This is a genomic window from Streptomyces sp. NPDC001903, from assembly GCF_042891345.1.
In the GTDB taxonomy this organism is placed as follows: domain Bacteria; phylum Actinomycetota; class Actinomycetes; order Streptomycetales; family Streptomycetaceae; genus Streptomyces.
The window spans coordinates 1-56,231 of sequence record NZ_JBIASZ010000011.1 but is presented as its reverse complement, the minus strand read 5'-3'; the positions used below and the strand labels follow the sequence as shown (position 1 = coordinate 56,231).

52 protein-coding genes (1 of these 52 running past the window's edge) are annotated in these 56,231 nt (G+C 73.4%); 14 read left to right on the top strand and 38 right to left on the bottom strand.

The window, feature by feature from the left end; all coding sequences use genetic code 11:
- Positions 1-625, top strand: partial view of a serine/threonine-protein kinase gene (locus ACFYZS_RS23830; protein WP_389016005.1) — the 3' portion only. Its footprint begins 617 nt before the window's first position; only the last 625 of its 1,242 coding nucleotides appear in the window; the start codon falls outside the window, past its left edge; its stop codon occupies positions 623-625.
- On the opposite strand, the gene ACFYZS_RS23825 is transcribed toward ACFYZS_RS23830, so the two are convergent.
- From ACFYZS_RS23825 to ACFYZS_RS23790, 8 genes are all read right to left on the bottom strand, one after another.
- Entirely contained in the window at positions 622-1,467 is an 846-nt protein-coding gene (locus ACFYZS_RS23825) for a TrmH family RNA methyltransferase (protein ID WP_389016003.1), read from the bottom strand. The genes ACFYZS_RS23830 and ACFYZS_RS23825 overlap by 4 nt on opposite strands.
- A 58-nt stretch (positions 1,468-1,525) precedes the next feature.
- Positions 1,526-2,752, bottom strand: coding sequence for a uroporphyrinogen-III C-methyltransferase (gene cobA, locus ACFYZS_RS23820; protein ID WP_389015999.1), 1,227 nt, complete (start codon positions 2,750-2,752; stop codon positions 1,526-1,528).
- A 214-nt stretch (positions 2,753-2,966) separates the two neighbouring features.
- Positions 2,967-6,251 carry a nicotinate-nucleotide--dimethylbenzimidazole phosphoribosyltransferase gene (gene cobT / locus ACFYZS_RS23815; RefSeq protein ID WP_389015996.1) on the bottom strand — a complete coding sequence of 1,095 codons (3,285 nt, stop codon included), beginning with the start codon at positions 6,249-6,251 and terminating at the stop codon, positions 2,967-2,969.
- Between the two features lie 271 nt (positions 6,252-6,522).
- Positions 6,523-7,743, bottom strand: coding sequence for a precorrin-6y C5,15-methyltransferase (decarboxylating) subunit CbiE (cbiE, locus tag ACFYZS_RS23810; protein WP_389015993.1), 1,221 nt, complete (start codon positions 7,741-7,743; stop codon positions 6,523-6,525).
- A gap of 104 nt (positions 7,744-7,847) precedes the next feature.
- On the bottom strand, positions 7,848-8,531 hold the full coding sequence (locus tag ACFYZS_RS23805) for a GNAT family N-acetyltransferase (RefSeq protein ID WP_389015991.1): 684 nt from the start codon (positions 8,529-8,531) through the stop codon (positions 7,848-7,850).
- Positions 8,532-8,683: 152 nt separating this feature from the next.
- A complete protein-coding gene (locus ACFYZS_RS23800; protein WP_389015989.1) occupies positions 8,684-9,547 on the bottom strand; it encodes a MetQ/NlpA family ABC transporter substrate-binding protein in 864 nt (287 codons plus the stop codon).
- 96 nt (positions 9,548-9,643) lie between these two features.
- Complete coding sequence (locus tag ACFYZS_RS23795) at positions 9,644-10,312, bottom strand: methionine ABC transporter permease (RefSeq protein WP_030157314.1); 669 nt, start codon at positions 10,310-10,312, stop codon at positions 9,644-9,646.
- Positions 10,309-11,373, bottom strand: a complete 1,065-nt coding sequence (locus ACFYZS_RS23790) for a methionine ABC transporter ATP-binding protein (protein ID WP_389015986.1) — start codon at positions 11,371-11,373, stop codon at positions 10,309-10,311. Before ACFYZS_RS23790 ends, ACFYZS_RS23795 begins: the two co-directional genes overlap by 4 nt.
- Positions 11,374-11,987: 614 nt before the next feature.
- Here ACFYZS_RS23790 and ACFYZS_RS23785 point away from each other — a divergent pair.
- A complete protein-coding gene (locus ACFYZS_RS23785) occupies positions 11,988-12,356 on the top strand; it encodes a hypothetical protein (RefSeq protein WP_389015984.1) in 369 nt (122 codons plus the stop codon).
- On the top strand, positions 12,349-12,762 hold the full coding sequence (locus ACFYZS_RS23780) for a hypothetical protein (RefSeq protein ID WP_389015982.1): 414 nt from the start codon (positions 12,349-12,351) through the stop codon (positions 12,760-12,762). Before ACFYZS_RS23785 ends, ACFYZS_RS23780 begins: the two co-directional genes overlap by 8 nt.
- Positions 12,763-12,778: 16 nt before the next feature.
- Here ACFYZS_RS23780 and ACFYZS_RS23775 read toward each other — a convergent pair whose 3' ends face one another.
- The 3 genes from ACFYZS_RS23775 to ACFYZS_RS23765 all read right to left on the bottom strand — a co-directional run bounded on the left by ACFYZS_RS23775 (position 12,779) and on the right by ACFYZS_RS23765 (position 15,158).
- Entirely contained in the window at positions 12,779-13,285 is a 507-nt protein-coding gene (locus tag ACFYZS_RS23775) for a GNAT family N-acetyltransferase (RefSeq protein WP_053688798.1), read from the bottom strand.
- Positions 13,286-13,322: 37 nt separating this feature from the next.
- Positions 13,323-13,838 carry a sigma-70 family RNA polymerase sigma factor gene (locus tag ACFYZS_RS23770; protein ID WP_078988021.1) on the bottom strand — a complete coding sequence of 172 codons (516 nt, stop codon included), beginning with the start codon at positions 13,836-13,838 and terminating at the stop codon, positions 13,323-13,325.
- Between the two features lie 123 nt (positions 13,839-13,961).
- The gene (locus ACFYZS_RS23765) at positions 13,962-15,158 is read right to left on the bottom strand and encodes a glycerophosphodiester phosphodiesterase (RefSeq protein ID WP_389015978.1); all 1,197 of its coding nucleotides are present in this window, start codon (positions 15,156-15,158) and stop codon (positions 13,962-13,964) included.
- A 303-nt stretch (positions 15,159-15,461) separates the two neighbouring features.
- On the opposite strand from ACFYZS_RS23765, the gene ACFYZS_RS23760 reads away from it, so the two are divergent.
- On the top strand, positions 15,462-16,091 hold the full coding sequence (locus ACFYZS_RS23760; RefSeq protein WP_376135529.1) for a lysophospholipid acyltransferase family protein: 630 nt from the start codon (positions 15,462-15,464) through the stop codon (positions 16,089-16,091).
- A gap of 3 nt (positions 16,092-16,094) precedes the next feature.
- On the opposite strand, the gene ACFYZS_RS23755 is transcribed toward ACFYZS_RS23760, so the two are convergent.
- From ACFYZS_RS23755 to ACFYZS_RS23745, 3 genes are all read right to left on the bottom strand, one after another.
- Complete coding sequence (locus tag ACFYZS_RS23755) at positions 16,095-17,570, bottom strand: membrane-associated oxidoreductase (protein WP_389015974.1); 1,476 nt, start codon at positions 17,568-17,570, stop codon at positions 16,095-16,097.
- A 68-nt stretch (positions 17,571-17,638) separates the two neighbouring features.
- Positions 17,639-19,198 (bottom strand): MFS transporter, encoded by a 1,560-nt coding sequence (locus tag ACFYZS_RS23750; protein WP_389015972.1) that lies wholly within the window; start codon positions 19,196-19,198, stop codon positions 17,639-17,641.
- Positions 19,195-19,746 carry a TetR/AcrR family transcriptional regulator gene (locus ACFYZS_RS23745; protein WP_389015970.1) on the bottom strand — a complete coding sequence of 184 codons (552 nt, stop codon included), beginning with the start codon at positions 19,744-19,746 and terminating at the stop codon, positions 19,195-19,197. Before ACFYZS_RS23745 ends, ACFYZS_RS23750 begins: the two co-directional genes overlap by 4 nt.
- Before the next feature lie 88 nt (positions 19,747-19,834).
- On the opposite strand from ACFYZS_RS23745, the gene ACFYZS_RS23740 reads away from it, so the two are divergent.
- Positions 19,835-20,344 (top strand): HAD domain-containing protein, encoded by a 510-nt coding sequence (locus ACFYZS_RS23740; RefSeq protein WP_389015968.1) that lies wholly within the window; start codon positions 19,835-19,837, stop codon positions 20,342-20,344.
- 144 nt (positions 20,345-20,488) lie between these two features.
- Here the strand turns inward: ACFYZS_RS23740 and argH are convergent, their stop codons facing one another.
- Both argH and ACFYZS_RS23730 read right to left on the bottom strand, forming a co-directional pair.
- Positions 20,489-21,919 carry an argininosuccinate lyase gene (gene argH / locus ACFYZS_RS23735; RefSeq protein ID WP_389015965.1) on the bottom strand — a complete coding sequence of 477 codons (1,431 nt, stop codon included), beginning with the start codon at positions 21,917-21,919 and terminating at the stop codon, positions 20,489-20,491.
- Between the two features lie 102 nt (positions 21,920-22,021).
- Positions 22,022-23,215: an argininosuccinate synthase gene (locus ACFYZS_RS23730; protein WP_389015962.1), complete on the bottom strand. Its 1,194-nt coding sequence runs from the start codon at positions 23,213-23,215 to the stop codon at positions 22,022-22,024.
- A gap of 172 nt (positions 23,216-23,387) precedes the next feature.
- Here ACFYZS_RS23730 and ACFYZS_RS23725 point away from each other — a divergent pair, with 172 nt between their 5' ends.
- The 3 genes from ACFYZS_RS23725 to ACFYZS_RS23715 are packed head-to-tail and all read left to right on the top strand — an operon-like array spanning position 23,388 to position 26,188.
- Entirely contained in the window at positions 23,388-24,899 is a 1,512-nt protein-coding gene (locus ACFYZS_RS23725; protein ID WP_389015959.1) for a hypothetical protein, read from the top strand.
- 5 nt (positions 24,900-24,904) lie between these two features.
- Positions 24,905-25,486: a pyridoxamine 5'-phosphate oxidase family protein gene (locus ACFYZS_RS23720; RefSeq protein ID WP_389015956.1), complete on the top strand. Its 582-nt coding sequence runs from the start codon at positions 24,905-24,907 to the stop codon at positions 25,484-25,486.
- A 6-nt stretch (positions 25,487-25,492) separates the two neighbouring features.
- Positions 25,493-26,188: a L,D-transpeptidase gene (locus tag ACFYZS_RS23715; RefSeq protein ID WP_389016457.1), complete on the top strand. Its 696-nt coding sequence runs from the start codon at positions 25,493-25,495 to the stop codon at positions 26,186-26,188.
- On the opposite strand, the gene ACFYZS_RS23710 is transcribed toward ACFYZS_RS23715, so the two are convergent.
- The 6 genes from ACFYZS_RS23710 to argC form a co-directional block, all read right to left on the bottom strand.
- Entirely contained in the window at positions 26,175-26,990 is an 816-nt protein-coding gene (locus tag ACFYZS_RS23710) for a hypothetical protein (RefSeq protein WP_389015953.1), read from the bottom strand. The genes ACFYZS_RS23715 and ACFYZS_RS23710 overlap by 14 nt on opposite strands.
- Positions 26,991-27,084: 94 nt before the next feature.
- A complete protein-coding gene (locus ACFYZS_RS23705) occupies positions 27,085-27,648 on the bottom strand; it encodes an arginine repressor (protein WP_229341312.1) in 564 nt (187 codons plus the stop codon).
- Between the two features lie 7 nt (positions 27,649-27,655).
- Positions 27,656-28,855, bottom strand: coding sequence for an acetylornithine transaminase (locus ACFYZS_RS23700; RefSeq protein ID WP_389015949.1), 1,200 nt, complete (start codon positions 28,853-28,855; stop codon positions 27,656-27,658).
- Entirely contained in the window at positions 28,852-29,790 is a 939-nt protein-coding gene (gene argB / locus ACFYZS_RS23695) for an acetylglutamate kinase (RefSeq protein WP_389015946.1), read from the bottom strand. The genes ACFYZS_RS23700 and argB overlap by 4 nt, the downstream gene beginning before the upstream one ends.
- Positions 29,787-30,944, bottom strand: coding sequence for a bifunctional glutamate N-acetyltransferase/amino-acid acetyltransferase ArgJ (argJ, locus tag ACFYZS_RS23690; RefSeq protein WP_389015944.1), 1,158 nt, complete (start codon positions 30,942-30,944; stop codon positions 29,787-29,789). The genes argB and argJ overlap by 4 nt, the downstream gene beginning before the upstream one ends.
- On the bottom strand, positions 30,941-31,969 hold the full coding sequence (gene argC, locus ACFYZS_RS23685) for an N-acetyl-gamma-glutamyl-phosphate reductase (RefSeq protein WP_389015941.1): 1,029 nt from the start codon (positions 31,967-31,969) through the stop codon (positions 30,941-30,943). The genes argJ and argC overlap by 4 nt, the downstream gene beginning before the upstream one ends.
- Positions 31,970-32,215: 246 nt before the next feature.
- On the opposite strand from argC, the gene ACFYZS_RS23680 reads away from it, so the two are divergent.
- A complete protein-coding gene (locus ACFYZS_RS23680) occupies positions 32,216-34,114 on the top strand; it encodes an alkyl/aryl-sulfatase (protein WP_389015939.1) in 1,899 nt (632 codons plus the stop codon).
- On the opposite strand, the gene ACFYZS_RS23675 is transcribed toward ACFYZS_RS23680, so the two are convergent.
- Entirely contained in the window at positions 34,104-34,883 is a 780-nt protein-coding gene (locus ACFYZS_RS23675; RefSeq protein WP_389015936.1) for an N-acetyltransferase, read from the bottom strand. The two genes, ACFYZS_RS23680 and ACFYZS_RS23675, sit on opposite strands and share 11 nt — an antisense overlap.
- 41 nt (positions 34,884-34,924) lie before the next feature.
- Positions 34,925-36,364 (bottom strand): PLP-dependent aminotransferase family protein, encoded by a 1,440-nt coding sequence (locus tag ACFYZS_RS23670; protein ID WP_389015933.1) that lies wholly within the window; start codon positions 36,362-36,364, stop codon positions 34,925-34,927.
- Here ACFYZS_RS23670 and ACFYZS_RS23665 point away from each other — a divergent pair.
- On the top strand, positions 36,363-37,319 hold the full coding sequence (locus tag ACFYZS_RS23665) for a DMT family transporter (RefSeq protein ID WP_389015931.1): 957 nt from the start codon (positions 36,363-36,365) through the stop codon (positions 37,317-37,319). The two genes, ACFYZS_RS23670 and ACFYZS_RS23665, sit on opposite strands and share 2 nt — an antisense overlap.
- A 61-nt stretch (positions 37,320-37,380) precedes the next feature.
- Complete coding sequence (locus ACFYZS_RS23660) at positions 37,381-37,578, top strand: DUF1918 domain-containing protein (protein WP_214938290.1); 198 nt, start codon at positions 37,381-37,383, stop codon at positions 37,576-37,578.
- Positions 37,579-37,615: 37 nt separating this feature from the next.
- Here ACFYZS_RS23660 and ACFYZS_RS23655 read toward each other — a convergent pair whose 3' ends face one another.
- Positions 37,616-38,854, bottom strand: a complete 1,239-nt coding sequence (locus ACFYZS_RS23655; RefSeq protein ID WP_389015929.1) for a glycoside hydrolase family 10 protein — start codon at positions 38,852-38,854, stop codon at positions 37,616-37,618.
- Positions 38,855-39,007: 153 nt separating this feature from the next.
- Here ACFYZS_RS23655 and ACFYZS_RS23650 point away from each other — a divergent pair, with 153 nt between their 5' ends.
- Positions 39,008-39,901 carry a 3-hydroxybutyryl-CoA dehydrogenase gene (locus tag ACFYZS_RS23650; RefSeq protein WP_389015926.1) on the top strand — a complete coding sequence of 298 codons (894 nt, stop codon included), beginning with the start codon at positions 39,008-39,010 and terminating at the stop codon, positions 39,899-39,901.
- A gap of 67 nt (positions 39,902-39,968) precedes the next feature.
- Here the strand turns inward: ACFYZS_RS23650 and ACFYZS_RS23645 are convergent, their stop codons facing one another.
- The 10 genes from ACFYZS_RS23645 to infC all read right to left on the bottom strand — a co-directional run bounded on the left by ACFYZS_RS23645 (position 39,969) and on the right by infC (position 51,124).
- The gene (locus tag ACFYZS_RS23645; RefSeq protein ID WP_030157262.1) at positions 39,969-40,499 is read right to left on the bottom strand and encodes an NUDIX hydrolase; all 531 of its coding nucleotides are present in this window, start codon (positions 40,497-40,499) and stop codon (positions 39,969-39,971) included.
- Positions 40,500-40,552: 53 nt separating this feature from the next.
- A complete protein-coding gene (locus tag ACFYZS_RS23640; RefSeq protein WP_389015924.1) occupies positions 40,553-41,893 on the bottom strand; it encodes a transcriptional regulator in 1,341 nt (446 codons plus the stop codon).
- Positions 41,894-42,260: 367 nt separating this feature from the next.
- Complete coding sequence (locus ACFYZS_RS23635; protein ID WP_389015921.1) at positions 42,261-43,289, bottom strand: PP2C family protein-serine/threonine phosphatase; 1,029 nt, start codon at positions 43,287-43,289, stop codon at positions 42,261-42,263.
- A 194-nt stretch (positions 43,290-43,483) separates the two neighbouring features.
- Entirely contained in the window at positions 43,484-46,012 is a 2,529-nt protein-coding gene (gene pheT / locus ACFYZS_RS23630) for a phenylalanine--tRNA ligase subunit beta (protein WP_389015918.1), read from the bottom strand.
- On the bottom strand, positions 46,012-47,139 hold the full coding sequence (pheS, locus tag ACFYZS_RS23625) for a phenylalanine--tRNA ligase subunit alpha (protein ID WP_389015915.1): 1,128 nt from the start codon (positions 47,137-47,139) through the stop codon (positions 46,012-46,014). Before pheS ends, pheT begins: the two co-directional genes overlap by 1 nt.
- 153 nt (positions 47,140-47,292) lie before the next feature.
- The gene (locus ACFYZS_RS23620) at positions 47,293-48,531 is read right to left on the bottom strand and encodes an ATP-binding protein (RefSeq protein WP_389015912.1); all 1,239 of its coding nucleotides are present in this window, start codon (positions 48,529-48,531) and stop codon (positions 47,293-47,295) included.
- A 55-nt stretch (positions 48,532-48,586) separates the two neighbouring features.
- The gene (locus tag ACFYZS_RS23615; protein WP_389015909.1) at positions 48,587-49,453 is read right to left on the bottom strand and encodes a TrmH family RNA methyltransferase; all 867 of its coding nucleotides are present in this window, start codon (positions 49,451-49,453) and stop codon (positions 48,587-48,589) included.
- Between the two features lie 149 nt (positions 49,454-49,602).
- The gene (gene rplT / locus ACFYZS_RS23610) at positions 49,603-49,995 is read right to left on the bottom strand and encodes a 50S ribosomal protein L20 (RefSeq protein WP_030860181.1); all 393 of its coding nucleotides are present in this window, start codon (positions 49,993-49,995) and stop codon (positions 49,603-49,605) included.
- 103 nt (positions 49,996-50,098) lie between these two features.
- Entirely contained in the window at positions 50,099-50,293 is a 195-nt protein-coding gene (gene rpmI / locus ACFYZS_RS23605; protein ID WP_327282603.1) for a 50S ribosomal protein L35, read from the bottom strand.
- Between the two features lie 105 nt (positions 50,294-50,398).
- Positions 50,399-51,124: a translation initiation factor IF-3 gene (gene infC, locus ACFYZS_RS23600; RefSeq protein ID WP_389015905.1), complete on the bottom strand. Its 726-nt coding sequence runs from the start codon at positions 51,122-51,124 to the stop codon at positions 50,399-50,401.
- A 378-nt stretch (positions 51,125-51,502) separates the two neighbouring features.
- On the opposite strand from infC, the gene ACFYZS_RS23595 reads away from it, so the two are divergent.
- Positions 51,503-51,889 carry a DUF1844 domain-containing protein gene (locus ACFYZS_RS23595; RefSeq protein WP_053688768.1) on the top strand — a complete coding sequence of 129 codons (387 nt, stop codon included), beginning with the start codon at positions 51,503-51,505 and terminating at the stop codon, positions 51,887-51,889.
- Positions 51,890-51,965: 76 nt separating this feature from the next.
- Here ACFYZS_RS23595 and ACFYZS_RS23590 read toward each other — a convergent pair whose 3' ends face one another.
- The 3 genes from ACFYZS_RS23590 to ACFYZS_RS23580 are packed head-to-tail and all read right to left on the bottom strand — an operon-like array spanning position 51,966 to position 54,666.
- A complete protein-coding gene (locus ACFYZS_RS23590) occupies positions 51,966-52,706 on the bottom strand; it encodes an SseB family protein (RefSeq protein ID WP_389015901.1) in 741 nt (246 codons plus the stop codon).
- 2 nt (positions 52,707-52,708) lie between these two features.
- A complete protein-coding gene (gene mycP, locus ACFYZS_RS23585) occupies positions 52,709-53,899 on the bottom strand; it encodes a type VII secretion-associated serine protease mycosin (protein WP_389015898.1) in 1,191 nt (396 codons plus the stop codon).
- A complete protein-coding gene (locus ACFYZS_RS23580; RefSeq protein WP_389015895.1) occupies positions 53,896-54,666 on the bottom strand; it encodes a hypothetical protein in 771 nt (256 codons plus the stop codon). Before ACFYZS_RS23580 ends, mycP begins: the two co-directional genes overlap by 4 nt.
- Positions 54,667-54,878: 212 nt before the next feature.
- Between ACFYZS_RS23580 and ACFYZS_RS23575 the strand changes: the two genes are divergently transcribed.
- A complete protein-coding gene (locus ACFYZS_RS23575; RefSeq protein WP_389015892.1) occupies positions 54,879-56,084 on the top strand; it encodes an amino acid deaminase/aldolase in 1,206 nt (401 codons plus the stop codon).
- Positions 56,085-56,231: the final 147 nt, after the last annotated feature.

Here is a 56,231-nt window from a genome sequence, read left to right as displayed (position 1 = left end):
TGCGGCGACCGCCGACTCGCCCTTCGGGCACGGCAGTTCCGAGGTCATGCTGTACCGCGTGGTGCACGAGGAGCCGCATCTGATCGGGGTCCCGGACGCCCTCGCCCCCCTCGTACAGGCCTGCCTGGCCAAGGACCCGGAGGAGCGGCCCAGCACGCTGCAGCTGTCGATGCGGCTGAAGGAGATCGCCGCCCGCGAGGCGCAGGGGCTGTCCGACGGGCGCCCGCCGGCGCAGCGCGCACGGGCCGCCGAGCGGCCGACCGGGCGGCTGGCCGATGCGTACGCGGACCAGCGCACGGAGCGGCGTACGGGCGGCACTCCCGCGCCCCAGGGGCCGGACCAGGGCCACGGGCAGGGTCAGGGACAGGGACCGAACAGCGGCGGGCACCCGCGGCCCTCGTCCTCCCGGCCCTCGTCACCGCGCCCTTCGTCCTCGCGGAACCCGGGCGGCCCGTCCTCCCGGCCGACGGCGGGGCGTACGGGCGGCCGCCAGGCTCCGCGCACGACGGGAGCGGGGCGGCGCCCCTCGCGGCCGGACCCCCGGCTGATGCGGCAGCGCCTGATCGTGTTCGTCGTGGTCACGCTGATCGTGGCGCTGGGGATCGCCGCCGCCCAGAAGTTCTAGGCGTCCGGCGAAGCGGGGGGCTGCGGCGGGCGGGTCGCGTAGAAGGCCACCGCCGAGGCCGCGGCCACGTTCAGGGAGTCGATCCCCTCCGCCATCGGGATCCGGACCCACTCGTCGGCGGCGCGCAGCGCGTACGTGGACAGGCCGTGCCCCTCGGAGCCGAGCATGATCGCGGAACGCTCGAAGCGCTCCGGCGGGACCTGGTCCAGCGGCGTGGCCTTCTCGCTCGGCGTCATCGCCAGGATCCGGTAGCCCGCCTCGCGGACCTTCTCCAGGTCGGCCGGCCACTGGTCCAGGCGCGCGTACGGAACCGAGAACACGGAGCCCATCGAGACCTTGATGGCGCGCCGGTAGAGCGGATCCGCGCAGTCCGGGGAGAGCAGTATCGCGCTGATGCCGAGGGCCGCTGCGCTGCGGAAGGCGGCGCCCAGGTTGGCGTGGTCGACGAAGCCCTCGAAGACGGCGATCCGGTGGCCCGCCCCGGCCCCCTCCCCCGCGAGCAGCTCGTCGGCCGCGGGCAGCGGCTTGCGCTGCATCGAGGCGAGGGCGCCGCGGTGCACGTGGTAGCCGGTGACGCGTTCGGCGAGCTCCGGGGTGACGGCGTAGACCGGGGCCGGGAGCTCGTCGATGACGTCGCGCATGACGTCGACCCACTTGGCGGAGAGCAGCATCGAGCGCATCTCGTACCCGGCGTCCTTGGCGCGTCTGATGACCTTCTCGCCCTCGGCGATGAACAGGCCTTCCGCGGGCTCGCGCCGGCGCCGGAGTTCGACGTCGGTCAGGCCCGTGTAGTCGCGCAGGCGCGGGTCGTCGGGGTCTTCGACGGTGATGAGATCAGCCACAGGGTGATACTGCCTTGTCCGGGGTGTGGTGCCAACGGCCGTGCGGGGCGCGGGTGTTTCAGGCGGAGGGGGCGGCCGGGGCCGCGGCGTTGACGTTGACGACCTCGCCGATCACGATGACCGCGGGCGGCCGGATCTCCGCCGCCCGTACGGTCTCGCCGACGGTGGCGAGGGTGGCGTCCACGCGGCGCTGGGTGGCCGTGGTGCCCTCCTGGACGACCGCGACGGGGGTGCCGGCGGGGCGGCCGTGGCGGACCAGGGCCTCGGCGATCAGGCCGATCTTGTCCACGCCCATGAGGATCACCAGGGTGCCGGTGAGCTTGGCGAGGGAGGCCCAGTCCACCAGGGAACGCGGGTCGTCGGGGCCGACGTGGCCGCTGACCACGGTGAACTCGTGCGCGACACCGCGGTGGGTGACGGGGATGCCGACGGCGCCGGGCACCGAGATGGAGCTGGAGATGCCGGGGACGACGGTGCAGGGGATGCCGGCCTCGGCGAGGGCCTGGAGCTCTTCCATGCCGCGGCCGAAGACGTACGGGTCCCCGCCCTTGAGCCGGACCACGGCCTTGCCGGCCTTGGCGTGCTCGATGAGGGCGTTGTTGATGGCCTCCTGGGCCATGTAGCGGCCGTACGGGATCTTCGCGGCGTCGATGACCTCGACGTGCGGCGGGAGTTCGTCGAGCAGGTCGCGGGGGCCGAGCCGGTCGGCGATGACCACGTCGGCCTCGGCCAGGAGGCGGCGCCCGCGGACGGTGATCAGGTCGGGATCGCCGGGGCCGCCGCCGACGAGGGCGACGCCGGGGGTGCGGGTCCGGTTCGCGGTGAGGGAGCCGTCGCGCAGCCCCTCGACGACCGCGTCGCGCACCGCGGCGGAGCGGCGGGGGTCGTTGCCGCTCAGGACGGCGACGGTGACGCCTTCGACGCGGCCGGTGGCCGGGGTCCAGGCGGTGGCCGCCTCGGCGTCGTCGGCGCGCACGCACCAGATGCGGCGGCGCTCGGCCTCGGCGGAGGCGGCGTCGTTGGCGGCCCGGTCCCGGGTCGCGATCAGCGCGTACCAGGCGCCCTCCAGGTCCCCGTCCTGGTAGCGGCGGCGCTCCCAGCGGATCTCGCCGGTCTCGGCCATCGCGTCCACGGAGGGGGTGGCGGAGGGCGAGACGAGGAGGACGTCGGCGCCGGCCGCGACGAGCGCGGGCAGCCGGCGCTGGGCGACCTGGCCGCCGCCGATGACGACGACGCGGCGGCCGGCGAGACGGAGTCCTACGGGGTAGGCGGAGTGTTCGGCCATGGCGGTGCGGCTCCTGGTGCGGCGGGCGGTGTCTGCGGGCCGCTGCTGCGCTGGAGCGGCTGGGTCGGGTGGGGTGACGTGCGCTTTCCCTGTCCGGGTCCAACGATACGGCCCGCGTCGCCGCCCTTGGGGCTGCACCCCCGGGCTCCGGGAGGGCCCGGACGGCGGGGCCGCTGCGCGGGGCTCTTCCCCCGCCCCGCGCGGCGGACCTCGCCTACTTCTCGGTGACTCCGGCCGAGTCGAAGGTGGCGACCTCGTGCATCGCCCGGGCCGCGCTCTGGACCAGCGGGAGGGCCAGGAGCGCGCCCGTGCCCTCGCCGAGGCGCAGGTCCAGGTCGACCAGCGGGCGCAGGCCCAGCTTGTTCAGGGCCGCCACGTGCCCCGGCTCCGCGCTGCGGTGGCCCGCGATGCACGCCGACAGGGACTCCGGGGCGATGGCCCGGGCCACCAGGGCCGCCGCGCCCGCGCTGACGCCGTCCAGGATGACGGGGGTGCGCAGGGAGGCTCCGCCCAGCAGCAGGCCCACGATCGCCGCGTGCTCCAGGCCGCCGATGGCCGCCAGGACGCCGATCGGGTCCGCCGGGTCGGGCTGGTGGAGCTCCAGTGCGCGGCGTACGACCTCGACCTTGCGGGCGTGCGTCTCGTCGTTGATGCCCGTGCCGCGGCCGGTGACCTCCGCCGGGTCGACCCCGGTGAAGACCGAGATCAGAGCCGCCGACACCGTCGTGTTCGCGATGCCCATCTCGCCCGTCAGCAGCGCCTTGTTGCCCGCCGCCACCAGGTCGCGGGCCGTCTCGATGCCCACCTCGATGGCCGCGATGGCCTCCTCGCGGGTCATCGCCGGACCCGTGGAGAGGTCCGCCGTGCCCGGGCGGACCTTGCGCGGGAGCAGGCCGGGGGTGGCGGGGAGGTCCCCGGCCACGCCGACGTCGATCACGCAGACCTCGGCGCCCACCTGGTTGGCGAAGGCGTTGCAGACCGCGCCGCCGCCCAGGAAGTTGGCCACCATCTGCGTGGTGACCTCCTGGGGCCACGGGGTGACGCCCTGGGCGTGCACCCCGTGGTCGCCCGCGAAGATCGCGACCGCGGCCGGCTCCGGGATCGGCGGCGGGCAGACCCGGGAGAGGCCGGACAGCTGTGCGGAGATGATTTCGAGCATGCCCAGGGCCCCGGCGGGCTTGGTCATGCGCTTCTGGCGCTCCCACGCCTCGCCCAGCGCCTTCGCGTCGAGCGGGCGGATGCTGGCGACCGTCTCCGAGAGCAGGTCGTGCGGCTCCTCGCCGGGCAGCGCGCGGCGCCCGTACGTCTCCTCGTGCACGACCCAGGCCAGCGGCCGGCGCTGCGACCAGCCGGCCTGCGCCAGCTCGGGCTCCTCCGGGAACTCGTCGACGTAGCCGACGCACAGGTACGCGACGACCTCCAGGTGCTCCGGCAGGCCGAGCTCGCGGACCATCTCGCGCTCGTCGAAGAAGCTGACCCAGCCGACGCCGAGGCCTTCGGCGCGCGCGGCGAGCCAGAGGTTCTCGACGGCGAGGGCCGAGGAGTAGGGGGCCATCTGCGGCTGCGTGTGCCGGCCGAGCGTGTGGCGGCCGCCGCGGGTGGGGTCGGCGGTGACGACGATGTTCACCGGGGTGTCGAGGATGGCCTCGATCTTGAGTTCCTTGAACTGCTTCGCCCGGCCCTTGGGCAGCGACTTCGCGTAGGCCTCGCGCTGGCGCTGGGCGAGCTCGTGCATCGTGCGGCGGGTCTCGGCCGAGCGGATGACGACGAAGTCCCAGGGCTGGGAGTGGCCCACGCTGGGCGCGTGGTGCGCGGCCTCCAGGACGCGCAGCAGCACCTCGTGCGGGATCGGGTCGGTGCGGAAGCCGTTGCGGATGTCGCGGCGCTCGCGCATGACGCGCAGGACGGCCTCGCGCTCGGCGTCGGCGTACGCGGGGGCCGCCTCGCCCGCGGGGGCCGCCTCGCCCGCGGAGGGCTCGACGACGGGCTCGAGGGGCGCGGCGGGCACGACGGACTCGGGCTCGGGCTCCGTGGCGGCCTCGGCTTCCGCCACCGGCTCGGCGGCCGGTACGACGACCGGCCCGGCCTCCGGGGCGGGCTCGGCGGCGGCCTCGGGCTCCACGGCCCCGGCCTCCGGTACGGACTCGGGGGCGAGAGGGGCCGCGGGGGCAACGGGCTCGACGGCCTCGGGGGCGACGGGGGCCTGGACCACCGTTTCTGCGGGCAGCGCCTCCGGCTCCGGCGCGGCCTCGGCCACGACCGGCTCCGCGGCGGTCGCCACCGGGGCTTCGAGGGGCTCGGCGGCGACGGGCGCCTCGGCGACGGGCTCCGGGACCGGCTGCGCGGCGGCCACGGCGAGCACGACCGGCTCGGGCTCCGCCGCCGCGACCGGCTCCGGCTGAGGGGCCTCCGGCACGGCGGGGGCCTCGGCGGGGGCCTCGGCAGCCGCCGGCGCCTCGGGCGCCATGACGGGCTCCGGCATCAGCACGGGCTCGGCTGCCACCGGCGCGGGGTCGGCCATCAGCACGGGCTCTGCGACCGGCGCGGGCTCGGCCACCGCCGCGGGCTCGGCCACCGCCGCAGGCTCCGGCGCCACGACCGGCTCGGCGACCGCGGCGGGCTCCGGGGCCGCAGCGGGCTCCGCTGCCATGACGGGCTCCGGAACGGCCACGGGCTCCGGCGCCGGCTCCGCCGACCACGGGGCGCCGGCCTGCGGCGGAGTCTCGCCCGGCTGCGGCGCGCCCGGGGAAGCGGCGGCCTCGGGGCGCGGGACGTCCAGGTACTCGGGGCCCACGGTCGGCGGCCCGGCCACCTGGACCGGGATCGGCGCCGGGGCGGCGACGGGCACGGCCACGGGAGCCGCCGGGGCGGCCACCTGCGCCAGCGGCACGACGGGGGCGGCCGGGGCCGCGGCCGGACCCCGGTCGGCGAGGGAGCGTACGACTCCGCCGGTGGCCTCGGGCACGGGCGGGCCCATGTGCAGCGGCCGGCGCGAGGGCGCGGCCGGGGCGGCGGGCGCGGCGGGAGCCACCGGGGCGGCCGGCGGCGGGACCACGAGGCCGCCGAGGTCCAGCGCACCGGAGTCACGGCCGCCGGCCTCGTGCGCTCCCGCGCTGTACGAGGAGTCGGCGTACACGGCCTCGCCGTAGGAGGGGTCGGGGAACGCGGCCGGTGCGGGGTAGCCGGGCTCCGCGTACGCGGCCGGGGCCTCGGGGTACTCGGCGTAGGGCGCGTCGCCGTAGGAGGCCGGGGTGGGGAAGACCGGCGCCGGCGGGACGACCTGGGGGTCGCTCCACGCTCCCTGGCCGCTCGGCATCAGCAGCAGTTCCTCGTCCTCCGGCTCGGCCGGGTTGTCCACGAGGTCCTGGAAGGCGTAGCCGCCCTGGACGGGAGCGGGGGCGGGGCCCGGGTGCTGGACCGGAGCGGGAATGCCCTGCTGATCCACCATGCCCGCGTTGTCCGGGAGACCCTCGCCCGGTACCTGGCCGGTGTCAGTCATGCGTACCCCTCGCCCATCGGTTGTGCGTCTTCGATCGCCCGGCGCCCGAGCGGGGTTGCCGTACGACGTGTCCGTCGCGCGCACGCCCCGCACGACAACCCGTAAGCATTGTCGCGCCCGTTAGCCACCATGGCGGCCATAACCGGCATGGTGCGCTGTGGACTGCGCCACGTCGCGCGTCCGGCGGTGCCGTCACCCCCGGAGATGCCAGGGCGGTACGACGATCGGCCAGCCTACCCCGGCCTCCTGGCCGAGCGGTCCCGGGGACCGCTCAGCGGTTCACGGGGCGTTCGGCTGCCAGGAGGAAGACGACGGAACGGTCCTGTTCGTTCCAGGTGCGGGTGTCCAGGCCCACCGACTGGAGGAGCGCGCACTCGACGGTGTAGCCGCCCTCGGTGAGCGCGCGGCCGATCTCCTCCGCCTCGTCGCGGGTGGAGGCGTGGCTGACGATCCGTTCGGGGCGGCGGTCGGCGACGGCCCGGGCGACCTCGGCTCCCCCGCCGCCGACGCGGACGACGTCGGGTTCGGGGAGGTCCTCCAGTACGTGCGGTGCGCGCCCGGCGACGACCTGCAGTTGTACGCCCCGCTTGCGGGCGGCGGCGGTCGCCCGCTCGCAGGCGCGCGGGTCGGCGTCGACGGCGATGACGGCGGCGCCGAACGCGGCGGCCTCCACGGCGAGGGCGCCGGAGCCGGTGCCGATGTCCCAGACGAGGTCGCCGGCGCGCGGGCCGAGGCGGGCGAGCTGGGCGGCGCGCAGCAGCGCCGACTCCCCTTCGCCTCCGTCGGCCTGGGGCCGGGCCCAGCCCCGTCCGCCGGTGTGGACGGCGCTCTGGCCCAGCAGCCAGGCCGGGTCGGCGGCCGCAGCGGGGCGCGCGGCGGGGGCGGCGGCCTGTCCGCCGATGACGATGACGACGTTCGGGTCGCGCCAGCTGTGGTCGGCCACCCGGTCGGAGGTCAGGACGGTCACCTGTTCCCTGGCGGTGCCGAGCTCCTCGCAGATGACGAAGGTGCGGTGGACCCCGCCGAGCAGCAGGGCGAGTTCGGCGGGGCCGGCGCCGGGCGAGGTGAGGACGGCGACCTTGCCGTGCGCGCGGCAGACGTTGACGGCACGGCGCAGCGTACGGGGGTGGGCGACCACGACCTGGGCGTCGTCCCAGGGCATCCCGGCGCGGGCGAAGGCGGCGGCTACGGCGGACACGGCGGGGACGACCTCGACCTCGAGGCCGTGCTCCGGGGCGCGCAGGGTGCGTACGGCGCCGAAGAATCCGGGGTCCCCGTCGGCGAAGACGACGGCGGTGCCGCGGTGGCCGGCGATGCGGCGGGCGGCGAGGCCGAGGCTGCCGAGGCGGATGCGCTCGGCGGCGGGGGGTACCTCGGGGAGGGCGAGGTGGTGGGCGGCGCCGGCCACGAGGGTGGCGGCGGAGAGCGCGGACCGGGCGGCCGCGGTCAGGGGCGAACCGTCCCAGCCGATCACCGTGACCCGGTCGGCCATCGTCGTCAGTCTCCTGGGGTGGGGGCGGGCGGAGCTTCGTCGGCAGGGGCCGGCGGGCGGGACACCAGGCACGGTGAGACTACCTGGTCATCGGGTCGGTCCGGTCAGCTCCAGTCGGCCCCGACGGCGTAGCCGCTCGCGCCCGCCTGGGCGCCGCGACCGTAGCCGTAGTCGTCGTGGCCGTTGTAGCCGTCCGACTCCTCCATGTCGTCGATGTCCTCGGGGAGCAGGCTCCAGACGATGAGGTCGGTGCGGGTGTCGCTCCAGGAGCCGTCGGGGTTCTGGGTGCGCACCATCCACGCGTTGCGCAGGACGCCTTCGCTGATGCAGCCGATCTTCTGGGCCACCTGCTGGGAGGCGGTGTTGTCGGCGGCGGTGCGCAGTTCGAGGCGTTCGAAGCGCTGGTCGTGGAAGAGCCATTGGGCGACGGCGAGTACGGACTCGCTGGCGTAGCCCTCGCCGCGGGCCCAGGGGGCGGTGACGTAGCCGACCTCGGTGCTGCGGGTGCGCCAGTTGGTGTTCTTGAGGTGCACGATCCCGACGAGGCGCTGGGTGAGGAATTCGGCGACGGCAAAAACGATGCCTCTGCCCTCGGTGCGCTCCGTGTGGGAGTCCCGGGTGGCCCAGGCGTGGGCGTCGGCGTGGGTGTAGGGGTGCGGCGCGGTGGTCCAGGCGGTGATGTGCTCGTCGTTCATCATCTCGGCGAGCGCGCCGACGTCCTCCCCGTCGAAGGGGCGCAGCACCAGCCGGTCCGTGCTGATGGTGACGTCCGGGAAGGTGGTAGTCATGCGCAGCTCCATGCCGTTGCTGGACCTTTGTGCGGGCCGTAGGCACAGCATGCAGCATCGGCGGTGGGATGTGGCGGCCGGGTTGCCCGGAAGCGGGCAGCGCTCGGCCCCGCACGCCCGCGGGGCGTACGGGGCCGATCAGCGGTGCGGGGTCAGGACTTGGGGGCGCCGAAGGCCGGGACGACCGAGCCCTGGTACTTGTCCTCGATGAACTTCTTGACCTCGTCGGAGTTCAGGAGCTTGGCGAGCTTCTCGATCCGCGGGTCCTTCTCGTTGCCGGCCTTCACCGCGAGGAAGTTGGCGTAGGGGTTGCCCTCGGCCTTCTCCAGGACCAGCGCGTCCTTGGCGGGCGAGAGCTTGGCCTCCAGGGCGTAGTTGCCGTTGATGACGGCGGCGTCCACGTCGTTCAGGGCGCGCGGGACCGTGGCGGCCTCCAGCTCCTTGAACTCCAGGCCCTTCTTGTCGGTGATGTCGGACAGCTTGGCGGCGGTGCCGACGCCTTCCTTGAGGGTGATCAGGTTGTTCGCGGCGAGCAGCTGGAGCGCGCGGCCCTCGTTGGTGGTGTCGTTGGGGACGGCGATGGTCTGGCCGGCCTTGATGTCGGTGAGGGCCTTGACCTTCTTGGAGTAGAGGCCGAGCGGCTCCAGGTGCACGTTCACGACGGGCACGATGTGGGTGCCGTTCTTCTTGTTGAAGTCGTCGAGGTACGGCTTGTGCTGGAAGTAGTTGCCGTCGACCTGGCCCTGCTCGGTGGCGGTGTTGGGGAGCACGTAGTCCGTGAACTCCTTCACCTCCAGCTTGAGGCCCTCCTTGGCCGCCAGCTTGTCCTTGACGAAGTTCAGGATGTCGGCGTGCGGGCTCGGGGAGGCCGCGATGACCAGCGGCTTGCTCTCGTCGACCTTGGCGCCGTCGGCCTTGGTGGAGGACGGGTCCGAGGAGCTGCCGCAGGCGGTGAGGCCGAGGGCGAGCGCGGCGGTGGCGGCGGCGAAGGCGGTGGCCTTGAGGTTCTTGCGCACGAAGAGTGCCTTTCTTGCTTTTTTGGGATGGAGGCCCGAGCACGACAAGTGCGGGCTTGCGGGGAAGGGAGGTTCGGGGGGTGCGGCGGGCCCGGTTCAGGCTGTCCGGCCGCGGCGGGCGAGCAGGCGTACCACGCCGTCGCCGATCAGCTGGATCACCGTGACGATGGCGATCAGGACCACGACGGTGGCGAGCATGAAGCCGGTCTCGAAGCGCTGGAAGCCGTAGGTGATGGCCTTGGAGCCGAGGCCTTCGCCGCCGACCGCGCCGGCCATGGCGGAGTACCCGATCAGGGTGATCAGCGTGGTGGTGACGGCCGCCACCAGCGAGGGCAGGGCCTGCGGGAGCAGCACCTTGCCGACGAGGGTGGGGACGCCGCCGCCCATGGACTCGACGGCCTCGATCAGACCGTGGTCCACCTCGCGGACGGCCGTCTCGACGAGGCGGGCGAAGAAGGGAATGGCGCCGATGGCCAACGGGACGATCATGGCGGTGGGGCCGATGAAGGTGCCGACGACGGCCGTGGTGACCGGGATCAGGGCGATCAGCAGGATGATGAACGGCAGCGAGCGGCCTATGTTCACGATCACGCCGAGGACCTTGTTGAGCGGCCGGTTCTGCAGGAGGCCGCCCTTGTCGGTGAGGACGAGGAGGATGCCGATGGGCAGTCCGCCGAGGACGGTCACCAGGGTGGACCACAGCACCATGTAGAGGGTGTCGTACGTGCCCTGGGTGAGCAGGGGCTGCATCTCGGACCAGGTCACTTGGCACCATCCTTGACCAGTGCGGCCAGTTCGTTCTCGATCGCGTCGGCGGCGTCCTCTTCCTCGACGACGTCCACCTGGAGGCCCTGCTCGCGCAGGAAGCCGACGGGCACGACGTTGTCCTCGTAGCGGCCGGGCAGCTCGATGCGCATGCGGCCGATCTGGCGGCCGGCGACGGTGTCCATCGCGGCGCCCAGGATCGAGATGTCGATGTTGTACGTCCGCGACAGCTGGGAGATGACCGGCTGGGTGGCGGCCTCGCCGTGGAAGGTGACGTCGACGACCGTGCGGTCGGGGCCGGTGGCGGCGCCGCTGACGGGGAAGAGTTCGGCGGCGAGCTCGGAGCCGGGGGTGGCGAGCAGTTCGGAGACGGTGCCGGACTCGATGATCCGGCCCTGCTTCATGAGGGCGGCCGAGTCGCAGACGGTCTTGACGACGTCCATCTCGTGGGTGATGAGCAGGACGGTCAGGCCGAGCTGCTGGTTGAGGTCGCGCAGCAGCTGGAGGATCGAGCGCGTGGTCTCGGGGTCCAGGGCGCTGGTGGCCTCGTCGGAGAGGAGCACCTTGGGGTCGCCGGCCAGGGCGCGGGCGATGCCGACGCGCTGCTTCTGGCCGCCGGAGAGCTGGCCGGGGTAGGCCTTGGCCTTGTCGGAGAGGCCGACGAGGTCGAGCAGTTCGAGGGCCTTGCGGGAGCGCTCGCGGCCGGAGACGCCGAGGATCTCCAGGGGCAGCTCGATGTTGCCCTGGACGGTGCGCGAGGACAGCAGGTTGAAGTGCTGGAAGACCATTCCGATGCGGCTGCGGGCCTCGCGGAGCTCCTTGCCGGCGCGGCGGCCGCGGCCGGCGAGCGCGGTGAGGTCGACGCCGTCGACGGTCACGGTGCCGGTGGTGGGGCGCTCCAGCAGGTTCACGCAGCGGATCAGGGAGGACTTGCCGGCGCCGCTCTGGCCGATGACTCCGTAGACCTCGCCCTCGCGGACGTGCAGATCGACGCCGTCCAGGGCGGTGACCTCGCGGCCACGGGACTGGTAGACCTTCGTGAGGCCCGATGTGGTGATCACAGGAATTCCGTCGCTGTCGAGTGCGCGGCGCAGCGGTGTGCCGGCACGGGGCAAACATCTGGGGACGCGATACGGGTCGAACCGTCACAAAAGGGTGGGGTCGACACATGCGCGGGGCAGGAGCGGTCCATGGCGTGTGGACGGGCTCGGCCGGGTCTCGCTTCGGGGCGCGAGACTCAGGAGAGGGGCCCTCAGAAGGCGCACATTCGACACATACAACGAGCACCGGGCGTCATCGTCGCCTCGGTCGCAAGGGTGCGGCTGCTCGTCGTGGTCATGGGCCCAAGTAAAGCAGACGTATCCCGTCACCGATCAAAGCTGTCCGGATAGCGGACGGAATCCGGCCGCATTCCGGACAGCACCGGTCAGTCCCGGCCCTCCGCGGACACCGTGCCGCGACCCCCGCCGACCTGCGCGGACACGGCCGAGAAGCCCCGTACGACCACGTCCGCGTCGAGCTCGGCGGCAGTGCGTGTTGTGGCCAAGGCCACGGTCCGCAGCCGAGCCGGGCGGCCGGCGGGTGGAAGGGCTGCGGCTCTGGCTTGCGGCGGGTGACAAGGCCCGCGCCCAGGGGTGCGCGCACCGGGTCTTTCGGCCCGTAATACCCTCGCTGCATGCTCGACGCCCTGACGGTCGCCCTCGGCGCGGCCGCACTCGCCCTCGCCGCCTGGTGCGGATTCGCCGCCCTGCGGGACCAGCCCACCAAGGACTGGCACTTCATCGGCATGGGCGTGGTGAGCCTGCTGGCCCTGGCCCAGCTGGTGGTCGGCGTGGTCGAGCTGGCTCGGGGCGGCAAGCCCGACGAGGGCACGGTGATCTTCGTGGCCTACCTGGTGGGCGCCTTCGCGGCGGTCCCGGCCGCCGGGCTGCTCTCGCTGACCGAGCGGACCAAGTGGGGTTCGGTGACGGTGGCCGCGGGCGCGCTCGTCCTCGCCGTCCTCGAAGTACGCCTCTACGACATCTGGGGGACCCCCGGTGCCTGACACCACCGCCACTCCGGGCGCACGCAAGCGGCTGGTCTCCGGCCCCGGGCTGCTGCTGGTCTGGCTGTACGGGGTGATGGTGGTGGGCGCGCTGTCGCGCTCCGCCTACCAGATCTCGACCGAGTTCGACCGGGCGCCGCTGGCGTACTCGCTGTCCGGCGCGGCCGCCCTGGTCTACGCCTTCATCACGTACTCGCTGGTGCGCGGCGGGGAGACGGCCCGCAAGGCGGCGCTCTTGTGCTGCGCCGCCGAGCTGGCCGGCGTACTGGCCGTGGGCACCTGGACGCTGGTGCGCCCCGAGGCCTTCCCGGACGCGACCGTCTGGTCGGACTTCGGGATGGGCTACCTGTTCATCCCGGTGATCCTGCCGATCACCGGGATGCTCTGGCTGCGCGCCAAGCGCTGAGTCCGGGCGACGGACGTCAGGCGCTGACCGCGAAGTCGGCCGCGTCGGTGGCCTCCTTCTCCAGGATGACCAGGCGCACGCCGTCGGAGGCGGTGCGGCCGCCGACCTGTACGTAGCCGGCGTTGCGGTAGAGGCGCAGGTTGGACTCGCTCTTGTGGCCGGTGTGGAGCCGGAAGCGGGTGGTCTCGGCGCGGCCCGCGAGGGCCTCCTCGACGGCGCGCAGCAGCCGGGCGCCGAGCCCGTGGCCCTGCAGGCGCGGGTGGACGCACAACTTGGCGATCTTGCCGGTGCCGTCCTCGTCGACGCTGCCGCGCACGGTGCCGACCACTTCGTCGCCGAGCCGGGCCACGAGCACCGTGTCCGACTCCAGCTCCGCCTTGAGGGAGTCCAGGGTCTGGGTGAGCGGCTGGATGCGGTAGTTGCCGTACAGCTCGGCCTCACGCTGGAACGCCAGGTACTGCAGTTTGAGGATCTGCTCAGTGTCCTCGGCAGCTGCCGCCGAAATGGTCACGCTCATGCCCATGTGCGCATGCCTCCCGCTCACCTGGTAGCCCATTGGTCTACCGCTCCCTTCCCCGAAGGCGAGGAGCCGCAACCTCTGACGCGAGCATTCTGCGCAGACATCCCAGGCAACGGGAACGGACGGGTCCCAAACTTCCTTGTGAGATACCCAACTCTCCTGCGATTTCACGGTAGGTGAGGTCTCTGGGCGAAAGAAGTGCCCCCATGAGCTCCGGACAGCGCCCGGGCAATCGGGCGACGGCCGATCGGAGGGCCCGGTTCTCCTCCCCGTGCAGCAGGGCGTCTTCGGGTTCGGCGCCCGCGCTGCCGGGCCGGCAGCCGTAGGGGATCTCGCGTCGGGCGCGGCGCCGGGCGAGCCGGGCCTCGGCGCGCACCGCCCGGCGCAGCCAGCGGGCCGGCTCCGCGGGGGCGGGGTCGTGTTCCAGCAGCCTGACCCAGACGGCTTGCTCCAGGTCGGCCGCTTCCACTCCGGCGCCCGGGGCCTCCGCGGCCGCCTCGGCGGAGAGCAGCGGGCCCAGTTCGTTCAGGAGGTCGGAGTCCTTCAGCAGGTCCATGCCGGGCGGGACGCGCGGGCCGTGCCCGGCGGTTTCCGGACCCGGCACAGCCCACCCGTACGTGATATTCCGCTTATCTGTTGACGGTGCGGGGGCCTCGGCGTCGGCCGAAGCGGTCGGCCGTCAGCGCCGGCGCCCCGGCCGGAAGGCCTCGGCCGCGAGCAGCCCGGTGTCCGCGTTGTCCGTGAAGATGCCGTCGATGCCCTGCTCGAAGTACGTCTTGAAGGCCCCGAAGGCGTCGCCGTACGCGTTCGGGTCGGTGCCCTTGCGGTACTCGGCCGGCAGGAAGGCGTTCTCGTTGCGCGCGGTGTAGGGGTGCAGCACCAGCCCGCGGGCGTGGGCGTCCTTGACCAGCGTGGTCGGGGCGCCGAGCTTGCCGGCCGCGTCGCGCGGGAGGATCAGGTCCATGGTGGGGCCGATGCCCTGGGCGAATCCGGCGATCCACTTCAGGCCCTCGGGCTTGACCAGGTCCGACACCGTGCGCGGGTCCTTGGCCTGTTCGAAGTCCCAGGGCCGGGTGCCGGCGGCGGACAGCAGGACCACGCGCGGCGCGGAGACCAGCCGGGAGAGCCGCTGGATGCTGGAGGGCTCGAACGACTGCAGGAACAGCGGGGCGCCCAGGCCGTCCCGGCCGTAGCGGCGCAGCAGCTTGGCGAGGGGTTCTTCGAGGCCCAGGCCCAGCGACCGGAAGTACGTGGGGTGCTTGGTCTCGACGTGCAGCCAGACGCGCTTGCCCCGCCGCCTGCCCTCACGGTCGGCCCAGCGCAGCACCTCTTCGAAGGTGGGCACGTCCCACCGGCCGTCGTAGAGGGTGTTGCGCTGGCGGACGGCGGGGATGCGCTCCTTCGCCCGCAGGGTCTTCAGTTCGGCGAGGGTGAAGTCCTCGGTGAACCAGCCCGTGATCGCGACCCCGTCGACCGACTTGGTCGTACGCCGGGAGGCGAACTCGGGGTGGTCGGCGACGTCGGTGGTGCCGCCGATCTCGTTCTCGTGGCGGCACACGAGGTGGCCGTCCTTGGTGGGCACCAGGTCCTGCTCGACGACGTCCGCGCCCAGGTCGAGGGCGAGCTGGTACGAGCCGAGGGTGTGCTCGGGCCGGTAGCCGCTGGCCCCGCGGTGGCCGATGACCAGCGGGACGGGGAGGTCCCGGTAGCCGCCGCCGTGGCGCACGTCGGCGGCGTACGCCTCCTCCCCCGCCTCCGCCGCCCGTGTCCCCGCGGCCGCCGAGGCGGATCCCGCCGAGAGCCCGGCCATGCCGCCGCCCGCTGCCAGGACGGCCGCCCCGAGAACCGTGCGCCGTGCTGCCCCACCCTGCGTCATGAGTGCCACTCCAGTCGTCTGAGAGGGCCGGGCGGTACCCGGGGTCTCCGGCTCCGAGCGGCCCGATTCGGCGTGCGCATCGTAGGCAGCGGCCGGTGGCGCGGGGGTGGGCCCGGGGGGAACATGGCGGAAACGTGCGTCAACACTGCGTATCCAGCTCGTGAACCCGATGTGCGCTCGCGGCCGACCCGCGAGTATCGTCCTCACCTGCACTACCCCCGCGTGGTGCGAAAATCGCGTTTCGATGCCGGAGGGCTCACGTTGTTCCGTACATCGCTCATCAAAGCCACTGTCGGACCGGTCATGCGCATGATGTTCCGCACCCGCGTGGAGGGCATCGAGAACATCCCGGGCACCGGTCCGGTGATCCTGGCGGGCAACCACCTCACCTTCATCGACTCCATGATCCTTCCGCTGGTGTGCGACCGTACGGTCCACTTCATCGGCAAGGACGAGTACGTGACGGGCAAGGGCATCAAGGGCCGCGCCATGGCCTGGTTCTTCACCGGGTCCGGCATGATCCCGGTCGACCGTGACGGGGCCAACGGCGGCGTCGCCGCCCTGATGACCGGCCGCCGCATCCTCGAAGAGGGCAAGATCTTCGGGATCTACCCCGAGGGCACCCGCTCGCCCGACGGCCGCCTCTACCGCGGCCGCACCGGCATCGCCCGCCTGACCCTGATGACCGGCGCCCCGGTGGTCCCCTTCGCGGTGATCGGCACCGACAAGCTCCAGCCCGGCGGCAAGGGCATGCCGCGCCCGGGCCGGGTCACCATCCGCTTCGGCGAGCCGATGGAGTTCTCCCGCTACGAGGGCATGGACCGCGACCGCTACGTGCTGCGCGCCGTCACCGACTCGGTGATGGCGGAGGTCATGCGGCTCTCGGGCCAGGAGTACGTGGACATGTACGCCACCAAGGCGAAGGCGGCGTAGCTCCTACTGGCGCTGGAGTGACCGGCTGACGCCCGCCGCGGTCGTCGTGGCGAGGATCCAGCCGGTCACGATCAGCACGTACGAGAGCCACTGGTACCAGCCGCTCGGCGCGTAGGCGGACTCCTGCCCGAAGCCGATGATCGGCAGCATCAGGTCGATCGTGTAGAAGACCGCGTTGAAGTCGGGGGCCTCCCCCGCCTTCAACGGTCTGGGCTGCCGCAACGAGTACGCGACGCTCCCCGTCAGCAGGAGTGCGAACAGCCAGCCGGTCGCGCGCAGCGGCCGGAACCCGTAGCCGACGGTCACGTCCTGGAGCAGCCCCCAGACCCGGGCGTGCCGGGGCAGGGTCCGGCGGTGCCGGCGCAGCTTGGCGAGCTGTACGGTGCGCGCGCCCGCCTCGTCCCCGACCGTGCGGTAGGCCGCCGCGAGCTGCTCGTACGCGTACGGGAGGTAGCCGGACTCCTCGCGCTCCAGCGCGGGCAGCCGGTCCTCGGCGGGCAGGTGGGGGTGCAGGACCCGGTAGGTGAGCCCTTCGGTGCGGATCACGGACGGCCAGACGTCGGGTTCGACGTAGAGCATGTCCAGCTGGCTTCGGCGCAGGTTGACGATGCCCTCGATGGGCGGGCACAGCCTGAGCCAGAACTCGCCGATCGCGCAGCTGCTGGCCCGCAGGGCCACCCCGTCCCGGTTGGCCAGGCGCGCGCGGGTGAGGATCAGCTGACCGGGGATGCGGGCGCCGGTGAGGTTGACCGTCCCGTCCGCTTCCAGCCGGTGGCCGCGCAGGTCGGTGCCGACGGAGACGGTCTCGGCGTGGAGGGCGATCCCGCCCGGGTTGATGAGCTTGGCCCGGTCCAGGCTGATCAGGCCGGCGATGGTGGCGCCGTTGATCCGGAGCTGGCCGTGGACGGTGAGCTCGTCGGCGATGATGTCGGTGCCTATTTCGGCGTGGTTGAGCTGGAGCGGGGGTTCACCGTGCTCGTCGGCGAGGGTGCCCGGCCGGATCACCGTTCCCTGGAGGAAGAGGCCGCCGGTTATGCGGGCGCCCGTGAGCCGGATCGGACCCGTGACGCGACAGCAGTTGAGCCGCAGGGTGATGTCGACGCAGAGGGTGGACGCGGTCAGTCCGGGCAGCGCCGAGTCGGTCAGGACCAGGGCCCGCACCCGGGCCCCGTACAGCTGGGGTTTGCGCTCGAACCAGCAGGCGCGGAGCCGGATCGGATGCTCGATGACCGCGTACTTGAGGTCCAGCTTCCCGGTGATCCGGATGCCGCGCACGTTGATCCCGGGGACCTGACCCGACGGGGTGGGGTCGCTGAGCAGGAGGGCGGCGATCACCTCGGCGCGCACGGTGCGCTCCGGCCCCCAGTCGCGTCCGTCGGAGGCGTCCTCGTCGGGGCCTTCACGGAAGTCGACGCCCTCGCCGCGCGGGAAGGCGTCCCATACACGGCGTTCCGCGGGGGTCAGATCGTTGATCTCCATCGCCGGGATGGTGTCGCGACCGTGATCAACTGTCAACTCCGGTCGCGCCACCACCCACTGGCGGTACGTCAGTGCTCGATGCCGCCCTGGAGCCGCTGCCCCCGCAGCAGGAACCAGGCCGCCACCGCGGTGGCCAGCAGTACGGCCGCGCCCACGCCGGAGGCGAGCCGCAGTCCGTCCACGAAGGCGTCCTGGGCGGCGCCCACCATGGTCTGCGCGGTGGCGGGGTCCACCGCCTTGGCGGCTTCGACGGCGCCGCCCAGCGATTCGTGCGCGGCGTCGGCGACCGGTCCGGGGACCGAGGCCGGGGCGGTGAAGCCCTGGTAGACGCCGGTGACGATGGAGCCGAGCAGGGCGATGCCGAGGGCCGCGCCGAGTTCGTACGCGGTCTCGGAGACGGCCGAGGCCGAACCGGCCTGCTCCTTGGGGACGCTGGAGAGGATCACGTCGGCGGTGACGGTGAAGGAGAAGCCGGCGCCCAGGCCGACGACCAGCAGGGCCGCACCGAGCAGCGGGTAGCCGCTCTCCTTGTGGATCAGGGTGAGCGCGCCGAGGGCGAGCCCGATGGCCGCGAGGCCGCCGGCGACGATCGACCGTACCGAGTACCGGCGGGCGTAGCGGCCGGCGACCAGGCCGGTGACCACCGCGCCGATGGCGGCGGGCAGTTCGGCCAGGCCCGCCTCCAGGGGGTCGCGGCCCTGGACGAGCTGGAGGAACTGGGAGAGGAAGAAGACGAGGCCGGAGAGGCCGAAGACGGTGAGCAGGTCGGCGAGGACGGCGCCGGAGAAGCCGCGGTGCTTGAAGAGCCGCATGTCCAGGAGCGGCGACGGCAGGCCGAACTGGCGGCGGACGAAGCCGTACAGGCACGCCGCACCGAGGACGGCGGAGACCGCGACGCCCCAGGTCAGGCCGTGGGTGGCCACTTCCTTGACGGCGTAGACCACGCCGATGACGCCGACGAGCGAGAGCGCGACGCTCAGCAGGTCCCAGGGACCGGCGACCGGGTTCTTGGACTCGGGCAGCAGCTTGATGCCGACGAGGACCAGGGCGGCCATCACGGGCAGGTTGATGAGGAAGACCGAGCCCCACCAGAAGTGCTGGAGCAGGGCTCCGCCGACGACGGGCCCGATGGCCGCGCCGGCCGAGGCGGTGGCGCCCCAGATGCCGATGGCGAGGCTGCGCTCCTTGGGGTCGTGGAATATGTTCCGGATGAGCGCGAGGGTCGACGGCATCAGCGTCGCACCGGCCACGCCGAGCAGGGCCCGGGCCGCGATCATCATCTCGGGGCTGGTGGCGTAGGCGTTGAGGACGGAGACGGCGCCGAAGGCGGTCGCGCCGACCAGGAGCAGCTTCTTGCGCCCGATGCGGTCGCCGAGGGAGCCCATGGAGACGAGCAGGCCGGCGATGACGAACGAGTAGATGTCGCCGATCCACAGCAGCTGGGTGCCGGACGGCTTGAGGTCTTCGCTGAGGGAGGGTGTGGCGAGGCCGAGTACGGTGGCGTCCACCGCGACCAGCAGGACGGCCAGGACGAGCACGGAGAGCGCCAGCCAGCGCCCCCTGCTCCCCTTGGCCCCGCCGATCGCCCCCGTCCCCTGTTCCCGGGTCTGCTGTTCCGTGCGGCTCATTTCTCCACGCTCCGTCGTGCGCCACCGAGCAACAGCTCGGTGATCATGTACTGGAAGTCCTTCGCGGCGACCCGGCCGTCCATGACGGCCCAGGCGCAGGCGCCGATGAGGCCGTAGAGGGCCTCGGTGAGCCAGGTGGGGCTCAGGTCGATCCGGATGTCGCCCTCGGCCTGTCCGCGCCGGAAGAGCGCGCCGACGCGGGCGTCGAGCCGGGCCCAGCCCTCGTTGACCTGATCGCCCTCGAAGAGCTGGTTCTCGGTGACGAGGAAGGCCAGCAGCTGGGCGTCGCGCTCGGACTCGGCCACGAGCCGGCGCAGGGCCTCGACCGCCGTGCCCTCGTCGAGGCGGGCGTTGTCGAAGGCCGTCTCGAACTGGCGGATGCCGAGTTCTTCGAGGGCCCGTACGAGGGCGTCGCGCCCGGCGAAGTGCCGGTGGAGGGTCGCGCGCCCGATGCCTGCGGCGCGGGCGACCTCGTCCATCGTGGCGGTCGACTTGCGGGAAAGCAGGGCCGCGGCGTCGCGGAGCACCTGGTCACGATCCATGGCCATGAGACAAGCATACCCCGAATGAGACGTAGATGTCTCACACGAGTCGAAATGGGCTGCCCCGGGGCAGCCGGAGAGGAATCCTCACCCCATGAAGCCACTGCTGCTGATCGACGTGGACGGCCCGCTGAACCCGTACGCGGCCCAGGCCGAGCGCCGCCCGGAGGGCTACGCCACCCACCGCATGCGCCCGACCGGCTGGACGGAGGCGGAGAGCCGCAAACCGCTGCGGGTCTGGCTGAACCCCTCCCACGGCGCGGAGCTGCTGGCGCTGGCCCGCTCGTACGAGCTGGTCTGGGCCACCACCTGGAAGGACGAGGCGAACGACTGGATAGGCCCGCACCTGGGGCTGCCCCGGCTGCCGTACATCGACTGGCCGCGGATGCACGGGCGCGCGCCGCGCGGAACCTTCTGGAAGACGCAGTACGTCCTGGAGTACGCGGGCGCGCGGGAGTTCGCGTGGATCGACGACGACATCACGGCGATGGACCGCGAGTACGTGGACCAGCGCCACCCCGTGCGGGCCCTGCTCATGCGCATCGACGAGCAGATCGGCCTGACCCGCCCGGACTTCGACGCACTGGCCCACTGGGCGCGGTGAAATGCCCGCGGGGGCGGCCGGAGCCCGGGCTCCGGCCGCCCCCGCGGGCGTGCCGCGGCGTGCGGGGGTGCAGGGCCCGGACCCCTCGGGGGTCTCGGGCGTGCGGGCCGCATGGCCGCGGGGCAAAGGGGCAGCGCCGTGCGGCTACTGCTTGTGGGTGGCCCAGGCGTGCTGGATGACCAGGTCCGCCTTCAGCTCCGCGAGCTGCTTCGCGACCGCCGAGGGGGCGGTGCCGCCGCGGCCGCTGCGGGAGGCCAGGGCGCCCGGCACGTTGAGGACCGTACGGACCTCCGGGGTCAGGTGCTCCGAGATCTTCGCGAACTGCTCGTCCGTGAGCTCGTCGAGCTCGATCCCGAGCGCCTCGCACTCCTTGACGCACTCGCCGGCCACCTCGTGCGCGACACGGAACGGCACGCCCTGCTTGACCAGCCACTCCGCGATGTCCGTGGCGAGCGAGAAGCCCGCCGGAGCCAGCTCCTCCATCCGCTCCCGGTTGACCGTGAGGGTGGCCATCATCCCGGTGAAGGCCGGGAGCAGGACCTCGAGGGTGTCGCAGGAGTCGAAGACCGGCTCCTTGTCCTCCTGAAGGTCCCGGTTGTAGGCCAGCGGCAGCGCCTTCAGGGTGGCGAGGAGGCCCGTCAGGTTGCCGATGAGCCGGCCCGACTTGCCGCGCGCCAGCTCCGCGATGTCCGGGTTCTTCTTCTGCGGCATGATCGAGGACCCGGTCGAGAAGGCGTCGTGCAGGGTCACGAAGGAGAACTCCTTCGTGTTCCAGATGATGATCTCTTCCGCGATCCGGGACAGGTTGATCCCGATCATCGCGGTGATGAAGGCGAACTCGGCGACGAAGTCGCGCGAGGCCGTGCCGTCGATCGAGTTGCCGACCGAGCCCCGCTCGAAGCCCAGGTCGGCGGCGACCGCCTCCGGGTCCAGCCCCAGCGAGGAGCCGGCCAGCGCGCCCGAGCCGTACGGGGAGACCGCGGTCCGGGTGTCCCACTGCCGCAGCCGCTCCGCGTCCCGGGACAGCGCCTGCACGTGGGCCAGTACGTGGTGCGCGAAGAGCACCGGCTGGGCGTGCTGGAGGTGGGTCCGGCCCGGCATGGCCACGTCGTGGTGCGTCTCGGCGAGGCCGACCAGCGCGTCCTGGAGCTCCGCGATCAGCCCGCCGACGATCCGGGCGTGGTCGCGCAGGTACATCCGGAACAGGGTGGCCACCTGGTCGTTGCGGGACCGGCCGGCCCGCAGCTTGCCGCCGAGGTCGGCGCCGAGCCGCTCCAGCAGGCCGCGCTCCAGGGCGGTGTGCACGTCCTCGTCGGCGATCGTCCCGGTGAAGGAGCCGTCGGCGACATCGGCTTCGAGCCGGTCCAGGCCCGCGATCATGCGGTCGAGCTCGTCCGCCGTGAGCAGGCCCGCCTTGGCGAGCACGCGGGCGTGGGCGCGGGAGCCGGCGATGTCGTACGGCGCGAGGCGCCAGTCGAAGTGGACCGACGCGGACAGCTTCGCGAGGGCCTCGGCGGGGCCGTCGGCGAACCGGCCGCCCCAGAGCCGGACGTCACCACCGTTGTTGCTGCTCACAGCTGCTGCTCCTCAAGAACGTGTGCGTGGATGTGCGCCGGCCTCCCCGTCGCGGAGGTCACGGGGAGGCCGACCGGTACGTATGGGCGTAACGAGTCGGGCTCAGGCCAGGTCGCGGCGTGCCGCGATCTTCGACGAGAGGCCGAAGATCTCTATGAACCCCTGGGCCTTGGACTGGTCGAAGGTGTCGCCCGAGTCGTAGGTGGCCAGGTTGAAGTCGTAGAGCGACTCCTGCGACCTGCGGCCGGTGACCACGGCGCGGCCGCCGTGCAGGGTCATCCTGATGTCACCGGTGACGTGCTGGTTGGCCTCGTTGACGAACCCGTCCAGGGCCCGCTTGAGCGGGGAGAACCACTGGCCGTCGTAGACCAGCTCGCCCCAGCGCTGCTCGACCTGCCGCTTGTAGCGGGCCAGTTCGCGTTCGACGGTGACGTTCTCCAGCTCCTGGTGGGCGGTGATCAGCGCGATCGCGCCGGGGGCCTCGTACACCTCGCGGGACTTGATGCCCACGAGGCGGTCCTCGACCATGTCGATCCGGCCGACGCCCTGGGCTCCGGCCCGGGCGTTGAGCTCCCGGATCGCCTGGAGCACGGTGACGGGCCGGCCGTCGATGGCGACGGGGGCGCCCTCCTTGAAGGAGACGACGACCTCGTCGGCCTCGCGCGGTTCGGCGGGGTCGGCGGTGTACTCGTAGACGTCCTCGATCGGCGCGTTCCAGATGTCCTCCAGGAAACCCGTCTCGACGGCGCGCCCGAAGACGTTCTGGTCGATGGAGTACGGGGACTTCCTGGTGGTCGCGATCGGCAGGTTCTGCGCCTCGCAGAAGGCGATGGCCTTGTCCCGGGTCATCGCGTAGTCCCGGACCGGGGCCAAGCACTTCAGGTCGGGGCCGAGGGTCTGGATGCCGGTCTCGAAGCGGACCTGGTCGTTGCCCTTGCCGGTGCAGCCGTGGGCGACGACGCCGGCGCCGTGCTTCTTCGCGGCGGCGACCAGGTGCTTGACGATGACCGGCCGGGAGAGCGCCGAGACCAGCGGGTACCGGTCCATGTAGAGGGCGTTGGCCTTGATCGCCGGGAGGCAGTACTCGTCGGCGAACTCGTCCCTGGCATCCGCGACCTCGGCCTCGACGGCGCCGCAGGCCAGCGCGCGCTTGCGGATGACGTCCAGGTCCTCGCCGCCCTGGCCGACGTCCACGGCAACGGCGATGACCTCTGCGCCCGTCTCCTCGGCGATCCAGCCGATGGCGACGGAGGTGTCCAGTCCGCCTGAATAGGCGAGTACGACGCGCTCGGTCACGGGCTTCTCCTTACGGGCTCCAGCGGTACATCCAGGTGCAGGCATAACTATGCACTGCTCCGTATGTTTCGTCAATCGACCTTAGCTGCACGTCGCTGACCAGCACGAATATCAGGGGCGGAGGCGGCTCACAGGGCCTACGATCGGCGTCTGCACCACAGAGGGAGGGCACATGGGAGCCGACACGCAGCGCCAGGCCGAGGAGGGCCGGGCCGCGGCGGCGGAACTGCTGAACGGCGGACGTCTCGGGATCGGCGGCATCCGCCGACCCGTCCTTCCGGTCTCCTGGATCGCCTTCGACGCGGAGATCCGCCGCGGCCACTCCCCCTGGTTCCCCGGGCCCCGCGGCGCCGACCGCATCGAGGTGCGCCTGTGCCACCCCGACGGCCGGGTCCGCGAGGCCGCGCTGCGGGCGCCGAAGCCGCCGCTCCCGCTCGTCGCGATCCGCTGCGCCGACTGGGTTCCCGCCGTGCGCGAGCGCGCCCGGCAGGTGCTCGCCGAGGCACTGGCCGCACGCCCCGCGGACACCCTGGTCACCTTGATGCCGCTCGTGCTGCGGCTCGGCGAGCGCGACCAGGGCGCCTGGGCGCTGGAGCTGTTCGAGACCGCCCTGCGCGCGCCGGAGCCGGTGCTCGCCCCCTACTGGCGTCCGGCGCGCCCCGCGCGGTGGGGCCGTGCGGCGCGGCCCGCGCGCACGATGACCGGCGAGGAGCCCGACACCGTGCTCGGCTGGCTGCGGCGCAGCGGGGACCTGCCGACCCGGCGGTTCGCCACGCGCGTCACGCTCGGCTCCGGGCTGTTCGGCGTACGGGAGCTGGCCCGGCGGGCCGGGCAGGAGCGGGATCCCGCGACGGCCCGGCTGTGGGCGGACGCGGCGCTGGCCGCGCTGGCCGCCGACGGGCCCGACGACGAGGCGGTAGACCTCCTGCTGCGCGGGCACATGCCGATGGTCCGGGCCGGCGGGGTCACCGCCCTGCGCCGCGCCGGCCGCGGCGCCGAGGCGGCCGGCTTCCTGGCCGACCGCTCCGGGCTGGTACGGGCCTGCGCGCGCTGGCTGGTCAAGCAGGACGGCGGCGACCCGTACGCCCACTGCCGCGCCCTCGTCGAGGACCCGGCCCGCGTGAGCGCGCACGCCGTCACCGGCTTCGCCGAATGCGCCGCGCGGGCGGACGCACCGCTGCTGCGCGCGCTGCTGGACCACCCCGCGGGGGCGGTGCGGGCGGCGGCGGTCGCCGGGCTGCGCACGCTGGACACCACCGACGTGGACCTGCTGTGGCCGCTGCTCGACGACCCGTCGGCCGCGGTCGCCCGCGAGGCGTCCGTGAGCCTGGCCGGGGTCGCGGCCCGGCTGCCCGCCGACCGGCTGCTGGAGCGGATCGCGCCCGGCCGCCCCGCGCACACCCGCCGGGCCGCCTACCGGGTGCTGCACGCCCGCGGCGGCGTCATCGGGCTGCGGGCCTCCGTGGAGCTGCTGACGGACGCCGACCCGGGGCTGCGGCGGGTCGCCGCGCAGCGCGTGCAGAGCCTGTGGTCCCCGTACCGGCCGCCCGCGCTGCCGCTGCGCGACCCGGAGGTCGCCGCCCTGCTGGACCGCTGCACCGGACTGTTCAGCGATCACGTCATGGGGCGGATGCGCTCACAGCTCGGAATTGGCCGCACCGGATCCGGGCCGATCGGATACTGATCCGTATGGGAAAGCTCTACGCACGCATAGACGGCCGGATCCGGACCTTCATCGAGGAGCAGCCGGTCTTCTTCACGGCCACCGCCCCGCTCGCCGGGGACGGCCACGTCAACCTGTCCCCCAAGGGCCGCGCGGGCACGCTCGTCGTCATCGACGAGCAGACCCTCGCCTACCTCGACTTCGGCGGCAGCGGCGCCGAGACCATCGCGCACGTCCGCGAGAACGGCCGGATCACGCTGATGTGGTGCGCGTTCAGCGGGCCGCCCAACATCGTGCGGATCCACGGCGAGGGCGAGGCCGTGTTCCGCGACGACCCCCGCTGGGGTGAGCTGATCGGCCTGTTCGGGGCGGCCGACGGGCCCTCGGCGCGGGCGATCATCGTGGTGCACGCCCGCCGGATCGCCGATGTGTGCGGGTACGCCGTCCCGTTCATGGAGTACCAGGGCGAGCGCACCCTCCACGCGGAGTACTTCGGCCGCAAGAGCGACGAGGAGTTCGGCGCGTACTGCGAGAAGAAGGAGTTCATCGGATCGAGCCTCGACGGCCTGCCTGCGCTGCCGCTGCCCCTTCCGCCCCGTACCGTCTGACATGTGCTGCGTACCGCTCTCGTCACCGGCTCACTGATCGTCACCAGCCTGCTCGCGCAGGGCCCGTACGGGCCCGCGCCGCTGCCCGCCCGCCTCGCCGACACCGGCGGCGGCAGCCAGCTCATCACCGCCGTCGCGCCCGCCCCCGGATCCACCACGGGGCGGCTGACCTGGTGGGACCGCCGGGCGGGGCGCTGGTACGAGGCCGGCGGCGCCGAGGCGCGCTTCGGTGCGAACGGGCTGACCGAGGGCGCGAGCCGCACCCAGGGCACGAACACGACGCCGACGGGCCTGTTCGAGCTCCCCTACGCCTTCGGGATCCGCCGCGCGCCCGCCGGGACGGAGTTCCGCTACCGGCGGGTGACCCCCGATTCCTGGTGGTGCCAGGACAACGCGTCGGCCGCGTACAACCGGTGGACCGAGCCGCTGCCCGCGGACTGCGCGCCCGGCGAGGCGGAGCACCTGGTCACGTACGAGAAGCAGTACGCGCACGCGCTGGTCATCGGCTTCAACTACGAGCAACCGGTGCACGGCCGGGGCGCGGGCATCTTCCTGCACGTCAACGGCAAGGGGGCGACGGCCGGTTGCGTGTCCGTGCCGGAGCGGGCCATGCGCGCGATCCTGCGCTGGGCGGACCCGCGCCGCCGCCCGCACATCGCCATCGGGACCGGGGAGGGACCGCTCGCCGTCACCCGGTACTGAGGTGCCCGCCGGTCTCGGCCGGGGTCCGGCGGCGGCGCGGGCGGCCCCGGTTGCGGCCGCGCCGGGTCCGCAGGCGGCTCACGCGCAGCCGACGGTATGCCTCCGGATCGCGGACGTCCAGGGCCTGGAGCGCCGGATGCGGCGGCCCGAGGCGCGCGGCCTCCACGGCCTCCGCGTCCTTCTTCCAGCCGGACCCCCGGGCCCGGTTGTAGACGGGGAACCAGATCACCTGGGCGATCACCCCGGTCCACACGGCCCAGGCGGCCGTCCATGGGGCGTCGCCTTCGGGCTGCAGCGACATCAGGCCGAAGACGCAGAAGAGCATCTCGGCCAGGACGAGGTACAGCCCCAGTTTCGGCGCGCCGGCGGGTTCCCCGACCGTGAGGAGTTCCGGGCGGGCCTCTCGGAACTCCCGCCGGACGGTCGCGAACTCCTCGTCCCGCAGCACGAGGCTGCCGAGGGTGGCGGGGGCGCTGCGGCGCCGCAGGGCGGCCAGCACGGCCTCGGGCAGCGGATGGCCCGGGGTACGGGCGGGGTCCGCGGCGGCGGGGGCCGGGCTCAGGTTGCCGCGGTGGTTGACGGTGACGAGCCCGTCCAGGAGCAGCCGGGCGGCGGCGGCCTGGACCGCGTCGTTCGGCCACCAGCGCTCCAGGGCGGCCTGGTACGGGTCGGCCAGGACGACGGCCCACCGGTCGAGGGCACGGCGGTGCCGCACCGCCGAGCGGCCGCGGATCGCGCCGACCAGCCCGTACAGCCCCGCTGTGACGGGCACGGCGACACTGGCGAGGGTGTAGGCATGCACACGCCGACCCTAGGACGGCCGGCAGCGGCGGGTACAGCGGATATCCGCCCCGCCGCACGGGAGCTGACGGGCCGTGGGGCCGGCCCCGGGGCGGTCAGCCCTCCTTCTGGGCCAGCCTCAGCAGGTGGTCCGCGAGGGCCTGGCCGCCCGAGGGGTCACGGCTGATCAGCATCAGCGTGTCGTCTCCGGCGATCGTGCCGAGGATCTCGCGGAGTTCGGCCTGGTCGATCGCGGAGGCGAGGAACTGGGCCGCGCCCGGCGGGGTGCGCAGGACGACGAGGTTCGCGGAGGCCTCCGCCGAGATCAGCAGCTCCCCGGAGAGGCGCCGCATGCGCTCCTCCTTCGCCGACTCGCCGAGCGGTGCCTGCGGGGTGCGGAAGCCGCCCTCGCTGGGCACCGCGTAGATCAGCTCGCCGCCGGTGTTGCGGATCTTCACCGCGCCCAGCTCGTCGAGGTCGCGGGAGAGCGTCGCCTGGGTGACGCTCAGCCCGTCGTCGGCGAGCAGCTTGGCCAGCTGGCTCTGCGAGCGGACCGGCTGCCGGTTGAGGATGTCCACGATCCGGCGGTGGCGGGCGGTGCGGGTCTGCGGAACGGACGGCCCGCCCCCGGACTCGGTCCGGGCGGAGCCCCACTCCTCGTGGTCCTGCGCGTGGCTCATCGTCGTCTCATTCCCCGGTGCGTCCGTCCCCGTTGGCTGTGTCGAGGATGCCGGGCAGGGCCCGGACGAACGCGTCCGCCTCGGCCTCGGAGAGTACGTACGGGGGCATGAGCCGTACGACGTCGGGGGCGGGCGCGTTGACCAGGAAGCCGGCATCTTGGGCCGCCTGCTGCACCTGCGGTGCGAGCGGCCCGGTCAGCACGATACCCAGGAGAAGGCCTTCACCACGGACATGGGAGACCAGCGGGTGGCCGGCGGCCTCGATTCCGGAGCGCAGCCGCTCCCCGCGCGCCTTGACCTGATCGAGCAGGCCCTCGGCGGCGATGGTGTCGATGACGGCGAGGCCGGCGGCGCAGGCGACGGGGTTCCCGCCGAAGGTGGTGCCGTGCTGGCCGGGCTGGAGCAGCTGCGCGGCCGGTCCGAAGGCGGCCACGGCGCCGATCGGCAGTCCGCCGCCGAGACCCTTCGCGAGCGTGACGAGATCGGGCTCGACCCCCTCGTGCGCCTGGTGTTCGAACCAGTGGCCGCAGCGCCCGATCCCGGTCTGCACCTCGTCCAGGACGAGCAGGGTGCCGGTGGCCCGGGTGATCTCCCGGGCGGCCGTCAGGTATCCGGCCGGGGGCACGACGACGCCGTTCTCGCCCTGGATCGGCTCGATGATCACGAGGGCCGTCTCCTCGGTGACGGCGGCCCGCAGGGCCTCGACATCACCGTAGGGGACGTGCGTGACCTCGCCGGGCAGCGGCCGGAACGGGTCCTGCTTCTTCGGCTGGCCGGTGAGTGCGAGGGCGCCCATCGTCCGGCCGTGGAAGCCGCCGTCGGTGGCGACCATGTGGGTCCGGCCCGTCAGCCGGCCGATCTTGAAGGCGGCCTCGACGGCCTCGGCTCCGGAGTTGCAGAAGAAAATCCGCCCGGGGCGCCCGAAGAGCTGGAGCAGCCGCTCGCCGAGCGCGAGGACCGGCTCGGAGGCGTAGAGGTTCGAGACGTGGCCGAGGGTGGAGATCTGCGAGGTCACGGCCCCGACGATCGCCGGGTGGGCGTGGCCGAGGGCGTTGACCGCGATGCCGCCCACGAAGTCGGTGTACTGCTTGCCGTCCGCGTCCCAGACCCGGGCGCCTTCGCCGCGTACGAGGGCCAGCGCGGGCGTGCCGTAGTTGTTGGTCAGCGCACCCTGCCAGCGGGCCGCGAACTCCTGGTTGCCGGTCACGCGGGTTCCCCTCCCTGTGCGTCGGGCACGACCATCGTGCCGATTCCCTCGTCGGTGAAGATCTCCAGCAGGATCGAGTGCGGCACCCGACCGTCGATCACGCGGGCCGTGCTCACCCCGCCGCGGACGGCGTGCAGGCAGCCCTCCATCTTGGGCACCATGCCGCTGGACAGCTCGGGCAGCAGCTTCTCCAGCTCGCTGACGGTGAGGCGGCTGATGACCTCGTCGCTGCTGGGCCAGTCCGCATAGAGGCCCTCGACGTCCGTGAGCACCATCAGCGTCTCGGCGCCCAGCGCGGCGGCGAGCGCCGCGGCCGCCGTGTCGGCGTTCACGTTGTACACGTGGTGGTCGTCGGCGCTGCGCGCGATGGAGGAGATGACCGGGATCCGGCCGTCCGCCAGCAGCGCCTCGATCGCGCCCGTGTCGATGGCGGTGATCTCGCCGACCCGTCCGATGTCGACGAGCTCGCCGTCGATCTCCGGGGTGTGCCGGGCGGCGGTGATGGTGTGGGCGTCCTCGCCGGTCATGCCGACCGCGAGCGGCCCGTGCTGGTTGAGCAGCCCGACCAGCTCGCGCTGGACCTGGCCCGCCAGGACCATCCGTACGACGTCCATCGCCTCGGGGGTCGTGACGCGCAGGCCGGCCTTGAACTCGCTGACCAGGCCCTGCTTGTCGAGCTGGGCGTTGATCTGGGGGCCGCCGCCGTGCACCACGACGGGCTTGAGGCCGGCCTGGCGCAGGAAGACCACGTCCTGGGCGAAGGCGGCCTTCAGGTCCTCGTCGATCATGGCGTTGCCGCCGAACTTGATGACGACGACCTTGCCGTTGTGCCGGGTGAGCCAGGGCAGGGCCTCGATGAGGATCTGCGCCTTGGGCAGCGCGGTGTGCTTGCGCGCGGTTCCGGTGCCGGGCTGCCCGGCCTTCTCGTCGCTCATGAGCTGTAGGCGCTGTTCTCGTGGACGTACTCGGCGGTCAGGTCGTTGGCCCAGATCACGGCGGACTCGGAACCGGTGGCCAGGTCCGCGGTGATGCGGACCTCTCGGTCCTTCATGGAGACCAGGTCGCGGTCCTCGCCGACCGAGCCGTTCTTGCAGACCCAGACTCCGTTGATGGCCACGTTCAGCCGGTCCGGGTCGAAGGCCGCCCGGGTGGTGCCGATGGCGGAGAGCACCCGGCCCCAGTTGGGGTCCTCGCCGTGGATGGCGCACTTGAGCAGGTTGTTGCGGGCGATGCTCCGGCCGACCTCGACCGCGTCGCCCTCGGTGAGCGCGCCGACGACCTCGATGCGGATGTCCTTGCTGGCTCCCTCGGCGTCGCCGATCAGCTGGCGGGCGAGGTCGTCGCAGACGGTTCGTACGGCCTCCGCGAAGGCCTCGTACGCCGGGACCTGGCCGGAGGCCCCGGAGGCGAGCAGCAGCACCGTGTCGTTGGTGGACATGCAGCCGTCGGAGTCGACCCGGTCGAAGGTGGTGCGGGTGGCGGAGCGCAGCGCCTGGTCGAGGGTGGCGCTGTCCACGTCGGCGTCGGTGGTGAGGACGACGAGCATGGTGGCCAGGCCCGGGGCGAGCATGCCCGCGCCCTTGGCCATGCCGCCGACCGTCCAGCTGTCCTGTGTGACGGCCGCCGTCTTGTGCACGGTGTCGGTGGTCTTGATGGCGATGGCGGCGTCCTCGCCGCCGTCGGCGGTCAGGGCGGCGACGGCGGTGTCGATGCCGGGCAGCAGCTTGTCCATGGGGAGCAGGACGCCGATCAGGCCGGTGGAGGCGACGGCGATCTCGCCGGCGTTGTGCCCGCCGCCGAGGGCCTCGGCGGCCTTCTCGGCGGTGGCGTGGGTGTCCTGGAAGCCCTTGGGGCCGGTGCAGGCGTTGGCGCCGCCGGAGTTGAGGACGACCGCGCTGACGACGGACCCGCGCAGGACCTGCTCGGACCAGAGCACGGGCGCGGCCTTGACGCGGTTGGAGGTGAAGACGCCCGCCGCGGCCAGCCGCGGACCGTTGTTGACCACGAGGGCCAGGTCCGGGTTGCCGTTCGCCTTGATCCCGGCCGCGATGCCGGCGGCCGTGAATCCCTGTGCTGCCGTAACGGTCACGGCGCGACTCCGATCGTGGAAAGCCCGAGCTCTTCTGCGAACCCGAGGGCGATGTTCATGCTCTGCACCGCGCCACCGGCGGTCCCCTTGGTGAGGTTGTCGATGGCGCTGATCGCGATGATCCGCTGCGCGGACCCGTCGTACGCGACCTGGATCTGAACGGCGTTGGAACCGTGGACGGAGGAGGTCGCCGGCCACTGCCCCTCGGGCAGCAGGTGGACGAAGGGCTCGTCCGCGTACGCCTTCTCGTACGCGGCGCGCACCGCGTCGGCGGTGGTGCCGGGGAGGGCCTTGGCGGAGCAGGTGGCGAGGATGCCGCGCGACATCGGCACGAGGGTCGGCGTGAAGGAGACGGAGACCTTCCGCCCGGCGATCGGGCTGAGGTTCTGCACCATCTCGGGGGTGTGCCGGTGCCCGCCGCCCACCCCGTACGGGCTGACGGAGCCCATGACCTCGGAGCCGAGCAGGTGCGGCTTGAGGGCCTTGCCTGCGCCGGAGGTGCCGGTGGCGGCGACGATCACGGCCTCCGGCTCGGCCAGCTGCGCGGCGTAGGCCGGGAAGAGGGCGAGGGTGACGGCGGTCGGGAAGCACCCGGGAACGGCGATGCGCTTGGACCCCTCCAGCGCGGCGCGGGCACCGGGCAGCTCGGGGAGTCCGTACGGCCAGGTGCCGGCGTGCGGGGCCCCGTAGAAGGCGTCCCAGTCGGCGGAGTCCTTGAGCCGGTGGTCGGCGCCCATGTCGACGACGAGGACGTCGGGGCCGAGCTCGGCGGCGACGGCGGCGGACTGCCCGTGGGGCAGCGCCAGGAAGACCACATCGTGGCCGGCGAGGACCTCGGGCGTGGTCGCCTCCAGGGTCCGGCCGGCGAGCGGCACCAGGTGCGGCTGGAGGCTGCCGAAGAGCTGTCCGGCGTTGGAATTGCCGGTCAGGGCGCCGATCTCCACCTCGGGGTGGGCGAGGAGCAGGCGCAGGACTTCTCCGCCCGCGTACCCGCTCGCTCCGGCCACCGCTACACGTACCACCATCGGACCCTCCTCCTCGATGGCATGACTATACGTACTGCCGCAGTTTTATGCAAAGCTCTTCGTGATCGCTCTGCGGGCCCCGCCGACGCACGGGAAGATGACCGTGGGGGTTCCCGGACAGCGATGGGGAGGCACCACGATGAAGCAGCGCGTTCCGACGGCCCTCCCGGCCCCGCCGGCGGTCACTCCACCGCTCCTCGGACCGGCCGCCCCGGCCCACGCCACGACCGGCGGGGGCGGGTCCCGGTGAAGGCCGCTCCCGGGGACGCCGAAGCCGTCGTCGCGGAGGCCAACGGCGCCGCGCTGCGGGGCCCGGCGTTCGACGACACCCGTGACCTGGAGGACGAGCGCCGCGGATTCCTCGGCACGGTCGGGGAATCCGGGATCCGGGACGCGGACGGCCGGGTGGTCTGGGACCTGGACGCCTACGGGTTCCTCGACGGGGACTGCCCGCCCACCGCCCACCCGAGCCTGTGGCGCCAGAGCAGACTGGCCAGGGGCCACGGACTCTTCGAGGTGGTCCCGGGGATCTACCAGGTACGCGGCTTCGACCTGTCCAACATGACCGTGGTCGAGGGCGAGCGCGGCGTCCTGGTCATCGACCCGCTGATCTCCACGGAGACCGCCGCCGCCGCACTCGCGCTGTACCGCCGCCACCGCGGCGAGCGACCCGTCACCGGCGTCCTCTACACCCACAGCCATGCCGACCACTTCGGCGGCGTCAAGGGCGTCGTCAGCGTGGAGGAGGTCGCGGCCGGGGTGCCGGTGCTCGCCCCGGAGGGCTTCCTGCAGCACGCCGTCAGCGAGAACGTGTACGCCGGCACCGCCATGAGCCGGCGCGCCACCTACATGTACGGGGCCGCCCTGCCCAAGGGACCTCGCGGGCAGATCGGCTCGGGGCTCGGCCCCACGACCTCGACGGGCACGGTCACCCTCATCCCGCCGACCCTCGCCGTCACCCGCACCGGGCAGAGCGAGACCGTCGACGGCATCCGCATGGTGTTCCAGATGACCCCGGGCACCGAGGCCCCGGCCGAACTCAACATCCACTTCCCCGGCCACGCCGCCCTGTGCACCGCCGAGAACGCCACCCACACCCTGCACAACCTGCTCACGCTGCGCGGCGCCCAGGTCCGCGACCCGCACGACTGGGCCCGGTACCTGACCGAGACCGTCCAGCTCTTCGGCGCCGCCACCGACGTCGTGTTCGCCTCGCACCACTGGCCGGTCTGGGGCCGCGAGGACGCCCTCGCCTTCCTCTGCGAGCAGCGCGACCTGTACGCCTACCTCCACGACCAGACGCTGCGCATGATCAACCAGGGGCTCACCGGACCGGAGATCGCCGAGGAGATGCGGCTGCCGCCCGCGCTGGAGCGGGCCTGGCACACCCACGGCTACTACGGTTCCGTCAGCCACAACACCAAGGCGGTCTACCAGCGGTACATGGGCTGGTTCGACGGCAATCCGGCCCGCCTGTGGGCCCACCCGCCCACCGAGGCCGCCATCCGCTACGTCGACTTCATGGGCGGCGCCGACGAGGTGCTGCGCCGCGCCCACCAGTCCTACGCGCAGGGCGATTTCCGCTGGGTCGCGGAGGTCGTCGGCCACGTCCTGTTCGCCGATCCCGACAACGCCGAGGCCCGCGCCCTGCAGGCGGACGCCCTGGAGCAGCTCGGCTACGGCAGCGAGAACGGCACCTGGCGCAACTTCTACCTCACCGGCGCCCACGAACTGCGCCACGGCCCGGTCGGCACCGCCGCCTCCACCGCCTCCGAGGACCTGATCAACACCCTGACCCTCGACCAGCTCTTCGACTCGCTGGCGATCCGCGTCGACGGCCCGCGCAGCTGGGACGCGGACGTGACCGTCCGCTGGCGGCTCACCGACGGCCGCGATCCCAGCACCCTGCGCCTGAAGAACGGCGTGCTCACCCACGTCCGGGGCCTCGGCCCTGCCGCCGGCGAGCCGGACGTGGAGATCACCCTCGACGAGCCGGCCCTGCGGGCCCTCCTGCTCGGCCGGACCGCGCTCGCGGACCTGGTCGCCCGGGGCAGGGCCGAGGTCTCCGGCGACCCGGCCCGGCTCGCCGAGCTCACCGGCCATCTCACCGAGCCCGACCCCGACTTCGCGATCGTCACGCCCTGACGGAGGCCTCCCGGGCCGGGCGGTCCAGCGGGTGGCGGACCCATACGTTGGGCTCCACGTACGCCGCGTAGCCCTGTTCGGCCTCGCAGCGGACCGGGGCCAGCGCCCCCTGCACCCGCACGGGGCCCGTCGTGTCGAAGGGCAGCCCGGTCCACTCGCGCCACTCGGCGAGCGAGCCGGTGATCGTCATCGACAGCGGGGCCACCGAGTCGATCACCGCCCCCGCCCGGACGTGGACCCGCAGCCACGGGTCGTACGGGAGGCCGTCCTCGCGCGTGCGGTACGCGTACTCCTCGATCGGGGTCTCCGGCTCGGCCGGCTTCCCGCTGGGCCGGACGGGGGCCACCACCTCGGCGAAGCCGCGGGCGCGGGCGTTCTCCCGCATCGCGGCCAGCATCCGCCCGGACAGGCCCTCGCCGAGCCGGTCGGTGGCGACGGTGATCTCGATCGCGCTCACCGTGTCGGGGGCCACCCCGCGCCGCAGGTCGGAGAAGGCCCACATGAGGACCTGGTCCCAGCCCCGCGCGGGCAGCACCCCGTCCCGGCCGGGCGCGTGCTGGGCGAAGGGCACGCTGAATCCGCGGGCGATCACCGCATCGCCGTCGGTGGCGACCAGGACGTAGTCGGCCAGCTCCTTGACCATCCTCGGGTAGAGGAGCCAGGCGATCGAGTCGTGCTGGGCGAACTCCGGCCAGGTGTCCTTCATGTCCCAGAGCCGCTCGGCCAGTTCGGGTCGCTGCGCAAGGGTGGTGATCTTGATTCCGTCCATGGGCGCAGGTTAGGGCGGTGCAGCGGCGCGATTCCAGCGATTTACGCCGGGGCCCGGAGCGAGCGCAGCCTGCGTACCGCCTCGCCCAGCTCCGCCGCGCCCGAGACCCCGGCGAAGCTGAGCCGTACGTACGGACCCGGCGGTTCCGCGCAGAAGTAGGGGCGGCCGGCGGCGACCGCGACCCCGGCGCGCAGGGCCTGTGCCGCGAAGGCCGCGTCGTCGTCGCCCTCGGCCATCCGCGCCCACAACTGGTAGCCGCCCGAGGGCAGATGGGGCAGGGTCAGCCCGGGCAGCTCCCGGCGCACCGCGCCCGCGAGCAGGTCCCGCCGGTGGCGCAGCTCGGCGGCGACGGACCGCAGGTGGCGGGGCCAGGCGGGCGCGCCGACCAGCTCCAGGGCGGCCTCCTGGAGCGGCCGGGAGACGAAGAAGGAGTCCACGATCTGGATGGCCCGCAGCCGGTCCAGCACCGGGCCGCGGGCGGCGAGCGCGCCGACCCGCAGGCTGGGCGAGGTGGCCTTGGTCAGGGACCGGACGTGGACGACCACCCCGTCGTGGTCCTCGGCGGCCAGCGTCGGGGGCAGCGGACCGGCGTCCTCGTGGCCCAGCGCCCGGGCGTAGTCGTCCTCCACCACGAAGGCCCCGGCGGCCCGCGCGATCCGCAGCACCTCGGCCCGCCGCCCGGGAGCCAGCACGGCACCGGTCGGGTTCTGGAACAGCGGCTGGCATACGAAGACCCGCGCGCCGGTCGCCTCGAAGGCGGCGGCCAGCAGCTCCGGCCGGACCCCCTCGGCATCCACCGGGACGGGCACCGGCCGGCATCCGGAGGCCCGGGCGATGGCGAGGAGCCCGGGGTAGGTCGGGGACTCCACCAGGACCGGCGCCCCGGGCGGGGCCAGCGCCCGCAGGGCGGTGGTGAGCGCGCTCTGCCCGCCCGCGGTGACCAGCACGTCGGCGGCTCCGACGGCCCCGGCCGCCCCGCCGATCTCCCGGGCGAACCAGTCGCGCAGCTCGGGCAGCCCCTCCATGGGCGGCCGCTCCCAGGCCCCGGGGCGCCGGCCGGCCCGGGCCAGCGCGGCGGCCATGGCCCGCTCGGGCTGGATGGAGGGGTGCAGGTAGCCGCTGTTGAGCCCGATCACCCCGGACGGCGGCGCGGCCAGGCAGGCCAGCACCCCGGAGGCGTCGACCGAGCGCGGCACCACCTCGCCGGCGCCCTCCGCGCTCAGGGCGACCTCCTGCCAGGAGGTGTCCCCGGGCGCGGGCTCCGCCGTACGCGGCAGGGCCCGGAACACCCCGGCGCCGGGGCGGGTGACGACCAGCCCCTCGGCGGCCAGCTGCGCGAGGGCGCGGGAGACGGTGACGGGGCTGACCCGGTAGCGCTCCACCAAGGTTCGGCTGGAGGGGAGCTTTCCACCCACCGAGTAGCGGTCGAGTTCCGACCGCAGGGATTCTGCCAGCTCTACCACGCTGCTACGCTCGTACATGACAGCACAGAATAGCGCTACTCCCCACACCGCGATAGCGGTCGAGCACCCCGCCCGCCGGTCCGCGCCCCGCGGTCCACGGGAACGCGGCGGCCTCGGCGGCCGGGCCACCGGCGGCACCGCCCTCGCGGGGCTCGGCGTCGTCGCCTTCTCGCTGACCTTCCCCGCCACCGCCTGGGGCCTGGAGAGCTTCGGCCCCTGGTCCTTCGTGGCCGTGCGCAGCCTGCTCGCCGCGCTCATCGCGGGGGCCTTCCTGCTGGCCGGGCGCGTGCCGCTGCCCGCCCGCGCGCACTGGGCGGGCCTGGCCGTGGTCGCCGCCGGGGTCGTCGTCGGCTTCCCGCTGCTCACCACCCTGGCGCTGACCACCTCCACCACCTCGCACGCCGCCGTCGTGGTCGGGCTGCTCCCGCTCACCACGGCCGCCGTCTCCGCGCTGCGCACCGGCGCCCGCCCCTCGCGCCGGTTCTGGGGGGCGGCCGTCGCCGGAGCCGCCGTCGTGCTCGGCTTCGCCCTGACCCGGAGCGGGGGCGCCCTCTCGGCCGGCGACGGCTACCTCTTCGGGGCCCTGCTGGTCTGCGCGGCCGGGTACACCGAGGGCGGGCGCCTGGCCCGGGTCCTGCCCGGCTGGCAGGTGATCGGCTGGGCGCTGGTGCTGTGCATGCCGCTCAGCCTGGCCGGCTCCGCGCTGGGACTCGCGTACGAGCCGGTGCACCTGACCGGCCACGGGCTGGCCGGCCTGATCTGGGCGGCGGCCGGCTCCACCTTCCTCGGCCTGTACGTCTGGTACCGCGGGATGGCGGAGATCGGCGCCCCGCGCGCGAGCCAGCTCCAGCTGGCCCAGCCGCTGCTGACCCTGGTCTGGTCGGTGGCGCTGCTGGGCGAGCACCTCTCCCCCGCCGCCCCGGCCGCCGCCTGCGCGGTCCTGGTCTGCATCGCCGTGACCCAGCGGGCCTAATGGGCGCAAACCGCCGTAAACTGCTGTCACCGGATCCAGACCGCCTCCGAGGAGGTCAGCAATGCGCGCGACCGAGGGCGACCAGCTGGTACAGCACGGCAGGATCGTGGGCCAGCACGACAAGGTCGGTGAAATCACTCAGGTACTCGGCGAGAACGGCACCCCTCCCTACCGGGTCCGTTTCGCGGACGGTCACGAGGCAGTCATGTCTCCGGGCCCCGACTGCGTCGTGAAGCACCCGACGGAGCCCACGCACTGACTGCACCCGCTCGACGCGGCCGGGAACGGCCCGCGCGTCACCTCGGCGGCACGGCCGTCGGGTAATGGTCGGCGACGACCCTGGCCATCGCACCATTGGGGTCCGCGACCACCTGCTTCGCCGAGAAGTAGACGTGGCCGCGGACCTCGGGGTAATCACGGGCGAACGTCAGGTGCTTGGACAGCTCCTTCGGGTCGCGCCACGCCGCGGTGGCGCTGGCCCGGTCGCAGCGGTACAGGGCCTCGCCCACGTACAGGTCCACGCCGGTGCCGGCGACGGTCTTCGCCCACCAGGGGACGAGCTTCGCGTAGTCGGCGGTGGGGTGGCCGATCTGCCAGTACACCTGGGGGACGATGTAGTCGATCCAGCCCTCCCGGACCCACTTGCGGGTGTCCGCGTACAGGTCGTCGTACGTCTCGACGCCCGCCTGCGTCGGCGAACCGAGCGGATCCCGCTCGCTGTTGCGCCAGACCGCGAAGGGGCTGACGCCGAAGCGCGCCGCCGGGCGGACCGCCCGCACCCGCTCGGACATCTCGCGGACCAGGGCGTCGGTGTTGCCCCGCCGCCAGTCCGCGCGGGAGGCGAAACCGCCGCCGTGGCGCGCGTACGCGTCGTCGTCGTCGAACTCCTCCCCTTCGACGGGGTACGGGTAGAAGTAGTCGTCCCAGTGCACCCCGTCCAGCGCGTACCGGGAGACGGCGTCGAGCATGGCCTCCTGCACGAAGGCGCGCACCTCGGGCAGCCCGGGGTTGTAGTACAGCTTCTTGTTGTACGCGACCGTCCAGTCGGGGTTGCGCCGGGCCGGATGGTCCTCGGCCAGGCGGTCGGGATCGGTGTGGTTGGCCACCCGGTACGGGTTGAACCAGGCGTGCAGCTCCAGCCCCCGGGCGTGCGCCTCGGCGACCGCGGTGCCGAGCGGGTCCCAGCCCGGGTCCTCGCCCTGCTCCCCGGTCAGCCACTGCGACCAGGGCTCCCGGGCGCCGGGCCACATCGCGTCGGCGGCGGGCCGGACCTGGAGGATCACGGCGTTGAGGCGGCGGGCGACGGCGGTGTCGAGGAGGCTGATCAGCTCGGCGCGCTGGTCCGCCGCGTCCAGGCCGCTCTCGGAGGGCCAGTCGACGTTCTCCACAGAGGCGATCCACATCGCGCGGAACTCGGCGGCCGCCTTCTTCCGCCGGCCGTGCCCCCGGGCCGCCCGCGCGGGGGCCGCCCCGCCCGTCGCGGCCAGCAGCCCGGCGGCCCCCGCCAGCAGCCCCCGACGCCCGATGTACGCCATGTGACGACTCCGTTCCGTTGCGTGACAGTGCCCTGCATCTGACAGCATGCCCGCCCCGGCCCCCCGCCAGGGTCAAGGTCGGGGGTAACGTCGTGGGGCGTGGCGGGCGCCGGAACGCAGTGACACTGCACAGCACGGGGGACCCGCCGACGGATGAGCAGCGAAAGGCACGAAGTGACTGACCTCCCTTCCGACATCACCCGAGTCGGCGTAGTGGGCTGTGGCCAGATGGGCGCGGGCATCGCCGAGGTGTGCGCCCGCAGCGGCCTCGAGGTGAAGGTCGCCGAGACCACCGGCGAGGCCCTGGAGATCGGGCGCACCCGGCTGCACAACTCCCTGACCAAGGCCGCCGAACGCGGCAAGATCAGCGAGGAGGAGCGGGACGCCACGCTGGCCCGCCTCACCTTCACCACCGATCTCGGCGAGTTCGCCGACCGCGACCTCGTCATCGAGGCCGTCGTCGAGAACGAGCAGGTCAAGACGGAGATCTTCCAGGTCCTCGACCAGGTGATGACCCGCCCGGACGCGATCCTCGCCTCCAACACCTCCTCGATCCCGCTGGTCAAGCTGGCCGTCACCACCTCGCGGCCCGACCAGGTCATCGGCATCCACTTCTTCAACCCCGCCCCGGTGCAGCAGCTCGTCGAGCTGATCCCGGCGCTGACCACGAGCGAGGAGACCATCAAGCGGGCCGAGGCCCTGGTGGGGAAGGTCCTGGGCAAGCACGCGATCCGCGCCCAGGACCGGTCGGGCTTCGTCGTCAACGCGCTCCTGGTCCCCTACCTGCTGTCGGCCATCCGGATGTTCGAGTCCGGCATCGCGAGCCGCGAGGACATCGACAACGGCATGGAGCTGGGCTGCGCCCACCCGATGGGTCCGCTCAAGCTGTCCGACCTGATCGGCCTCGACACGATCGCCTCGATCGCCGACTCGATGTACGCCGAGTACAAGGAGCCCCTGTACGCCGCTCCCCCGCTGCTCCAGCGGATGGTCGACGCGGGGCGCCTGGGCCGCAAGACCGGCTCGGGCTTCTACCCGTACGGCTGATCCCGCACGGCTGATCCCATGCGGCCGACCCGACCCGGCTCCCGCGGCTCGACTCCCGCGACCCGGGTCAGCCGAGCCGCAGGTGGTGCAGGAGCAGCAGCCCGGCCGCCATGTTGGCGGCCGGGATCTCGCCGCGGGCGATCATGTCCGGCACGAGTTTGAGCGGTACCCACTCGCGGCGCGAGGACTCGAAGTCGTCCTCGGGATGTCCGATGTACGTCGCCCCGTCCGCCCAGTAGAGGTGGTGGCGGGCATCGGTCAGCCCGTTGGCCGGCTCGACGGTCATCAGGTGGTGGAGGGGTCCGGGCCGCCAGCCCGACTCCTCCTCCATCTCCCGGGCCGCGGCCGCCGCGATGTCCTCGCCGTCCTCGACCACGCCCGCGGGCAGTTCCCAGCCCCAGCTGTCGGTGATGAACCGGTGCCGCCACAGCAGCAGCACCTCGTTGGCCTCGTTGACGGCCGTGGCGACGGCGACCGGCCGCAGCCGGATCACGAAGTGGTCCAGGTGCCGGCCGTCGGGAAGCTCCACATCGGCGAGATTCACGTCGAACCAGCGGTTCTTGTACACGGTCTGCTCACTCAGGTTCGTCCACTGCACGGTTGTGCCACCTTCCGTTCGAGTAGGTGGCAACATGGCAGCAGTTCGCGCGCTCACAGGGGAACGCGCAGCGCCCCGTCGATCAGCTGCGCGGTCTCCTGCGCGCCGGAACATCCGCTGGTCAGCAACTGTTCGCGGACCGCCCGCAGCCGGTCCCGCAGTCGCAGCGACTCCATGCCCTTGGCCCGCTCGGCCATCTCCGCGGCGGCCGCCACGGCCCGGTCCGCCTCGCCCTGGCGCAGCTGGATCTCGCACAGCATCGCCAGCCGGTGGACCCGCCCGCGATCGTGCGCCGGAGTCCCGACCGCCGCCGTCGCCTGCTCGTGGGCGGCGTGCAGGTCACCCAGGCTGAGCAGCGCCTCGGCCACCTGTACGTTGACCAGCCCGGGCTGTACGTACCCCGTCTCGTCCGGCTCCGTGCCGGGCCGGATCCGCTCGGCGGCCGCCTCGGCGCTGCGGATGCAGGCCAGCGCGGCCGCGGTGTCGCCGAGTTGGGCGTAGGCCTTGGCCTGCATGGCGTACAGGTCCGCGGTGAGGGCCGGGGTGGTGTGCCGGCCCGCGGCCCGCAGCGCGGCCTCGGCGAAGGCGACGGCCTGGCGGTACTCCCTCAGGTGCAGGGACTGGTTGACGATCAGCGCGATGACATAGGCGCCGAGCCCCCGGTCCCCGCTGGCCTTCGCGAGCCTCAGTGCCTGGTGGAAGTAGCGCTGGGCGAGCCCGTGGGCGTCCGAGTCGTACGCGCAGATCCCGGCCACCGCCACGAGGGACCCGGTGGCCCGGTGCAGCTGGCGGCCGAGCCCGTCGGGATAGCTGCCGCGCAGCATCGGCGCGGTCTCGCTGCCGAGGAAGCGGACGATGCGGGCCCGGGTGGCCACCCCGCCGGCCCGGCGGTACATCAGCTCGTAGTGGGCGCGGGCGGCCCGGAGGATCTCGATGTGCTCCGGTCCGATGCGGTTCGGCCCGTCGCGGGAGACGTCGGCGTCCTCGGGCGGGTTCTCCCACTCCCAGACCGGGATCACGGCGGGCGTCCCGGTGACTGCCTCGGCGGTGAACAGCTGGACGCGGCCCTGCTCGTCGGAGCGCCACAGGGCGGCCGCCCGGTCGACGAAGCCGCTGAGCGGGGAGCCGTGCGGGGACGCGGGCTGGCCGGGCAGGCCGAGCCCCACGTCGTCCAGCGACACCGGTCGGCGGAGCCGGCCGCCGAGCACCTCGCAGATCAGGTCGGGCACCTGGCCGCGCGGCCGCTGGCCCTTCAACCACCGGGTGACGGCGGTGTGTTCGTAGCGCAGGGCGAGTCCGCGGGAGCGGCCGGCCTGGTTGACGTGCGCCGCGAGTCCGGCGTGGGACATGCCCGCCTCGGCGAGGAGGGCATCGAGAAGGGCATTGGGCTGCATGGGCCCCTCCAAGGGCTCTTCGGTCTCAGGCTAGTGGGTGCGCGGTTCACACGGGGTGTACTCCTTTTGATTCACACAGGGTGTGAAGTGAGAACGCGCATAAATGCGATACGCACCCTGCCGCAACGAGCCCTGGGGGCGGTTCACTTAAGAGCCTCGCCAAAGAGGCAGCTCGGGTCGTCGGCTCCCCCTCGTACAGTGCGACGACCCGCACCGCGCCGCCCGCCCTGCTGTCTGCCCGACACTCCATGGCAGGCGGGCGGCGCGCTCCGGCTCCGCCGGCGCCCGGTTGGTCGCCGGGCCCCGGCAGGGGTCGTGGAACGCGCGCCGGGCCCTCCCACCGGGCCCGGTGTGCGGTCCCTCCGGTTCAGGGGTTGCGGTCGCTGCGCAGCACCAAGAGGGCGACGTCGTCGGTGAGTTGCCCGCCGGTGTGGCGAAGCAGTTCGGCGTGCACGCCCGCGACCAGCCGCGCGGGCGTGTCCGCGGGCTGCTCCGCGAGCACGCTGCGCAGGGGGAAGAAGCGGCCGAGGCGGTCGCGGGCGTCTTCGGCCCCGTCCGTGTGCAGGAACAGCAGGTCTCCGGGCCACAGTCGGCCGCAGTCCTGCGGCTGGAGGTCCGGCGGTACGGGCACCACCCCGAGCGGCGGGAGCGTCTCGCCCCCGTCGAGCGGCCGCACGTCCCGACGCCGCCGGGCGGAGCCGTCCACCACCCCGCCCCTTCTCCGTTTCCCGGGTTCCGCCCGGACCCTCGCCTCGAACGCCGGCGGGGCCGGACCCGCCCGGCGGGGGCCGCACGCCCCGCAGGGCTCGAGCGGCTGCGGCTCGCGCAGCAGGTACGGCCAGGGGTGGCCGCAGTTCAGGGCCAGTACGGAGCCGTCCTCGCCGATCTGGAGCAGCAGCACCGTCACGAACTCCTCCGCGGCGTCCTGGGCCATGACGTACCGGGCCAGGGCCCGTTCCATCCGCACCAGCACCCCGCCGAGCGCGGGTTCGTCGTACGCCGCCTCCCGGAAGGCGCCGAGCACCGCCGCCGCCGCGCCCAGCGCCGGCAGTCCGTGCCCCCGTACGTCCCCGATCACCACCCGCACCCCGTAGGCCGTCGGCACGGCCTCGTACAGGTCGCCGCCCACCGCGGCACCCCGGCTCTCCGACAGCTGGGCCGCCGCCAGTGACAGGCCCTCGATCCGCGCCGGCAGCGGCCGCAGCAGGGCCCGCTGGGCCGCGCCCGCGATCTCCTGCATGCGTCTCAGCTCCGCCAGGAGCGCGCGCCGGATGTGCAGGGCACATCCGGTGGCCAGTAACAGGAACGCCGCGCAGCTGGCCAGGCTGGGGCCCAGCCGCCCGGGGGTGGAGAGCTCCCAGGACACCGCGGCGCCGCCCCATGCGAGGACGCACACCCGACGCACCTGAGGCATCTCCCCGCGCGTGATCATCGTTCCGGCCTCCCCTCGGCCGCAACGATTCTGTCGACCCGCCGCATCGATGGACACGGGTCACGAGCGTTCTCACCCAAATGAGTGAGGGGCATATCCGCAGGTCCGGACATGCCCCTCAGTGCCTCGATCCGCCGCGGCGGCAGGCGGTTACACGGTCACGCCCCGCGCAGCACCGCGCCCGTACGCTCGCCCGCCAGCGCCACCGCCGCGTCGCGCGCGGCCGTGGACTCCTCGGCGGTCAGCGTGCGGTCGGCCGCACGGAAGCGCAGCGCGTACGCCAGGGACTTCTTGCCCTCGCCGACCTGCTCGCCGGTGAACACGTCGAACAGCCGCAGGGACTCCAGCAGTTCGCCGGCGCCCTTGCGCAGCGCGGTCTCGACGTCGGCCGCCGGAACCGAGGCGTCGACGATCAGCGCGACGTCCTGGGTCGCCACCGGGAAGGTGGAGATCCGGGGCGCCTCCACGGCCTCGCCGCCGGCCGCCGCGAGGCGGTCCAGGTCGAGCTCCATGGCGCTGGTGCGGGCCGGCAGGCCCATCGCCTTGACGACGCGCGGGTGCAGCTCACCGGCGTGGCCGATGACCGTCTCCACCCCGTTCAGGGTGACGAGCAGCTCGGCGCAGCGGCCCGGGTGCCACGGCCCGTACTGGCCCTGGCGCACGACGAGCTCGACACCGGCCTCGGCGGCCAGCGAGCGCGCGGCCTGCACCGCGTCCGCCCACTCGGCCGGGCGGCCCTTGCCCCACCAGCCGGCCTGCTCGCGCGCTCCGGCCAGCACGACCGCGGCGTACCGCGGCTGGGCCGGCAGGGCGGCGTTCAGCGTGGCGATCTCCTCGGCCGTGGGACGCCGGTCGACGGGCAGCCGTACGGCGACGCCCGGCTGCGGGCCGGCCCGGAAGACCGAGCCCGTCTCGAAGAGGGCGAGGTCGTGGCTGCCCCGGCTGTCGTTGCGGCGCAGCGCGCCCAGCAGACCCGGCAGCAGCGTGGTGCGCAGCGCCGGCTCCTCGTCGGAGAGCGGGTTGACCAGCTTGACGACCTGGCGGGCCGCGTCGTGCGCGGGCAGCTGGAGCTGGTCGAAGACGTCCTCGCCGACGAACGGGTAGCTGAGCGCCTCGACGTAGCCCGCGCCGGCCAGCGCGCGGCCGACCCGGCGGTGGAGCTGCTGCCGGGCGTTCAGACCGCGGCCGGAGGGCAGCTTCGGCAGGGTCGACGGGAGGTTCCCGTAGCCCTCCAGCCGGATGACCTCTTCGGCGAGGTCGTTGGGCTCGGCGAGGTCGGGCCGCCACGAGGGGACGGTGACGACGAGCTCGTCCTGGCCGTAGACGTCGCAGCCGACCTCCTGGAGGCGGCGGACGACGGTCTCGCGGCCGTAGTCCATGCCCGCGACCCGGTCCGGGTGGTCCGCGCGCATCGCGATGGAGCGCGGGGCGCCCGGGGCGGTGAGCTCGGTGACGCCGGCCTCGGCGGTGCCGCCCGCGAGCAGCACGAGCAGGTCGACGGTCCGCTGCGCGGCCGCGGAGGCCGCCTGCGGGTCGACGCCGCGCTCGAAGCGCTTGGAGGCCTCGGAGGCGAGCTTGTGGCGGCGGGCGCTGCGCGAGATCGCCAGCGCGTCGAAGTGCGCGGCCTCGATGACGACGTCCGTGGTGCCCGAGACGATGCCGGTCTCGGGGTCGGTCACGGAGTCGGCGATCTCGGTGTTGGCGCCGCCCATGACACCGGCGAGGCCGATCGGCCCGCTGTTGTCGGTGATCACCAGGTCCTCGGCGTCGAGCGTGCGCTTGACCCCGTCGAGGGTGGTGAACTTCTCGCCCTGCTCGGCGCGGCGCACGCCGATGGCGCCGTCCAGGCGGGAGCGGTCGTAGGCGTGCAGCGGCTGGCCGAGTTCGAGCATCACGTAGTTGGTGACGTCGACGGCGAGCGAGATCGGGCGCATGCCGGCCTTCTGCAGGCGCCGCGTGAGCCAGATCGGGGACTTCGCCTCGGGGTCGAGGCCGGTCACCGTACGGGCGGTGAAGCGGTCGCAGCCGGCCGGGTCGTCGATCTTGACCAGGTAGCCGTACGAGTTCGGCGCGGGCACGTCGAGCAGCGCCGGGTCGCGCAGCGGCAGGCCGTACGCGGTGGCGGCCTCACGGGCCACACCGCGCATCGACAGGCAGTAGCCGCGGTCCGGGGTGACGGCGATGTCGAGGACCTCGTCGATGAGCTGGAGCAGCTCGATCGCGTCGGTGCCGACCTCGTGCTCGGGCGGCAGCACGATGATCCCGTGCGTGCCGTCGTCGCCCATGCCCAGCTCCTCGCCGGAGCAGATCATGCCGTGCGAGGTCTTGCCGTACGTCTTGCGCGAGGCGATCGCGAAGTCGCCGGGCAGGACGGCGCCGGGCAGGACCACGACGACCTTGTCGCCGACGGCGAAGTTCCGGGCGCCGCAGACGATCTCCTGCGGCTCTCCGGTGCCGTTGGCCTGGCCGACGTCGACCGTGCAGAAACGGATCGGCTTGCGGAAGCCCTCGAGCTCCTCGATGGTCAGCACCTGGCCGACGACCAGGGGGCCCTTCAGGCCGGCGCCGAGCTGCTCGACCCTCTCGACCTCGAGGCCGGCATCTACGAGCTTGGCCTGTACGTCACGACCGGTTTCGCCCGCAGGCAGGTCGACGTACTCCCGCAGCCAAGAAAGCGGGACCCGCATCAGATCTCCATCCCGAACGGCCGGGTGAACCGGACGTCACCCTCGACCATGTCTCGCATGTCTTCGACGTTGTGGCGGAACATCAGCATCCGCTCGATGCCGAACCCGAAGGCGAACCCGCTGTACTTCTCGGGGTCCACACCGCAGGCGATGAGCACCTTGGGGTTGACCATTCCGCAGCCGCCGAGCTCGATCCAGCCCTCGCTGGAGCAGGTGCGGCACGGACGGTCGGGGTTGCCCACCGACTCGCCGCGGCACACGTAGCACTGCATGTCCATCTCGGCGGACGGCTCGGTGAACGGGAAGAAGTTCGGGCGCAGCCGCGTGGTCATGTCCTTGCCGAAGAGCGCCTGGACCATGTGGTCCAGGGTGCCCTTGAGGTCGGCCATGGTCAGGCCCTCGTCCACGGCGAGCAGCTCGACCTGGTGGAAGACCGGGGTGTGCGTCGCGTCGAGCTCGTCGGTGCGGAACACCCGGCCCGGGCACACCACGTACACGGGCGGCTCCCGGTCGAGCAGCGAGCGCGCCTGCACCGGGGAGGTGTGGGTGCGCAGCACGACGCCGGACTCGTCGCCCTCGGTGCCCTTCGGGCCCTGGACGAAGAACGTGTCCTGCATCTGGCGCGCCGGGTGGTCGGGCGTGAAGTTGAGGGCGTCGAAGTTGAACCACTCCGCCTCGACCTCGGGGCCCTCGGCCACCTCGTAGCCCATGGCCGTGAAGATGTCCGCGATGCGGTCCATCAGCGTGGTCAGGGGGTGCCGGGCACCGGCGGGGACGCGGTCGTAGGGCAGCGTGACGTCCACCGCCTCCTCGACCAGCACCCGCTCGTCGCGCTCCGCTTCGAGCGCGACCGTGCGGGCCCCGAAGGCCTTGTTCACGGCGCCGCGGGCCTGACCCACGCGCTTGCCCGCCTCGGCCTTGGCCTGCGGCGGCAGGGCGCCGATCTCGCGGTTGGCGAGCGCCAGGGGCGAGCGGTCGCCCATGTGCGCGGTCTTCGCCTCACGCAGCGCGTCGAGGTCGCCGGCGGTCGCGAAGGCGGCGAGCGCCTCGTCCCGCATGCGCTCGATCTCTTCCGGTTTCAGTGCCTCGACCTCGACAGGGTCGTACGACTTGTTCGGTGCCGACATCTCTTCCCGTACTTCCGATGGCTGGCTGGTGGGTCCCCCGCGCGACACGCTCTTCGCGCTCGGCACTAAGGACACAAAGGTGCCAAAGGACGAGTCTAAAGGTCGCTGGGGGTGAAGGAGCCCGTGGGCCGCCTGGCGAGACGCTCCGCAGGATTACTGCGTGAGGTAGGCCGGCGCCCCCACGGGCAGGATAAATCGGAACTCTGCGCCGCCGCCGGGGCCGCGGCCGACCGTGATGGCGCCGCCGTGGGCCTCGACGATGCCCTTGACGATGTACAGGCCCAGGCCGGTGCCGCCGCGCTTGCTGCCCCGCCAGAAGCGGGTGAAGACGCGGCCCATCGACTCCTCGGGGATCCCGGGGCCCTCATCGGTCACGGTGACGGCGGTGCCCTTCTCGGTCTTGCCCGCTGCGTTCGTCAGGCTGGTCGGCGATACGTCGATGGTGACCGTTCCCTCGCCGTGCCGCACCGCATTTTCGAGGAGGTTGCCGAGGATCTGGTCGATCTTGTCCGGATCGGCCCACAGATCGGGGAGCGAGCAGCTGACCCGTACGAGGAACCGGTCGGGTGCCTGGCCGTTCGCGGTGAGCGCCTGGACGTGGCGGCCCACGGCGGTGGCGATGTCCACCGGCTGGCGGCGCACCTCCAGGCGGCCGGAGTCGATGCGGGAGATGTCGAGGAGCTCGGCGATGAGGCGGGTGACGCGGTTGGCGTCGGCGTCGACGGTCTCCAGCATCAGCCGCTTCTGGTCGTCGGTGAACCGCTCCCACTTGGCGAGCAGGGTCGCGGTGAACCCCTTGACGGAGGTGAGCGGCGAGCGCAGCTCGTGCGCGACGGTGGCGATCAGCTCGGCGTGGCTGCGCTCGGTGCGCCGGCGTGCCTCGGTGCCGCGCAGGGTGACGACGAGGCGGCGCAGCGGGCCGGTGGGGTGGGTGCGCACGTACCGGGCGGAGACGAGCACCTCGCGGCCGCCGGGCAGCAGGAGATTGCGCTCGGGCTGGCCGCGCCGGGTGGCGAGGCCCCCGTACGGATCGGTCAGCGCCCACCAGCGGCGGCCGTCGAGGTCCTCCAACGGCAGCGCCCGGTCGATCCGCGCGCCGAGCGCCTGGCCGGGGGCCAGCGCGGTGATCCGGGCGGCGGCGGAGTTGAAGCAGATGACGCGGCCGGTGTGGTCGGCGACGACGAGCCCGTCGGGGAGGTCGTCGGGGTCGATCCCGAGCGCGGTGAACTCGGTGACCCCGCCCGGTTCGGCCGGGTCGCGGGTCTCGCGGGGTTCGCGCGGCCCGGGTGCGGCCGCGGCGGCGCGCCCCGCGCCCTGCGGGGGCACGGCCGCCAGCGACGGCGTCCCGGAGGCCGTCACGGCCCCTGGCGAGCTGTTCGTACCGACGGTCATGTCCCCGTACCCCACATCTCCGAGTAGCGCAGTGGGCCCCCGGGCCGCCACATTACTAGCTGGGGGTCACGGAGCGGCACCCTCCGGGAGCCCGCTGTGCACGAGCGGACGCGTAGAGGCACACCGCGGCGGCCGTGGCGAGGTTCAGGCTCTCGGCCTTGCCGTGGATCGGAACGCGCACGACGGCGTCGGCGAGCGCCCGGGTCTCCTCGGGCAGGCCCCACGCCTCGTTGCCGAAGACCCAGGCCGAGGGGGTGCCCATGGTGCCCGCGTCCAGCTCGGCGTCCAGGTCGTCCTCGCCGGCCCCGTCGGCGGCCAGGACCCGCACGCCGGCCGCCCGCAGCCCCTCGACGGCCTGCTCGACGGGGACGCCGACCGCCACCGGCAGGTGGAAGACGGAGCCCACGGAGGCGCGTACGGACTTCGGGTTGTACAGGTCCACGGACGCGTCGGTCAGGACCACCGCGTCGGCGCCGGCGGCGTCGGCGCAGCGCAGCACCGTGCCGGCGTTGCCGGGGTCGCGGACGTGCGCGAGGACGGCGACGAGCTTGGGCCCGGCCTTGAGGATGTCCTCGAAGGGCGAGTCGAGGAAGTGGCAGACGCCGACGAGCCCCTGCGGGGTGACGGTCTGCGAGACCTCGGCGAGCACCTCGTCGGAGGCGTAGTGGACGCGGGCGCCGGCGTCCAGCGCGGCCTCGATGATCCCGGTGTGGCGCTCGGCGGCCTCGACGGTCGCGAACAGCTCGATCAGGGTCGACGCGCCGCCGGCGCCCCGGTGCTCGACGGCCTCGCGGACGGCCTGCGGGCCCTCGGCGATGAACCGGCGCTCCTTGGTGCGGAAGTTGCGCCGCGCCAGTCGCCTGGCGGCGGCCACCCGCGGGGATCGGGGGGAGATCAGCTCGGCGGGGGCGGGGGTACCCATGGCGGTCGGCTCGCTTCCGTGCGTACTGCGGGTCGAAACAGGTGGATCGGCTACAACGCACCGGACCCGCAGGCACGGGGCCTGCGGGTCCGGGCTGAAGCCTGTGAAGGGCTTGCTGCGCGCGAAGCGTGCTGCTCGCTGCCTGCTGCTTAGGCGGCGGCAGCGGCCTTCGGGGCGTTCACGTCGGCCGGGAGCGCCTTCTGCGCAACCTCGACGAGCGCGGCGAAGGCGTTGGCGTCGTTGACGGCCAGCTCCGCGAGGATCTTGCGGTCCACCTCGATGTTGGCGGCCTTCAGACCCTGGATGAGGCGGTTGTACGTCATGCCGTTCTGGCGGGCAGCGGCGTTGATGCGCTGGATCCACAGCTGACGGAAGTCGCCCTTGCGCTTCTTGCGGTCGTTGAAGTTGTAGACCAGCGAGTGGGTGACCTGCTCCTTGGCCTTGCGGTACAGGCGCGAACGCTGACCGCGGTAGCCGGAGGCCGCCTCGAGGATCGCCCGGCGCTTCTTGTGGGCGTTTACTGCCCGCTTGACGCGTGCCACTTTTTAACTCCTTGTAGCGGGGCCGTGGGTGTCTTCACACGGCCCGAATTCGATGGGGTCCCGGTCTTGACGCCGTCCGCTCCCGGAAGGGGAGCGGAGAACGTCACTTGCCGAGAAGCTTCTTGATCTTCGCGGCGTCGCCGGGGGCCATCTCCGCGTTGCCGGTGAGGCGGCGGGTCAGACGGGACGACTTGTGCTCGAGCAGGTGGCGCTTACCGGCACGCTCGCGGAGCACCTTGCCGGAGCCGGTGATCTTGAAGCGCTTCTTGGTACCGCTGTGCGTCTTGTTCTTCGGCATAGCGCCGTTATCTCCTCGTCGGTGGCGCCCCCCGCCGGTCCGGTTGGAGACCGGCGCCCGGGAGCGTCATGTTGTGTCGGTGATCCGAGACAGGCTGCCTCGGAATCAGGCCTCGGCCGGTGCCTCGGGAGAGGCGGCCTCGGTGACCTCGGCCTCGGCGTCGGCCTCGGCGGAGGCGACCTCGGTGCCCTCCTCGACGGGGGCTTCCTCGGAAGGAGCCTCGTCGGCGGCGACACCCTGGCGCTCGGCCTTGCGGGCGGCCTGCGCCTCGCGGGCTTCGGCCATCGCCTCGGTCTTCTTCTTGTGCGGACCGAGGACCATGATCATGTTGCGGCCGTCCTGCTTCGGGTTCGACTCGATGAACCCGAGGTCCTCGACGTCCGAAGCGAGACGCTGCAGCAGTCGGTAGCCGAGTTCCGGCCGGGACTGCTCGCGACCACGGAACATGATCGTGATCTTGACCTTGTCGCCCTGCTTGAGGAACCGAACGACGTGACCCTTCTTGGTGTCATAGTCGTGCGGGTCGATCTTCGGCCGGAGCTTCATTTCCTTGATGACCGTGTGCGCCTGGTTCTTGCGCGCCTCACGGGCCTTCATGGCCGACTCGTACTTGAACTTGCCGTAGTCCATGAGCTTGCAGACCGGCGGGCGTGCGGACGCCGCGACCTCGACCAGGTCGAGGTCGTACTCCTGCGCCAGCTCAAGGGCCTTGGCAAGCGGCACGATGCCGACCTGCTCACCGCTGGGACCGACGAGTCGTACCTCGGGAACGCGAATCCGGTCGTTGATGCGGGGCTCGGTGCTGATGGATCCTCCTCGGTAGCACCACACGGCTGCCTGGCAGACAGCCGCTGACGTCTGATGTCGTCAGACCAACCGCGGCGGAACATGAAAAATGCCCCGCCGAGGCACAGGCAGGGGCTCCAATACAACCGGAGCACCGCCGCATGCGATCGCGGGGCGCAGACTCGGGCAGCTTTCCATCGTCCGTACGGAACGATGGATGCCACCTGACCGGTGACCCGCCGCCCCGGAGGGTGGTCGGGTGGGAGAGCGGAGCCTCCACTTGTGGGCCGGGGACATGCGTCTCCGGCCGGTCGTCAGTCCAATATAGCATTCCGCGCCGGGTCCGCTCACCCGGCGGCCGGCGGCCGGTACGGGAGCAGGGGCCGGTCAGCGGCGTGCGCGGCCCGGCTTATCGTGTGAGGCATGACTGACGCGACCCCCACCCCCGCCACCGAGGCCGGCAGCACGCCGGACGCTCCCGACTACGACGCCATGACCCGCGACATCGCGGACGTGCCCGCCGTCGAGGTGATCACCACGGTGGCCGTGCACCTGCTGAGCGCCGCGGCGGTCAACCTGGGCCTGGACAAGCCGGACTCCGAGCACAAGGACCTCGACGAGGCCCGCAAGCTGATCACGGCCCTGGCCGGCCTGGTCACGGCGAGCGCCACCGAGATCAGCTCCTTCCACGCGGCCCCGCTGCGCGACGGCCTGAAGTCGCTGCAGCTCGCCTTCCGCGAGGCCTCGATCGTGCCGGACGAGCCGGGCCAGGGTCCGGGCGAGAAGTTCACGGGCCCGGTCTTCGGCTGAGCCGCCCGTACGCGTTGCGCGCAAGGGCCGGGGCGCTGCCCCGGCCCTTGCGCGTTCTCGGCGCTCGGCGGGACGGTCAGCGGGTGAAGAGCGGCTCCCCGGACGGGGCCGGGGCCTCCGGCGGGAGCAGCGCCAGGTCCAGTCCGCGTACGAGGCGGGCCCGCAGGGTCTCGTCGGCGGCCAGGGCCTCGGCGACGCGGCGGGCCGCGGTGTGGGGCTGCGCCCCGGCGGCCAGCACGATCGCGAGGGTGCCGTCGGCGTCCGCCCCGCCCGGCCCGAGGTGGGCGCGGAGCACGGCCGGCTCCGCGGACACGGCGGCCCGTACGGCTTCCCGCACCGCGGGGTCGGCCAGCGGGCCGGCGTCGGTGCGGCCCTCGGCCAGCGCGAGCAGCGCGGGGCCGGTGAGCTGGTAGGTGACGGGGCCGGCCAGGTCCAGCACCACGGTGTCGGCCTTCTCGTGCGCGGCGGCGGCCAGCGCCTGGTGCAGCGGGACGGCCACCGGGCGGGCGGCCGGGTCCCACAGGGCAAGCGAGGCGATCGAGGTGAACGCGGGCAGCGCCCGCCGGTCCCCCGCCCGCAGCGTCGGGACGGCCATGTCGCTGGTCTTCTCGCGCTTGAGGCCGCTCTCCGGGTCGGTCTCGACCTCGCCGAGCACGGCGACGACCGGGACCAGCAGGCGGGCGCCCTTGAGGGCGGCGAGCACCTCCGGCTCCTTCGCCCGGTCCGTGGACCAGGCGGCCAGGGCCGCGCTCAGCCGGGGGTCGGCGGAGCCGTCGTCGTCGGAGAAGCCGGGGTCGGGAATGTTTTTGTTCGCCACAGTTACCCGACCCTATCCCGGTCCCGGCCCCGTCGGGCGCCCCGCGGGCGGCGGGCCAGTACGAGGGCCGAGGCGAGCAGCACCAGCCCGGCGGCCGCGGCCGCCGGGGCTCCGAGCCGGGTGCCGCGCCCGGCGGCCCGGACCGGCTCGGGGCCGGGGCCGAAGTACGGCTGCGCGGCCGCGACGGGTACGGGGACCGGCGGCTCGGCGCGCAGCGCGTCGGCCGCCTGCAGGGCGGCGACGGGGTCCACGAGCCCGTGGCCGCGGGAGTCGTCGCGGCCGCCGGGCGGGGCGTCGGAGGCGGTCTCCTCCAGCAGTCGCTTGATCTGGGCCGGGGACAGGTCCGGGTGGGCGGCCTTGACGAGGGCCACGGCGCCGGAGACGAAGGCCGAGGCGGCACTGGTGCCCCAGCCCTCGTAGTAGGAGCGGTCGGGGTCGGCGATGACCACGTCGACGCCGGGGGCGCTGACGGTGGCGTACCAGTTGCTGGTGGAGAAGGGGGCCTTGTGTCCGCCGCGGTCGACGGCGGTGACGGCGATGACCCCGGGGTAGGCGGCCGGGTAGGAGGCGTGGTCGCCCTGGCGGCCTCCGTTGCCCGCCGAGGCCACGACGACCACGCCCTTGGCGAGGGCGTACTGGACGGCCTCGTCCTCGGCGGCCTCGTGATGGGCGGACTCGCTGTCGTCGCCGAGGGAGAGGTTGATCACGTTCGCGCCGTGGTCGGCGGCCCAGCGGATGCCCTCGGCGAGCGCCCCGCCCTTGCTCTCGCGTGCCTTGGCCCGGCCGGGGTCGCCCTCTTCGAGGATCACGCGGACGGGGAGGATCCTGGCCCGGGGGGCGATGCCGAGCACGCCCTGGCGGTGGTTGCCGCCGTGGCCGTGCCCGGCGATGATCCCGGCCATGGCGGTCCCGTGCCGGGCCCAGGCCCGATCGCCGCGCCCGGCGCCCATGCCGATCAGATCGGTCCCGTCGAGGACCTGCCCGGCCAGGTCGGGATGGCTGCCGTCGACCCCGGTGTCGAGGACGGCGACGGTGACCCCGGCGCCCTGGGTGGTGCCCCAGGCCTCCTCGGCGCGCAACGCGGTGAGCGCCCACTGCCGGTCGCGGATGGTGTCGGCGACGGCCGGCCCCCCGCCGGCCCCGGCGAGCAGCACCCCGAGCACGAGGGCGACGGCGGCCCGGGCGGGCCTCACCGGGGGTCGCCGGCGGGCGCGGGCGGTGCGGCGAGGGTCCGTACGGCGCGCTCCATGCGGTCGGCCACGGCCTTGGCCTCGTGGCCGAGGCCGGCCTGGGCGACGGCTCCGGCGGCGTCCTTGCGCATCATGTCCTCCGCGGGGCGTGGCGAGTCGAGCGTGCGGCCGTCGGTGAACGCGGAGACGGTGTAGACGACGACGGGGGCCCGCGCGACCACCGACGCGGTCCAGGCGGCGCGCTGGCTGTCGGCGAAGCCGTAGCCGGGCGGGGCCGGGAGGCGTCCGCGCAGCGTCTCCATCCGCGCCGCGTCGGCGGGGGTGAAGACCAGGCCGACGGTGACGAGGGAGCTGCGGGTGGCGTCGGTGTAGGTGGCGCGCAGGACGCGGGTGCAGCCGGTGGCGGCGAGTGCGGCCTGCCAGTCGGCGGCGAGTGCGGGTGCGCAGTCGGAGTCGGGTGCGAGCGCGATGCGGGTCCAGGTGCGGTCGGCCCCGCCGGGGCCGGCGTCGGCGCCGCCGAGGACGGGCGGGAACAGGCTGTCCACGGGCGTCTCGCGCCACAGCGATCCGGCCTTGCGGTAGGCGGCGCCGGCGGCCAAGGGCCGGTGGGCGTCCCGCTGTTGCACCCAGCCGCTCACCCCGGCCCCGCCGAGGAGGCCGACCCCGAGGACGGCGCACACCACGACGGCGACGCCGCGCCCGGCCCCGCGCCGCCCGGATGCGGCCACGGGCTCGGACAGGACCGCGGTCTGCGGTGTAGACGCACTCATCCGGCGGCTCCGCCCCCCGTTCCGTCCGGCTGCCACCCCGTACTCTACGCGCCCTCGCCGCCCCCTCCCCGGGGCCCGGCCCGGGGCGTCGCCCGACGCGCCGGGCGCGGTGCCGGGGGTCCGCCGGTCCGCGCCGGGACGCGGGACGGAACCGCGCGGCCACCGCCACAGACCCCTACCCACCGGTACGGCCATCTGGCAGGCTGCCGCCCATGAATCTTCCCGCCGGTGGAGACAGGGCCCGTTACGACCGGGCCACCGCGCACCTCGACGCGCCCCTGGCCATCGTCGATCTCGCCGCGTTCGACGCCAACGCCGACGACCTCGTCCGCCGCGCGGCCGGCAAGCCGATCCGCGTCGCCAGCAAGTCCGTCCGCTGCCGCGCGCTCCTCGAACGGGTCCTGGCCCGGCCCGGGTTCGCCGGGATCATGTCGTACACCCTCGCCGAGAGCATCTGGCTGGCCCGCTCCGGGTTCGAGGACGTGCTCCTCGCCTACCCCTCGGCCGACCGCACCGGCTTCGCCGAGCTCGCGGGCGACCCCAAGCTGGCCGCGGCCGTCACCGTGATGGTGGACGACCCCGCCCAACTGGAGCTGATCGACGGGGCGCGCGAGGGCGGGACGCAGGAGATCCGCGTCTGCCTCGAGCTCGACACGGCCCTCCACCTCCTCGGCGGCAGGATCCGTGTCGGCGCCCGCCGTTCACCGCTGCGCGAGCCCGCCCAGCTCGCCGCCCTCGCCCGTACGGTCGCCGCCCGTCCCGGCTTCCGTGTCGTCGGGGTCATGGGGTACGAGGGCCACGTCGCCGGGGTCGGGGACGCCCTCGCCGGGCGCCCCTTCCGCTCCCGCGCCGTCCGGCTCATGCAGGCCGCCGCCCGCAAGGAGCTCGCGGCCCGTCGCGCCGAGGCCGTACGGGCCGTACGGGCGGTGGTCCCGGATCTGGAGTTCGTCAACGGCGGCGGCACCGGCAGCGTGCAGCAGACCGCCGCCGAGGAGGCGGTCACGGAGATCGCGGCCGGCTCGGGGCTCTACGTACCGCGACTGTTCGACAACTACACGTCCTTCCGCGGCCGTCCGGCGGCGCTCTTCGCCCAGCCGGTGGTCCGCAGGCCCGGCGTCGGCGTGGTCACCGTCCTCGGCGGCGGGTACCCGGCCTCCGGCGCGGCCGGCGCGGACCGGCTCCCGGTCCCGTACCTCCCGCAGGGCCTGCGCTACGACCCCCAGGAGGGGGCCGGCGAGGTGCAGACACCGCTGCTCGGCAGCCCGGCCGACGATCTGCTGATCGGCGACCGGGTGTGGTTCCGCCACGCCAAGGCGGGCGAACTGTGCGAGCGCTTCGACGCGTTGCACCTCGTCGAGGGCGACCGGGTGACGGCCACCGTCCCGACGTACCGGGGCGAGGGCCGCACGTTCCTGTAGCCGCCGCTAGGGGGTGTCCGCAAAGTCCCGCCTGCCCCGCGGCGCCCGGCACGCGCGCTCGCGGCGTTGTCGTCGGTCGACGACGCGAGCGTCGCCTCTCTCCTCCGCCTTGCGATCGCACGCGCCAGACCCCGCCGGCCCCGCCCT

Coding starts and splice junctions, on each gene's coding strand:
- cobA (WP_389015999.1), bottom strand. CDS start 2,752: ATGGCCGAACACTCCGCCTACCCCGTAGGACTCCGTCTCGCCGGCCGC.
- cobT (WP_389015996.1), bottom strand. CDS start 6,251: ATGACTGACACCGGCCAGGTACCGGGCGAGGGTCTCCCGGACAACGCG.
- cbiE (WP_389015993.1), bottom strand. CDS start 7,743: ATGGCCGACCGGGTCACGGTGATCGGCTGGGACGGTTCGCCCCTGACC.
- ACFYZS_RS23805 (WP_389015991.1), bottom strand. CDS start 8,531: ATGACTACCACCTTCCCGGACGTCACCATCAGCACGGACCGGCTGGTG.
- ACFYZS_RS23785 (WP_389015984.1), top strand. CDS start 11,988: ATGCTCGACGCCCTGACGGTCGCCCTCGGCGCGGCCGCACTCGCCCTC.
- ACFYZS_RS23775 (WP_053688798.1), bottom strand. CDS start 13,285: ATGGGCATGAGCGTGACCATTTCGGCGGCAGCTGCCGAGGACACTGAG.
- ACFYZS_RS23770 (WP_078988021.1), bottom strand. CDS start 13,838: ATGGACCTGCTGAAGGACTCCGACCTCCTGAACGAACTGGGCCCGCTG.
- ACFYZS_RS23765 (WP_389015978.1), bottom strand. CDS start 15,158: ATGACGCAGGGTGGGGCAGCACGGCGCACGGTTCTCGGGGCGGCCGTC.
- ACFYZS_RS23760 (WP_376135529.1), top strand. CDS start 15,462: ATGCGCATGATGTTCCGCACCCGCGTGGAGGGCATCGAGAACATCCCG.
- ACFYZS_RS23755 (WP_389015974.1), bottom strand. CDS start 17,570: ATGGAGATCAACGATCTGACCCCCGCGGAACGCCGTGTATGGGACGCC.
- ACFYZS_RS23750 (WP_389015972.1), bottom strand. CDS start 19,198: ATGAGCCGCACGGAACAGCAGACCCGGGAACAGGGGACGGGGGCGATC.
- ACFYZS_RS23745 (WP_389015970.1), bottom strand. CDS start 19,746: ATGGCCATGGATCGTGACCAGGTGCTCCGCGACGCCGCGGCCCTGCTT.
- ACFYZS_RS23740 (WP_389015968.1), top strand. CDS start 19,835: ATGAAGCCACTGCTGCTGATCGACGTGGACGGCCCGCTGAACCCGTAC.
- ACFYZS_RS23725 (WP_389015959.1), top strand. CDS start 23,388: ATGGGAGCCGACACGCAGCGCCAGGCCGAGGAGGGCCGGGCCGCGGCG.
- ACFYZS_RS23720 (WP_389015956.1), top strand. CDS start 24,905: ATGGGAAAGCTCTACGCACGCATAGACGGCCGGATCCGGACCTTCATC.
- ACFYZS_RS23705 (WP_229341312.1), bottom strand. CDS start 27,648: ATGAGCCACGCGCAGGACCACGAGGAGTGGGGCTCCGCCCGGACCGAG.
- argB (WP_389015946.1), bottom strand. CDS start 29,790: ATGAGCGACGAGAAGGCCGGGCAGCCCGGCACCGGAACCGCGCGCAAG.
- argC (WP_389015941.1), bottom strand. CDS start 31,969: ATGGTGGTACGTGTAGCGGTGGCCGGAGCGAGCGGGTACGCGGGCGGA.
- ACFYZS_RS23675 (WP_389015936.1), bottom strand. CDS start 34,883: ATGGACGGAATCAAGATCACCACCCTTGCGCAGCGACCCGAACTGGCC.
- ACFYZS_RS23665 (WP_389015931.1), top strand. CDS start 36,363: ATGACAGCACAGAATAGCGCTACTCCCCACACCGCGATAGCGGTCGAG.
- ACFYZS_RS23670 (WP_389015933.1), bottom strand. CDS start 36,364: ATGTACGAGCGTAGCAGCGTGGTAGAGCTGGCAGAATCCCTGCGGTCG.
- ACFYZS_RS23660 (WP_214938290.1), top strand. CDS start 37,381: ATGCGCGCGACCGAGGGCGACCAGCTGGTACAGCACGGCAGGATCGTG.
- ACFYZS_RS23655 (WP_389015929.1), bottom strand. CDS start 38,854: ATGGCGTACATCGGGCGTCGGGGGCTGCTGGCGGGGGCCGCCGGGCTG.
- ACFYZS_RS23650 (WP_389015926.1), top strand. CDS start 39,008: ATGAGCAGCGAAAGGCACGAAGTGACTGACCTCCCTTCCGACATCACC.
- ACFYZS_RS23640 (WP_389015924.1), bottom strand. CDS start 41,893: ATGCAGCCCAATGCCCTTCTCGATGCCCTCCTCGCCGAGGCGGGCATG.
- pheT (WP_389015918.1), bottom strand. CDS start 46,012: ATGCGGGTCCCGCTTTCTTGGCTGCGGGAGTACGTCGACCTGCCTGCG.
- pheS (WP_389015915.1), bottom strand. CDS start 47,139: ATGTCGGCACCGAACAAGTCGTACGACCCTGTCGAGGTCGAGGCACTG.
- ACFYZS_RS23620 (WP_389015912.1), bottom strand. CDS start 48,531: ATGACCGTCGGTACGAACAGCTCGCCAGGGGCCGTGACGGCCTCCGGG.
- ACFYZS_RS23615 (WP_389015909.1), bottom strand. CDS start 49,453: ATGGGTACCCCCGCCCCCGCCGAGCTGATCTCCCCCCGATCCCCGCGG.
- rpmI (WP_327282603.1), bottom strand. CDS start 50,293: ATGCCGAAGAACAAGACGCACAGCGGTACCAAGAAGCGCTTCAAGATC.
- ACFYZS_RS23595 (WP_053688768.1), top strand. CDS start 51,503: ATGACTGACGCGACCCCCACCCCCGCCACCGAGGCCGGCAGCACGCCG.
- ACFYZS_RS23580 (WP_389015895.1), bottom strand. CDS start 54,666: ATGAGTGCGTCTACACCGCAGACCGCGGTCCTGTCCGAGCCCGTGGCC.
- ACFYZS_RS23575 (WP_389015892.1), top strand. CDS start 54,879: ATGAATCTTCCCGCCGGTGGAGACAGGGCCCGTTACGACCGGGCCACC.